The sequence below is a fragment of the Streptomyces sp. NPDC006314 genome, from assembly GCF_040613075.1.
Classification (GTDB): domain Bacteria; phylum Actinomycetota; class Actinomycetes; order Streptomycetales; family Streptomycetaceae; genus Streptomyces.
Window position 1 is genome coordinate 509,219 of the sequence record NZ_JBEXRL010000001.1, and the last position, 56,395, is coordinate 565,613.

The 56,395-nt window shown below is 71.7% G+C and carries 51 protein-coding genes, 1 tRNA gene, 2 pseudogenes and 1 riboswitch (2 of these 55 cut by a window edge); of the genes and pseudogenes, 15 read left to right on the plus strand and 39 right to left on the minus strand.

Annotated features, from left to right (window positions below; all coding sequences use genetic code 11):
* From guaB to ABZ079_RS02265, 3 genes are all read right to left on the minus strand, one after another.
* A protein-coding gene (guaB, locus tag ABZ079_RS02255; protein ID WP_356937472.1) for an IMP dehydrogenase crosses the window boundary here: on the minus strand, positions 1–1,335 show its 5' portion. 174 nt of this gene lie to the left of the window's left edge; 1,335 of the gene's 1,509 nt are visible here — the first part of the coding sequence; its start codon is at positions 1,333–1,335; its stop codon lies beyond the left edge, outside the window.
* Between the two features lie 232 nt (positions 1,336–1,567).
* Positions 1,568–2,155, minus strand: coding sequence for a sigma-70 family RNA polymerase sigma factor (locus ABZ079_RS02260; protein WP_100827787.1), 588 nt, complete (start codon positions 2,153–2,155; stop codon positions 1,568–1,570).
* A 700-nt stretch (positions 2,156–2,855) separates the two neighbouring features.
* Positions 2,856–3,467 carry a response regulator transcription factor gene (locus tag ABZ079_RS02265; RefSeq protein WP_003948568.1) on the minus strand — a complete coding sequence of 204 codons (612 nt, stop codon included), beginning with the start codon at positions 3,465–3,467 and terminating at the stop codon, positions 2,856–2,858.
* A 380-nt stretch (positions 3,468–3,847) separates the two neighbouring features.
* On the opposite strand from ABZ079_RS02265, the gene ABZ079_RS02270 reads away from it, so the two are divergent.
* Positions 3,848–4,177 (plus strand): WhiB family transcriptional regulator, encoded by a 330-nt coding sequence (locus tag ABZ079_RS02270; RefSeq protein WP_356937473.1) that lies wholly within the window; start codon positions 3,848–3,850, stop codon positions 4,175–4,177.
* 89 nt (positions 4,178–4,266) lie between these two features.
* Here ABZ079_RS02270 and ABZ079_RS02275 read toward each other — a convergent pair whose 3' ends face one another.
* Positions 4,267–5,175: a LysR family transcriptional regulator gene (locus tag ABZ079_RS02275; protein ID WP_356937474.1), complete on the minus strand. Its 909-nt coding sequence runs from the start codon at positions 5,173–5,175 to the stop codon at positions 4,267–4,269.
* A 79-nt stretch (positions 5,176–5,254) separates the two neighbouring features.
* Here ABZ079_RS02275 and ABZ079_RS02280 point away from each other — a divergent pair, with 79 nt between their 5' ends.
* The 3 genes from ABZ079_RS02280 to ABZ079_RS02290 all read left to right on the plus strand — a co-directional run bounded on the left by ABZ079_RS02280 (position 5,255) and on the right by ABZ079_RS02290 (position 7,557).
* Positions 5,255–5,923 carry an MOSC domain-containing protein gene (locus tag ABZ079_RS02280; protein WP_356937475.1) on the plus strand — a complete coding sequence of 223 codons (669 nt, stop codon included), beginning with the start codon at positions 5,255–5,257 and terminating at the stop codon, positions 5,921–5,923.
* A 76-nt stretch (positions 5,924–5,999) separates the two neighbouring features.
* The gene (locus ABZ079_RS02285) at positions 6,000–6,773 is read left to right on the plus strand and encodes an SDR family oxidoreductase (RefSeq protein ID WP_356937476.1); all 774 of its coding nucleotides are present in this window, start codon (positions 6,000–6,002) and stop codon (positions 6,771–6,773) included.
* Between the two features lie 76 nt (positions 6,774–6,849).
* Positions 6,850–7,557 carry an ester cyclase gene (locus ABZ079_RS02290; RefSeq protein WP_356937477.1) on the plus strand — a complete coding sequence of 236 codons (708 nt, stop codon included), beginning with the start codon at positions 6,850–6,852 and terminating at the stop codon, positions 7,555–7,557.
* A gap of 310 nt (positions 7,558–7,867) precedes the next feature.
* Here ABZ079_RS02290 and groL read toward each other — a convergent pair whose 3' ends face one another.
* From groL to ABZ079_RS02310, 4 genes are all read right to left on the minus strand, one after another.
* Positions 7,868–9,490: a chaperonin GroEL gene (gene groL / locus ABZ079_RS02295; RefSeq protein ID WP_356937478.1), complete on the minus strand. Its 1,623-nt coding sequence runs from the start codon at positions 9,488–9,490 to the stop codon at positions 7,868–7,870.
* A gap of 120 nt (positions 9,491–9,610) precedes the next feature.
* Positions 9,611–9,919: a co-chaperone GroES gene (gene groES / locus ABZ079_RS02300; RefSeq protein ID WP_020132158.1), complete on the minus strand. Its 309-nt coding sequence runs from the start codon at positions 9,917–9,919 to the stop codon at positions 9,611–9,613.
* A 336-nt stretch (positions 9,920–10,255) separates the two neighbouring features.
* Positions 10,256–11,077, minus strand: coding sequence for a polysaccharide deacetylase family protein (locus ABZ079_RS02305; protein ID WP_356937479.1), 822 nt, complete (start codon positions 11,075–11,077; stop codon positions 10,256–10,258).
* Entirely contained in the window at positions 11,074–12,009 is a 936-nt protein-coding gene (locus ABZ079_RS02310; RefSeq protein WP_356937480.1) for a polysaccharide deacetylase family protein, read from the minus strand. Before ABZ079_RS02310 ends, ABZ079_RS02305 begins: the two co-directional genes overlap by 4 nt.
* A 90-nt stretch (positions 12,010–12,099) precedes the next feature.
* Between ABZ079_RS02310 and ABZ079_RS02315 the strand changes: the two genes are divergently transcribed.
* Positions 12,100–13,266 carry a class I SAM-dependent methyltransferase gene (locus ABZ079_RS02315; RefSeq protein ID WP_356937481.1) on the plus strand — a complete coding sequence of 389 codons (1,167 nt, stop codon included), beginning with the start codon at positions 12,100–12,102 and terminating at the stop codon, positions 13,264–13,266.
* A 510-nt stretch (positions 13,267–13,776) separates the two neighbouring features.
* Here ABZ079_RS02315 and ABZ079_RS02320 read toward each other — a convergent pair.
* From ABZ079_RS02320 to tsaB, 4 genes are read right to left on the minus strand one after another with little or no spacing between them, the layout of a single operon-like run.
* On the minus strand, positions 13,777–14,034 hold the full coding sequence (locus ABZ079_RS02320) for a hypothetical protein (protein ID WP_356937482.1): 258 nt from the start codon (positions 14,032–14,034) through the stop codon (positions 13,777–13,779).
* Positions 14,031–15,116 (minus strand): tRNA (adenosine(37)-N6)-threonylcarbamoyltransferase complex transferase subunit TsaD, encoded by a 1,086-nt coding sequence (gene tsaD / locus ABZ079_RS02325; RefSeq protein ID WP_356937483.1) that lies wholly within the window; start codon positions 15,114–15,116, stop codon positions 14,031–14,033. Before tsaD ends, ABZ079_RS02320 begins: the two co-directional genes overlap by 4 nt.
* The gene (gene rimI / locus ABZ079_RS02330) at positions 15,109–15,606 is read right to left on the minus strand and encodes a ribosomal protein S18-alanine N-acetyltransferase (RefSeq protein ID WP_356937653.1); all 498 of its coding nucleotides are present in this window, start codon (positions 15,604–15,606) and stop codon (positions 15,109–15,111) included. Before rimI ends, tsaD begins: the two co-directional genes overlap by 8 nt.
* Positions 15,607–15,635: 29 nt before the next feature.
* Positions 15,636–16,292: a tRNA (adenosine(37)-N6)-threonylcarbamoyltransferase complex dimerization subunit type 1 TsaB gene (gene tsaB, locus ABZ079_RS02335; protein ID WP_356937484.1), complete on the minus strand. Its 657-nt coding sequence runs from the start codon at positions 16,290–16,292 to the stop codon at positions 15,636–15,638.
* Between the two features lie 113 nt (positions 16,293–16,405).
* Between tsaB and ABZ079_RS02340 the strand changes: the two genes are divergently transcribed.
* Entirely contained in the window at positions 16,406–16,966 is a 561-nt protein-coding gene (locus ABZ079_RS02340) for a hypothetical protein (RefSeq protein WP_356937485.1), read from the plus strand.
* Here ABZ079_RS02340 and ABZ079_RS02345 read toward each other — a convergent pair.
* The 7 genes from ABZ079_RS02345 to ABZ079_RS02375 all read right to left on the minus strand — a co-directional run bounded on the left by ABZ079_RS02345 (position 16,963) and on the right by ABZ079_RS02375 (position 23,368).
* The gene (locus tag ABZ079_RS02345) at positions 16,963–17,136 is read right to left on the minus strand and encodes a hypothetical protein (protein ID WP_356937486.1); all 174 of its coding nucleotides are present in this window, start codon (positions 17,134–17,136) and stop codon (positions 16,963–16,965) included. The genes ABZ079_RS02340 and ABZ079_RS02345 overlap by 4 nt on opposite strands.
* Before the next feature lie 128 nt (positions 17,137–17,264).
* A complete protein-coding gene (gene tsaE / locus ABZ079_RS02350) occupies positions 17,265–17,777 on the minus strand; it encodes a tRNA (adenosine(37)-N6)-threonylcarbamoyltransferase complex ATPase subunit type 1 TsaE (RefSeq protein ID WP_356937487.1) in 513 nt (170 codons plus the stop codon).
* Positions 17,743–19,011 carry an alpha/beta hydrolase gene (locus ABZ079_RS02355; RefSeq protein ID WP_356937488.1) on the minus strand — a complete coding sequence of 423 codons (1,269 nt, stop codon included), beginning with the start codon at positions 19,009–19,011 and terminating at the stop codon, positions 17,743–17,745. The genes tsaE and ABZ079_RS02355 overlap by 35 nt, the downstream gene beginning before the upstream one ends.
* 109 nt (positions 19,012–19,120) lie before the next feature.
* Complete coding sequence (alr, locus tag ABZ079_RS02360; RefSeq protein ID WP_356937489.1) at positions 19,121–20,287, minus strand: alanine racemase; 1,167 nt, start codon at positions 20,285–20,287, stop codon at positions 19,121–19,123.
* A 48-nt stretch (positions 20,288–20,335) separates the two neighbouring features.
* Positions 20,336–21,289 (minus strand): L,D-transpeptidase, encoded by a 954-nt coding sequence (locus tag ABZ079_RS02365; RefSeq protein WP_356937490.1) that lies wholly within the window; start codon positions 21,287–21,289, stop codon positions 20,336–20,338.
* A gap of 231 nt (positions 21,290–21,520) precedes the next feature.
* Positions 21,521–22,951, minus strand: coding sequence for an NAD(P)H-hydrate dehydratase (locus ABZ079_RS02370; RefSeq protein ID WP_356937491.1), 1,431 nt, complete (start codon positions 22,949–22,951; stop codon positions 21,521–21,523).
* A gap of 45 nt (positions 22,952–22,996) precedes the next feature.
* The gene (locus ABZ079_RS02375; RefSeq protein WP_356937492.1) at positions 22,997–23,368 is read right to left on the minus strand and encodes a holo-ACP synthase; all 372 of its coding nucleotides are present in this window, start codon (positions 23,366–23,368) and stop codon (positions 22,997–22,999) included.
* Positions 23,369–23,436: 68 nt separating this feature from the next.
* On the opposite strand from ABZ079_RS02375, the gene ABZ079_RS02380 reads away from it, so the two are divergent.
* Entirely contained in the window at positions 23,437–24,216 is a 780-nt protein-coding gene (locus tag ABZ079_RS02380) for an SDR family oxidoreductase (protein ID WP_356937493.1), read from the plus strand.
* Between the two features lie 360 nt (positions 24,217–24,576).
* Here ABZ079_RS02380 and ABZ079_RS02385 read toward each other — a convergent pair whose 3' ends face one another.
* The gene (locus ABZ079_RS02385; RefSeq protein ID WP_356937494.1) at positions 24,577–25,968 is read right to left on the minus strand and encodes a cystathionine beta-synthase; all 1,392 of its coding nucleotides are present in this window, start codon (positions 25,966–25,968) and stop codon (positions 24,577–24,579) included.
* Positions 25,969–26,128: 160 nt separating this feature from the next.
* Between ABZ079_RS02385 and ABZ079_RS02390 the strand changes: the two genes are divergently transcribed.
* The 3 genes from ABZ079_RS02390 to ABZ079_RS02400 all read left to right on the plus strand — a co-directional run bounded on the left by ABZ079_RS02390 (position 26,129) and on the right by ABZ079_RS02400 (position 29,551).
* Positions 26,129–27,145, plus strand: coding sequence for an SGNH/GDSL hydrolase family protein (locus ABZ079_RS02390; protein ID WP_356937495.1), 1,017 nt, complete (start codon positions 26,129–26,131; stop codon positions 27,143–27,145).
* A gap of 131 nt (positions 27,146–27,276) precedes the next feature.
* Complete coding sequence (locus ABZ079_RS02395; protein WP_356937496.1) at positions 27,277–28,497, plus strand: acetyl-CoA C-acetyltransferase; 1,221 nt, start codon at positions 27,277–27,279, stop codon at positions 28,495–28,497.
* Positions 28,498–28,768: 271 nt separating this feature from the next.
* Entirely contained in the window at positions 28,769–29,551 is a 783-nt protein-coding gene (locus ABZ079_RS02400; RefSeq protein ID WP_356937497.1) for a hypothetical protein, read from the plus strand.
* A gap of 1 nt (position 29,552) precedes the next feature.
* Here the strand turns inward: ABZ079_RS02400 and ABZ079_RS02405 are convergent, their stop codons facing one another.
* The gene (locus ABZ079_RS02405) at positions 29,553–29,864 is read right to left on the minus strand and encodes a hypothetical protein (protein WP_356937498.1); all 312 of its coding nucleotides are present in this window, start codon (positions 29,862–29,864) and stop codon (positions 29,553–29,555) included.
* A 99-nt stretch (positions 29,865–29,963) separates the two neighbouring features.
* Between ABZ079_RS02405 and ABZ079_RS02410 the strand changes: the two genes are divergently transcribed.
* Together ABZ079_RS02410 and ABZ079_RS02415 are read left to right on the plus strand one after the other, a co-directional pair.
* On the plus strand, positions 29,964–30,194 hold the full coding sequence (locus ABZ079_RS02410) for a DUF4287 domain-containing protein (protein WP_356937499.1): 231 nt from the start codon (positions 29,964–29,966) through the stop codon (positions 30,192–30,194).
* Positions 30,195–30,354: 160 nt separating this feature from the next.
* Positions 30,355–31,498, plus strand: a pseudogene (locus tag ABZ079_RS02415) (IS30 family transposase).
* Between the two features lie 76 nt (positions 31,499–31,574).
* On the opposite strand, the gene ABZ079_RS02420 reads toward ABZ079_RS02415, so the two are convergent.
* The 3 genes and pseudogenes from ABZ079_RS02420 to ABZ079_RS02430 all read right to left on the minus strand — a co-directional run bounded on the left by ABZ079_RS02420 (position 31,575) and on the right by ABZ079_RS02430 (position 33,584).
* Complete coding sequence (locus ABZ079_RS02420; RefSeq protein ID WP_356937500.1) at positions 31,575–32,432, minus strand: Bax inhibitor-1/YccA family protein; 858 nt, start codon at positions 32,430–32,432, stop codon at positions 31,575–31,577.
* A gap of 175 nt (positions 32,433–32,607) precedes the next feature.
* A pseudogene (locus ABZ079_RS02425) lies at positions 32,608–32,830 on the minus strand (4-hydroxybenzoate 3-monooxygenase); the annotation flags it as partial.
* Between the two features lie 670 nt (positions 32,831–33,500).
* Positions 33,501–33,584 (minus strand) — tRNA-Leu (locus ABZ079_RS02430).
* A 392-nt stretch (positions 33,585–33,976) separates the two neighbouring features.
* Between ABZ079_RS02430 and ABZ079_RS02435 the strand changes: the two genes are divergently transcribed.
* On the plus strand, positions 33,977–34,747 hold the full coding sequence (locus ABZ079_RS02435) for an ABC transporter ATP-binding protein (protein WP_356937501.1): 771 nt from the start codon (positions 33,977–33,979) through the stop codon (positions 34,745–34,747).
* Positions 34,747–37,275, plus strand: a complete 2,529-nt coding sequence (locus ABZ079_RS02440) for an FtsX-like permease family protein (protein WP_356937502.1) — start codon at positions 34,747–34,749, stop codon at positions 37,273–37,275. The genes ABZ079_RS02435 and ABZ079_RS02440 overlap by 1 nt, the downstream gene beginning before the upstream one ends.
* 52 nt (positions 37,276–37,327) lie before the next feature.
* On the opposite strand, the gene ABZ079_RS02445 is transcribed toward ABZ079_RS02440, so the two are convergent.
* The 15 genes from ABZ079_RS02445 to ABZ079_RS02515 form a co-directional block, all read right to left on the minus strand.
* Positions 37,328–38,620: a cyclopropane-fatty-acyl-phospholipid synthase family protein gene (locus ABZ079_RS02445; protein ID WP_356937503.1), complete on the minus strand. Its 1,293-nt coding sequence runs from the start codon at positions 38,618–38,620 to the stop codon at positions 37,328–37,330.
* 221 nt (positions 38,621–38,841) lie between these two features.
* Positions 38,842–40,221, minus strand: a complete 1,380-nt coding sequence (locus ABZ079_RS02450; protein WP_356937504.1) for an NAD(P)/FAD-dependent oxidoreductase — start codon at positions 40,219–40,221, stop codon at positions 38,842–38,844.
* 469 nt (positions 40,222–40,690) lie between these two features.
* A complete protein-coding gene (locus ABZ079_RS02455) occupies positions 40,691–41,632 on the minus strand; it encodes a Ppx/GppA phosphatase family protein (RefSeq protein ID WP_356937505.1) in 942 nt (313 codons plus the stop codon).
* Positions 41,629–42,234 (minus strand): DUF501 domain-containing protein, encoded by a 606-nt coding sequence (locus tag ABZ079_RS02460; protein WP_356937506.1) that lies wholly within the window; start codon positions 42,232–42,234, stop codon positions 41,629–41,631. The genes ABZ079_RS02455 and ABZ079_RS02460 overlap by 4 nt, the downstream gene beginning before the upstream one ends.
* Before the next feature lie 48 nt (positions 42,235–42,282).
* The gene (locus ABZ079_RS02465) at positions 42,283–42,759 is read right to left on the minus strand and encodes a septum formation initiator family protein (RefSeq protein WP_356937507.1); all 477 of its coding nucleotides are present in this window, start codon (positions 42,757–42,759) and stop codon (positions 42,283–42,285) included.
* Between the two features lie 100 nt (positions 42,760–42,859).
* Complete coding sequence (eno, locus tag ABZ079_RS02470) at positions 42,860–44,146, minus strand: phosphopyruvate hydratase (protein ID WP_356937508.1); 1,287 nt, start codon at positions 44,144–44,146, stop codon at positions 42,860–42,862.
* Positions 44,147–44,450: 304 nt separating this feature from the next.
* A complete protein-coding gene (locus ABZ079_RS02475) occupies positions 44,451–45,155 on the minus strand; it encodes a transglycosylase family protein (protein ID WP_356937509.1) in 705 nt (234 codons plus the stop codon).
* A gap of 4 nt (positions 45,156–45,159) precedes the next feature.
* Positions 45,160–45,332, minus strand: a riboswitch (cyclic di-AMP (ydaO/yuaA leader).
* Between the two features lie 176 nt (positions 45,333–45,508).
* Positions 45,509–46,591 (minus strand): transglycosylase family protein, encoded by a 1,083-nt coding sequence (locus tag ABZ079_RS02480; protein ID WP_356937510.1) that lies wholly within the window; start codon positions 46,589–46,591, stop codon positions 45,509–45,511.
* A gap of 157 nt (positions 46,592–46,748) precedes the next feature.
* Entirely contained in the window at positions 46,749–48,038 is a 1,290-nt protein-coding gene (locus tag ABZ079_RS02485; RefSeq protein WP_356937511.1) for a cytochrome P450, read from the minus strand.
* Positions 48,039–48,128: 90 nt separating this feature from the next.
* The gene (locus ABZ079_RS02490; RefSeq protein WP_356937512.1) at positions 48,129–49,151 is read right to left on the minus strand and encodes a nucleoside triphosphate pyrophosphohydrolase; all 1,023 of its coding nucleotides are present in this window, start codon (positions 49,149–49,151) and stop codon (positions 48,129–48,131) included.
* Positions 49,152–49,408: 257 nt separating this feature from the next.
* Complete coding sequence (locus tag ABZ079_RS02495) at positions 49,409–50,059, minus strand: SurA N-terminal domain-containing protein (protein ID WP_356937513.1); 651 nt, start codon at positions 50,057–50,059, stop codon at positions 49,409–49,411.
* A 196-nt stretch (positions 50,060–50,255) separates the two neighbouring features.
* Positions 50,256–51,083, minus strand: a complete 828-nt coding sequence (locus ABZ079_RS02500; protein ID WP_356937514.1) for a glycoside hydrolase domain-containing protein — start codon at positions 51,081–51,083, stop codon at positions 50,256–50,258.
* A 73-nt stretch (positions 51,084–51,156) separates the two neighbouring features.
* Positions 51,157–52,650 carry a protein kinase gene (locus tag ABZ079_RS02505; protein WP_356937654.1) on the minus strand — a complete coding sequence of 498 codons (1,494 nt, stop codon included), beginning with the start codon at positions 52,648–52,650 and terminating at the stop codon, positions 51,157–51,159.
* Positions 52,651–52,688: 38 nt separating this feature from the next.
* Positions 52,689–53,393, minus strand: coding sequence for a hypothetical protein (locus tag ABZ079_RS02510; protein WP_356937515.1), 705 nt, complete (start codon positions 53,391–53,393; stop codon positions 52,689–52,691).
* A 170-nt stretch (positions 53,394–53,563) separates the two neighbouring features.
* A complete protein-coding gene (locus ABZ079_RS02515; RefSeq protein ID WP_356937516.1) occupies positions 53,564–55,837 on the minus strand; it encodes an N-6 DNA methylase in 2,274 nt (757 codons plus the stop codon).
* A 232-nt stretch (positions 55,838–56,069) separates the two neighbouring features.
* Between ABZ079_RS02515 and ABZ079_RS02520 the strand changes: the two genes are divergently transcribed.
* A protein-coding gene (locus tag ABZ079_RS02520; RefSeq protein ID WP_356937517.1) for a hypothetical protein crosses the window boundary here: on the plus strand, positions 56,070–56,395 show its 5' end (the start). The gene runs 391 nt beyond the window's last position; the window shows 326 of its 717 coding nt (coding positions 1–326); it begins with the start codon at positions 56,070–56,072; its stop codon lies off the right edge, out of view.

Here is a 56,395-nt window from a genome sequence, read left to right on the forward strand (position 1 = left end):
GACCACGGAGGACAGCGGGCCGCGGTAGGGCACCTGGCCCTCGATGCCCTCGGGGATCAGCTGCTCGTCGGAGGCGACGCCCTCCTGGAAGTAGCGGTCCTTGGAGAACGACCTGCGGTCGCCGCGGGTCTGCATGGCACCGAGCGAGCCCATGCCCCGGTAGGACTTGAACTGCTTTCCGTTGATGAAGAGCAGCTCGCCCGGGGACTCCTCGCAGCCGGCGAGCAGCGAGCCGAGCATCACCGTGTCGGCGCCCGCGACCAGGGCCTTGGCGATGTCGCCGGAGTACTGCAGACCGCCGTCGCCGATCACCGGGACACCGGCGTCCTTGGCGGCCAGCGCGGCCTCGTAGATCGCGGTGACCTGCGGGACACCGACACCGGCGACCACGCGGGTCGTACAGATGGAGCCCGGTCCGACACCGACCTTGATCCCGTCGGCGCCCGCGTCGACCAGGGCCTTCGCGCCGTCGCGCGTGGCGACGTTGCCGCCGATGACGTCGACGCCGGAGGAGTTCGACTTGATCTTGGCGATCATGTCGCCGACCAGACGGGAGTGGCCGTGCGCGGTGTCCACGACGATGAAGTCGACACCGGCCTCGATCAGTGCCTGGGCGCGCTCGAAGGCGTCACCGGCCACGCCGACCGCCGCGCCGACCAGGAGACGGCCCTCGGCGTCCTTGGCGGCGCTCGGGTACTTCTCCGCCTTGACGAAGTCCTTGACGGTGATCAGGCCCTTGAGGACGCCCTCGCCGTCGACCAGCGGAAGCTTCTCGATCTTGTGCTTGCGCAGCAGCTCCATGGCCTCGGGGCCCGAGATGCCGACCTTGCCGGTGACCAGCGGCATCGGGGTCATGACCTCGTGCACGCGGCGGCTGCGGTCGCTCTCGAAGGCCATGTCACGGTTGGTGACGATGCCGAGGAGCTTCTTGTCGCCGTCGGTCACCGGGACGCCGCTGATACGGAACTTGGCGCACAGCGCGTCGGCTTCGGCGAGCGTGGCGTCCGGGTGGATGGTGATCGGGTCGGTGACCATGCCGGACTCGGAGCGCTTCACCAGGTCGACCTGGTTCGCCTGGTCCTCGATGGAGAGGTTGCGGTGCAGGACGCCGACGCCGCCCTGGCGGGCCATCGCGATCGCCATGCGGGACTCGGTCACCTTGTCCATGGCGGCGGACAGCAGCGGGATGTTGACCCGCACGTTCTTGGAGACGTACGAGGCGGTGTCGATCTCGTCGGGTGCCATGTCCGACGGGCCCGGCAGCAGCAGCACGTCGTCGTAGGTCAGCCCGAGTGTCGCGAATTTACCGGGCACTCCGTCGACGTTGGCAGTCATGACACCTTCCCCAAATGGCCTTGATCGGTGCGGATGTCCATGCTAACGGGAAGCGTCGCTAGCAAATTCCACGGTAGGGGGCTCCTTCAGGCTTCATACATTCATACGAAACCGTCGGCGCGCATGTTCACGGAGACCGGCTCGGAAGGTGCCGTGGCGGGCTGACGCGGGCTCGGCACCGCCGAATTGCGCCATCGCGGCCGCTGACCGGTCGCGGTGACGACGTGCGGACTCACTGTTCGGCGAGCGCCCTCAGGCGGCTCAGCGCCCGGTGCTGGGCCACTCGGACCGCCCCGGGTGACATTCCCAACATCTGCCCGGTCTCCTCCGCGGTCAAGCCCACGGCGATGCGCAGCAGAAGCAGCTCGCGCTGGTTCTCGGGGAGGTTGGCCAGCAGCTTCTTGGCCCACTCGGCGTCGCTGCTGAGCAGGGCGCGCTCCTCCGGGCCGAGGGAGTCGTCGGGGCGCTCCGGCATCTCGTCCGAGGGGACGGCCGTGGAGCCCGGGTGGCGCATCGCGGCGCGCTGCAGATCGGCGACTTTGTGGGAGGCGATGGCGAAGACGAACGCCTCGAAGGGGCGGCCGGTGTCGCGATAGCGGGGCAGGGCGAGGAGGACCGCCACGCAGACCTCCTGGGCGAGATCCTCGACGAAGTGGCGCGCGTCGCCGGGAAGCCGGGACAGCCGGGTGCGGCAGTAGCGCAGCGCCAGGGGGTGGACATGGGCGAGCAGATCGTGCGTGGCCTGCTCGTCCCCGTCGACGGCGCGATGCACGAGCGCACCGAACGCCCCATGGGCCGTGCCCGCCTCGTCGTCGCGCATCGGTCCATGGTGCCCTGCGGCCGTCCGGTCCGTCGCATCGTGCTCATGGTTGTGCACCGAAGCGTTATGAGCAGGTGCGCCGGCACTCATCCCCTGCGCCCTCCCCTTCCGCTCGACCGACTCGTCCCCGAGAGACTCCACACCTCAAGGATGCGGCATCCGCGCCGAAACGAGCAGCGCGCGTCCGGCGGGCCGCCTTGCACACCGCCCGTCGGCAGGTCCGGCGCGGTGGTGACGGCCGAGGCGGGCACGGCACTTCCGCCGGTGCCGGACACAGGACTTGGCCGGCGTGGCTCCCACGAGGGCGACCGGCCTGGCGCAGCCGCCCGCAGCCCCGGAGCACCTGACGCGCACACGCCGGAGGTGACCCGAGCCTCACCGAGGGCCGCGGCGGGCACGGGCAGTACGCGATCCGCGAGATCGAGGATCGGCCCGGCGGAGCGGGCACGCACCACGCCTCCGTTCCCCCAAGTGATCGGGAGAGCGGCCGACGGCGTACCCCAAGTGTCCTCGTGGGCGACCCGCACGCACCGGTACGTCCCGACGCCGGGCGGCCCCGCAGCCGCGGGAGACGTACCGCAAGCCGCCCGGACGCGAATGCGCCGTCCGGCTGCCGCCGAGGGAGGCGGAGCCGTTCCCGGCCTCGGGAACGGTGCCCGGTGCGGTCCGGTCCCGCCTGCCCCGCAGGGCTGCGCACGTCCTACCGGACCAGTCCCCAGCGGAAGCCGAGCGCCACGGCGTGGGCCCGGTCCGAGGCGCCGAGCTTCTTGAACAGGCGCCGGGCGTGGGTCTTGACGGTGTCCTCGGAGAGGAACAGCTCGCGGCCGATCTCGGCGTTGGAGCGTCCGTGGCTCATGCCCTCAAGGACCTGGATCTCACGCGCGGTGAGCGTGGGCGCGGCGCCCATCTCGGCCGAGCGGAGCCGGCGCGGAGCCAGCCGCCAGGTCGGGTCGGCCAGCGCCTGCGTCACGGTGGCGCGCAGCTCCGCGCGCGAGGCGTCCTTGTGCAGGTAGCCCCGGGCGCCGGCGGCGACCGCGAGGGCCACGCCGTCGAGGTCCTCGGCGACGGTGAGCATGATGATGCGGGCCCCCGGGTCGGCGGACAGCAGCCGGCGGACGGTCTCGACGCCGCCCAGGCCGGGCATGCGCACGTCCATCAGGATGAGGTCGGAGCGGTCGGCGCCCCAGCGGCGGAGGACTTCCTCGCCGTTGGCCGCCGTCGTCACACGCTCGACACCGGGCACGGTCGCGACCGCGCGGCGGAGCGCTTCTCGGGCAAGCGGGGAGTCGTCGCAGACGAGGACGGATGTCATGACCGCCCTCCGCAGCTGATGCGCGTCACCTTGAGCCTCCAGGCTGGTACGGAATCGTCACCTGTGCGGTCGACCGTCTCGGACGCCTGCCCGAGCGCTTGTGTTCTCAACCGCCTCCGCACTCTCAACGACGGTCACTCGAAAGAGTTACGGGGCCGCGTGCCGTCTTCGGCACTCTATGTGAGGGCGTCGACACGGTGGAGACATGCCCGGCGGACTCCAACTTTTCACCACAACCCATGCCCCATTCAGCCGCTTTTCTTCCCGTTTTGCAGTGTCCGGAGCTAGATTCGCAATGAGTCATATTTTCATCTCCTTAGACCGGAGATGTACGGTCGATGGCACCGTATCCGCAGAGAACGGCTACAAGGGGTCACGTAATGGCAGATTTCTCCCGCCTTCCCGGACCGAACGCGGACCTATGGGACTGGCAGCTGCTGGCTGCCTGTCGCGGCGTGGACAGCTCGCTCTTCTTCCACCCCGAGGGCGAGCGCGGGGCGGCTCGGAGTGCTCGTGAGAACTCGGCCAAGGAGGTCTGCATGAGATGCCCGGTCCGTGCGGAGTGCGCGGCGCACGCACTGGCGGTGCGCGAGCCGTACGGAGTCTGGGGAGGCCTGACCGAGGATGAGCGCGAAGAGTTGATGGGGCGGGCACGCAACCGTCTGGTGTCGGCATCGACCACCAGCGGGGACACCGCCCCGAATCACTGAAGGAACGTTTCAGCACCCGCAGCCCGCCGGGTGCGCCCCTTCCCTCACCGGGCACGCGCGTGCGTGCCCGATGACTCTGCCGTGACCCCTTACGAACGCCCGGCCGCCCGAGCCGCCCGGGCGAGCTGTTCCAGCGTCGCCGCCACGGTCGGCACCCGTGCCAGGTCGGGCAGGGTGAGAGCGACGATCTCCCGCCGTACCGCCGGTTCCAGCCGGACCACCCGCACACCCCTCGGCCGTACCGACTCCACCGCCAGCTGGGGCAGGACGGCGACCCCGAGCCCCGCGCCGACCAGACCGACCACCGCCGGGTAGTCGTCGGTCGCGAAGTCGATGCGCGGGCTGAACCCGGCGCCCTCGCAGACCTGCACCAGCTGGCCGCGGCAGCGCGGGCAGCCCGCGATCCAGGGCTCCTGGGCCAGCTCGCCGATGGCGACGGTCTCCGCGCGCGCGATCCGGTGGCGCTCGGGCACGAGGGCCACCAGACGGTCCGTCAGCAGCGGCCGGACGACGAGGTCGTCCCAGTCCTCCGCGACCGCGGCGCCCTCGTAGCGGAAGGCGAGGGCGAGGTCGCAGTCTCCTTCGCGCAGCAGTTCGACGGACCTCGGGGGCTCGCCCTCCTCCAGGGAGACGCGGGTGCCGGGGTGGGCGGCGCGCAGGGCGGCCAGCGCGGTGGGGACCAGGGTGGAGCTGCCGCTGGGGAAGGAGACCAGCCGGACCCGGCCGGCCCGCAGGCCCGCGATGGCGGCGACCTCCTCCTCGGCCGCGGTGAGTCCGGCGAGGATCCCGGAGGCGTGCCGGACCAGGGCCTCTCCGGCCTGGGTGAGGCGCATCTCGCGGCCGCTGCGGACCAGCAGCGGGGTGCCGACGGAGGCTTCCAGGGCCTTCATCTGCTGACTGATGGCGGGCTGGGTGCAGCCCAGTTCACGCCCCGCCGCCGAGAAGGAACCGGTGGAGGCGACGGCGCGCAGGACACGGAGATGACGGGCCTCGATCACCCTTCGAGCATAAGGGCAGCTTGGGGACGGCGCCGCATATTCGCTCGACGCTTTGAGGGTGGTCCCGTACGGTGCGGGCATGCAGCTCCTCTCGGTCAACCTGGGCCGCCCGCAGCCGGTGTCGTACACGGACCAGCCGGACGGCGTGACGGGCATCGACAAGAAGCCGGCCGACGGCCCGGTGCGGGTCACGGCGCCGGGCCCCAAGGGGGTCGGCGCGAGCGGGCTCGCCGGGGACACGGTGTGCGACATGCGGCACCACGGCGGCTACGACCAGGCGGTGTACGCGTTCGCGCGCGAGGACCTCGACGACTGGGAGCGCGAACTCGGCCGGTCGCTGCCCAACGGTTGCTTCGGGGAGAACCTGACGACGGACGGCCTGGACGTCTCCGGCGCGCTGATCGGCGAGCGCTGGCGGATCGGTTCCGTGGTGGTGCTGGAGGTGACCTCGGGGCGGATTCCGTGCCGTACGTTCCAGGGCCATTTGGACGAGCGGGGATGGGTGAAGAGGTTCACCCGGAAGGGTGCGACCGGTGCCTACCTGCGGGTGATCGAACCGGGCGAGATACGGGCGGGTGATCCGGTCGAGATCGTGCACCGGCCGGAGCACGGGGTGACGGCGGCGATGCAGTTCCGCGCGGTCACCACCGAACGTGAACTGCTGCCTCGGCTGCTCGCCGCGGGCGAGGCACTGCACGCGGAGACACTGGCGGCGGCCCGCAAGTACGCGGCCCGGTACGGGGGCTGAAGGACAGTCGGCGCGGCTGGCGCGAAGGCCGCCGTGGGCAGCGGACGCCGCCGGTCCGGGTCACTACCCTTGGGCCATGACAACGGCTCTGATTACGGGATCGACCGCGGGGATCGGTGCCGCGTTCGCGCGGCGGCTCGCCGCTGACGGGCATGACCTGATCCTGGTGGCGCGGGACACCAGGCGGCTGCGCGAGCAGGCGACCGAACTGCACGACCGGCACGGCGTCGAGGTGGAGGTGCTGACCGCCGACCTGTCGGAGGACAAGGGCATCGAGGCGGTCGCCGACCGGCTCGGCGACCGGAAGAACCCGGTCGACCTGCTGATCAACAACGCCGGGTTCGGCAACAAGGGCCGCTACCTGGACGTGCCCATGGCGGACGAGCTGAAGATGCTCAAGGTGCACTGCGAGGCGGTGCTCCGGCTGACGTCGGCGGCGGCCGCGGCGATGCGCGAGCGTGGACGGGGCGGGGTCGTCAACGTAGCCTCGGTGGCCGCCTTCGTGCCGCGGGGCACCTACGGGGCGTCGAAGGCCTGGGTCGTGCAGTTCACGCAGGGCGCGGCGAAGGACCTGGCGGGCAGCGGGGTGCGGCTGATGGCCCTGTGCCCGGGCTTCGTGCGCACCGAGTTCCACGAGCGGGCCGGGATGGGCACGGACAACATCCCGGGGTGGATGTGGCTGGACGCCGACAAGTTGGTCGCGGCGGCGCTGGCGGACCTGGCGCGCGGCAGGTCACTGTCCATCCCGGACCCGAGGTACAAGGCGCTGATGGGTCTGGTGAAGGTGACGCCCCGAGGGCTGCTGGGCGGGATCTCCTCGAGGACCGGGCGCAGGTACGGCCCGCGGTAGCGGACGTGTGACGCTGCCGCCCCGGTGCGAAAATGAGGGTGATGGAACCGGGCCAGGGGGGCCGGGAGGCGGCGTCATGACCTTCGTACAGCTCATCGAGTGCAAGACGAGCCGGCTGGACGAGATGAACCGGCTCATGGACGACTGGGTCGCGCAGACCAAGGGAAGGCGGACGGCGACGCACGCGCTGGTCGGCAAGGACCGGTCGGACGCGTCGCACATCGTCGAAGTGGTGGAGTTCCCGTCGTACGAGGACGCGATGCGGAACTCGAACCTCCCGGAGACCGACAGGATCTTCCAGGGGATGGTCGCCCTGTGCGACGAGATGCCGACGTTCACCGATCTGGACGTCGTACGGGACGAGCGGCTGGCCGAGGACACCGTCCGGCGGTTCTTCGAGGCGCTGGAGACGCCGGGCGAGCTGCCTCCGCTCAACGACCTGCTGGACGAGGACATCCACAGTCACGACCCGGTGAACCCGCAGGACACCATCGGGCTGGACAACGTCCGCGCCGAGTTCCGGATGTGGCGTGGGGGCTTCGACTTCTCGTTCACCGTCGAGGACGTGTTCGCCCAGGGTGAGAGGGCCTGCGCGCGCTGGACGTGGCGCGGCGTCCAGAAGGGCGAGTTCCTGGGCCTGCCCAACACCGGCCGGCAGGTGGCGATGACCGGGACGACCGTCTTCCGGTTCGGCGAGGACGGCAAGATCGCCGAGCTGTGGTGGCAGCACGACCAGCTGGGACTGATGCAGCAACTGGGAGCACTGGACGATCTGGAGAGCTAGCGGGGAGGGGCGATCGGCTGGTGGTCCGCCACTCCACCTGCGCCGGCCGACGACCGAGGAGCAGCGCCTCGTCCGGGTCGGCCGCGCCCCGAGGTGACAGGGCGTCATCAGCACCCTCGTCCCGCGCGGCGGAACGAGGGTCACGTAGGGAGAGCCCTGAACCCGGCCGTGGGCGCCCGGGTGACGCCCGAGCAGCGGTCAGGGGCGCGTCGCGCGCGAGCGGCCACCGCTGAAAAGCATGGTGCCCAGCGCCCCGTCGGGGGCACTGGGCACCGTGGCTCAGCTCAGCTCAGCTCAGCGCAGCGCAGGCTCAGTGGGCGTGGCCGTGGCTGTGGCCCGCCTCGGCCGGCTCCTCTTCCTTCTTCTCGACGACCAGGGTCTCGGTCGTGAGCAGCAGGGAGGCAATGGAGGCGGCGTTCTCCAGGGCGGAGCGGGTGACCTTGACCGGGTCGATGACGCCGGCCTTGACCAGGTCGCCGTACTCGCCGGTCGCGGCGTTGAAGCCCTGGCCCTTGTCGAGCTCGGCGACCTTGGAGGTGATGACGTAGCCCTCGAGGCCGGCGTTCTCGGCGATCCAGCGAAGCGGCTCGACGGCGGCGCGACGGACGACCGCGACACCCGTGGCCTCGTCGCCGGTCTTGCCGAGGTTGTCCTCGAGGACCTTCACGGCGTGGACGAGCGCGGAGCCACCACCGGAGACGATGCCCTCCTCGACCGCGGCGCGGGTCGCGGAGATGGCGTCCTCCAGACGGTGCTTCTTCTCCTTCAGCTCCACCTCGGTGGCGGCGCCGACCTTGATCACGCACACGCCGCCGGCCAGCTTCGCGAGGCGCTCCTGGAGCTTCTCGCGGTCCCAGTCGGAGTCGGTGTTCTCGATCTCGGCCTTGATCTGCGCGACGCGGCCCGTCAGGTCCTCGGCCTTGCCGGCACCCTCGACGATCGTGGTGTCGTCCTTGGTGACGGTGACGCGGCGGGCGGAGCCGAGCACCTCGAGGCCGACCTGGTCGAGCTTGAGGCCGACCTCCTCGGAGATGACGGTGGCGCCGGTGAGGACGGCCATGTCCTGCAGCATCGCCTTGCGGCGGTCACCGAAGCCGGGGGCCTTCACCGCCACGGCGTTGAAGGTGCCACGGATCTTGTTGACCACCAGGGTCGACAGGGCCTCGCCCTCGACGTCCTCGGCGATGATCAGCAGCGGCTTGGAGGAGTTGGACTGGATGACCTTCTCCAGCAGCGGCAGCATGTCCGCGATGGCGGAGATCTTGCCCTGCGTGATCAGGATGTACGGGTCGTCGAGGACGGCCTCCATGCGCTCCTGGTCCGTCACGAAGTACGGCGACAGGTAGCCCTTGTCGAAGGCCATGCCCTCGGTGAAGTCCAGCTCCAGACCGAAGGTGTTGGACTCCTCGACGGTGATGACACCGTCCTTGCCGACCTTGTCCATCGCCTCGGCGATCAGCTCGCCGACCTGCTGGTCCTGGGCGGACAGCGCGGCCACGGCGGCGATGTCGGACTTCTCGTCGATCGGGCGGGCCGTGGCGAGCAGCTCGTCGGAGACGGCCTTGACCGCGGCGTCGATGCCCTTCTTCAGGGCGGCCGGGGAGGCACCGGCGGCGACGTTCTTCAGTCCCTCGCGGACGAGCGCCTGGGCCAGCACGGTGGCGGTGGTGGTGCCGTCACCAGCGATGTCGTTGGTCTTGGTGGCCACCTCCTTCACCAGCTGGGCGCCGAGGTTCTCGTACGGGTCCTCGATCTCGACCTCGCGGGCGATCGTGACACCGTCGTTGGTGATGGTGGGGGCGCCGAACTTCTTGTCGATGACGACGTTGCGGCCCTTGGGGCCGATCGTCACCTTCACCGTGTCGGCCAGCTTGTTGACGCCGCGCTCGAGGGCGCGACGGGCGTCCTCGTCGAACTTCAGGATCTTCGCCATGACAGCGGGAGCCCTCTCGGAATCTGTGGGTGAAAAAAGAACTGCGCCCCGGGCGCCCGGCTTCTTGTGTGGTCGCGGGGGCCAGGGGCGCAGCAGGAAGCAACTGTGTGCTCGAGGTGACTACTTCTCGATGATCGCGAGGACGTCGCGAGCCGAGAGGACGAGGTACTCCTCGCCGTTGTACTTCACCTCGGTGCCGCCGTACTTGCTGTAGAGGACGACGTCTCCGACCTTGACGTCGAGCGGAAGACGCTCGCCGTTCTCGAAGCGGCCCGGACCCACGGCGAGGACGGCGCCCTCCTGGGGCTTCTCCTTCGCGGTGTCCGGGATGACCAGGCCAGAGGCGGTGGTCTGCTCGGCGTCGAGCGGCTGGACCACGATGCGGTCCTCGAGCGGCTTGATGGCAACCTTGGAGCTGGTGGTCGTCACGATCCGACCTCCCCCTTCGGAGATCTCACGGGGTTAACTGTCTGAGGTGGCGACCAGGTCGATCCGTCGTCGCGGGTGCCGGACCTGCCCGTCGCGTTGTTGGCACTCTCCAGGGGGGAGTGCCAGAGCCGAGACTATGACTGCGGTTAGCACTCGGTCAAGCGGAGTGCCAATGCCGGCGGCGCGTCGCCCGAGTTTTGAGCGGGTGGAGTGACGGCGGCGCTCGGTGCCGGCCTCCGCCGGGGGCCGCGCCCCCAGACCGCCGTCTCGGTCCTGCGGCCTCTCCCCGCCCATCGCCGGGCGCCGGGCGGGCCGAACCGTCCGCGGCCGGGCCGGTCAGTTCAGGTAGTCCTCGAGCCGCCCCACCGTCAGCCCCCGCTGCTGCGCCCGCCGCAGGACCCGCGTCGTGCGTTCCCGCAGGGGCGGGCCCGTGGACTCGTCGGGGCCGACCAGGACGATGTCGCCGGGGCGGAGGCGGTGGTCGCCCCGGGTGAAGACGAGGCCGGTCGGGGTCATCGCGGCCCGCCACAGGACGACCGTGGAGATGCCGCAGTCGGCCGCCGCGCGCAGGGTGGTGGTGTCGTACGTGCCGTAGGGCGGGCGGAAGAGGCGGGGGCGGACGCCGAGGCGGGCGTCCAGCCGCTGCTGCTGGCCGCAGATCTCGGCGCGCTGCCCTGCGTACGGCTGTCCGGCGAGCGCCCGGTGGTCGAGGGTGTGGTTCTGGATGCCGGCGCCGAGCCTGTGCAGGTGGGCGAAGTGACCGTAGCCGGGGCCGGCGACGCTGTCGGTGAGGAACAGGCTGACCGGCAGCCGGAGTTCGCGGACCATGTCGACGAAGCGGGGGTCCTTCTCGCCGCCGTCGTCGTAGGTGAGGAAGACGACCCGGTCGCGGGTGGCGACATGGTCCACGACGCGCGGCAGGGCGCGGCCCCCGGCGTGGGGACTGAGGGCGAGGGACCGGGTCGCGGGCCGGGGCGGGCGGGGCAGGGGCTCGGTCAGGCCCCAGTGGCGGTAGGCACGGTCGGGGGCGGGGCCGTTCGGGCGTACCCCTTCGGCCGCCTTCTTGCCGAGGCGTTCGATGGGGTCGACGGACTGCGCGCAGCCCGCGAGGAGGAGGGCCGAGGCGAGGACCGCGGCCAGGCCCCGCGCCCGCCTCACAGGTAGTCCTCCAGGCGGGCCACGGCGTAGCCCTCGCGCGTGACCTTGTTCAGGAAGCGGCGCATGTCGTCGACCATCGTGCCGTCCCAGTCGCCCCGGCCGCGGAAGTGGGTGAGGACGATGTCGCCGCGGCGCAGCCGCCGGTCGTCCTCGCGGTACTCCCAGTGGTCGACGAAGACCTCCTCGTTCCAGATCGGCGCGTACTTGATGCCGCAGGCCTTGGCGGCGACCAGGGTGTCCTGGTTGTAGTTGCCGTAGGGAGGGCGGAAGACCGTGGGCGCCTTGCCGAACTGGCTCTCCATGACGGCCTGCATGCCGCAGATCTCGTCCTTCTGCTCCTCGTAGGACAGGCCCGGCAGGTAGGGGTGGTGCAGCGTGTGGTTGTTGAGGGTGTTGCCGTAGGACCGCATCTTCCGGAAGTAGGCGTAGTCGTCCTTCACCAGGTAGTTGCTGAGGAAGGCGGTGTACGGGATCTTCAGTTCCCGCATCATGGCGAGGAACCTCGGGTCCTTCTCCGCGCCGTCGTCGATCGTCAGGAAGACGACCTTCTGCTTGGTGGGGATCGTGGTGAAGACCGGCGGCAGGTCCCAGTCGTCCTGGTGATCCACCTCGAACCCGGCGCGGGCGGTGATCTTCGGTTTCACCACGGGTGGCGGCGGTGGCGTCAGCGGGACCTGTTCCAGTCCCCAGCGCCGGGCGGCGGCGGCCAGGCGGGCGTGTTCGGCGGCCTGGCCTCCCTCGCGGCCCCCGGTCCGGCCGGGGCCGCCCTGGCCGGACGCGGTGCCGGGGGAGTCCGGGCCGGCGCAGCCGGAGAGGAGGGCGGCGGAGGCCAGCGCGGTGGCTCCACAGCCCAGGGCGAGGGACCGGATACGGGACTGCGACCGAGCCCGAGAGAGAGTCTGATTCTTGTCATTTTGTACTACTGCTCGCATGGTGCCGGATCCTCCCAGGGCCCGGCCCGCGACCGGGTCCGACACCGCCGTCGGAGGCGCACCATCCACCGACTGGCCCACAATGACCGGGTGAACGACCTCGCCCTCCTCCTCACCTCCGAAGGCCGCGCCCTCCTCGAGGAGGTGCGTGACACCGATCCCGCGCGGGAGCTGGCCGTGGCCACCCGGCTGCGCCGCGACCACCCGGCCGAGCTGGTGTCGGCCGCGCTCGGCCAGGCCCGGCTGCGGCAGCGGGCGGCGGCGAAGTTCGGGGCCGAGGACGCCGGGCGGATGTTCTTCACGCCGAACGGGGTCGAGCAGTCGACGCGGGCCAGTGTGGCCGGGTACCGGGCGCAGCGGCTGAAGCACCTGGGCGTGACCTCGGTCGCCGACCTGTGCTGCGGGATCGGTGGAGACGCGATCGCGCTGGCGCGGGCCGGGATCCGGGTGCTGGCCGTGGACCGGGACCCGCTGACGGCGGCGGTGGCGCGGGCGAACGCCGAGGCGCTGGGGCTGGCCGGCCTGATCGAGGTGCGCGAGGCCGATGTCACGGAGGTGGACACCGCCGGGTACGACGCGGTGTTCGTGGACCCGGCCCGGCGGGGCGGGCGCGGCCGGATCTTCGATCCCGAGGCCTACTCGCCGCCCCTGTCCTGGGCGGTCGGCGCGGCGCGTACGGCACCCCGCGCGGCCCTGAAGATCGCTCCGGGCATCCCGCACGAGGCGGTGCCCGTCGAGGCCGAGGCCGAGTGGATCTCCGACGGCGGGGATGTGAAGGAGGCGGTGCTGTGGTTCGGCACCGGGGCGCCGGGCGGCGTACGGGCCACGCTGCTGCCCGGCCCGCGCACGCTGCTCGGCCGGGGCCTGCCCGACCCCGAAGTGCGGCCGGTGGGACGGTACCTGTACGAACCCGACGGTGCCGTGATCCGCGCGCACCTGGTCGCGGAGGTGGCCGAGGAGGTCGGCGGCGGACTCGTCGACGCCACGATCGCGTACGTCACCGCCGACGAGCCGCGGCCCACCCCGTTCGCCACGGGCTACCGGATCACCGACCGACTGCCCTTCAACGTGAAGAAGCTGAAGGCCCTGCTGCGGGAGCGGGAGGTCGGCACGCTGACCGTGAAGAAGCGCGGCTCCGCGGTCGAACCGGAGGAGCTGCGCCGGAAGGTCAGGCCGCAGGGACCGAACGCGGCGACGGTGTTCCTCACACGCGTCGCGGGGGCGCCGACGATGCTGATCGGCCATCCGCTGGGGTGACGCCCGCGTTCCCGGGCGCCGACGGCTCGCCCGGTGCGGATCGTCGGGCCCGAGCGCCGGCTGCGGTGCGAGACGGAGGTCTCCGAGGCAGGGGCGGTCCGCCGGCAGGAGGCCGGACGCCCGTGACGCAAGAAAAACCCCGCCCCGGCGAACCGGGAGCGGGGTTTTCGTGGAGCGCCGGGCAGGCCTTGCACCTGCATTTCCCCGCAGGAAGCGGGGCGTCTTTCCTTGGACCACCAACGCACTGCGTCCGGACCGGGGTTCCGGCCGTTCGCGTGTGATGATCATAGCGCAGCCGGAGTGATTCTCCCAACCTCGGCCGTCCACCACCCGGCACGGGCGTTCCGCTCGGCAGGACGGCACGCCGGTGGACCGGAACCGCGTGCCGGACCGGCTGACGACGATCCTCGACGGCGCCACGGCGAGCACGGGGGTGCCGGCCCTCGCCGCATCCCTCAAACAGCTCCTGGGGCTGTGACGGCGTGCGCGCCGGGACACCCGGCCCGAACGCTAGCCGTCCGCCACCGACTCGAAGCGCCACCGGTGCACGGGACGCGTCACCAACGCCGGAGACGGCTCGGGCAGTTCGGGCAGCGACGCGTCGTACGGCGCGTCCCACCAGGTGATCACCAGCACCCGGTCCCGCGGAGCGCGGAAGATCTCCCGGCGCACCGGCTCCCGGGCGAGGCGCTGCCCCCGCGCCCAGCCCAGCAGCTCCTCGCCGCGGCCCTCGGCGGCCCTCGCCTCCCACATCAGGGCGACCGTCACGGGTACAGGTTCTCCTTGCTGATCTCGTGCACATGGTCGTGCCCGGGGACATGGGGGTCGGTGACCGGCAGGGAGGAGTCGGCCGACAGGTCCCAGCTGGAGGCGGTCCGGTTGCGGGCGACCATCTCGGCGCCGAGCGCGGCCACCATGGCGCCGTTGTCCGTGCACAGCTTGGGGCGCGGGACGCGCAGCCGGATGCCGGCCGCCTCGCAGCGTTCCTGGGCGAGGGCGCGCAGCCGGGAGTTGGCGGCCACACCGCCGCCGATCATCAGGTGGTCGACGCCCTGGTCCTGGCAGGCGCGGACGGCCTTGCGGGTCAGGACGTCGACGACGGCCTCCTGGAAGGAGGCGGCCACATCGCGGACCGGGACCTCCTCGCCGGCCGCGCGCCTGGCCTCGATCCAGCGGGCGACGGCCGTCTTGAGGCCGGAGAAGGAGAAGTCGTAGGCGGGGTCGCGCGGGCCGGTCAGGCCGCGCGGGAAGGCGATCGCCTCCGGGTCGCCCTCCTTGGCGTACCGGTCGATGACCGGGCCGCCGGGGAAGCCCAGGTTCAGCACGCGGGCGATCTTGTCGAAGGCCTCGCCGGCCGCGTCGTCGATGGTCGAGCCCATCGGGCGGACGTCGGAGGTGATGTCCGCCGACAGCAGCAGCGAGGAGTGGCCGCCGGACACCAGCAGGGCCATCGTCGGCTCGGGCAGCGGGCCGTGCTCCAGCTGGTCCACGCAGATGTGGGAGGCGAGGTGGTTGACGCCGTACAGCGGCTTGCCGAGCGCGTAGGCGTACGCCTTCGCCGCCGAGACGCCGACGAGGAGGGCACCCGCGAGGCCGGGCCCCGCGGTGACCGCGACGCCGTCGAGGTCCTTCGCGGAGACACCCGCCTCCTTCAGCGCGCGGTCGATGGCCGGGACCATCGCCTCCAGGTGCGCCCGGGACGCCACCTCCGGCACGACACCGCCGAAGCGGGCGTGTTCGTCGACGCTGGAGGCGATGGCGTCCGCCAGCAGGGTGGTGCCGCGGACGATGCCGACGCCGGTCTCGTCGCAGGAGGTCTCGATGCCGAGGACGAGAGGTTCGTCAGTCATTGATCTCGGTTCCTTGTACTGGTGAGGAGCCCGCGGCGGAGCCGCTGCCGGAGGCTGTGGTCAGGCGCATGACCAGGGCGTCCACGTTGCCCGGCTGGTAGTAGCCGCGGCGGAAGCCGATGGGCTCGAAGCCGAAGCGCTCGTAGAGCTTCTGCGCGCGGATGTTGTCGACCCGGCACTCGAGCAGCACCTCGTGGCACTCGAACGCGGTCGCCGCGCGCAGCAGTTCGGCCAGCAGGCGCCCGCCGAGGCCGGTGCCCTGCTGGTCACGGGCGACGGCGATGGTCTGGACGTCGGCCTGCTCGCCGGAGGCGACGAGGCCGGCGTAGCCGACGATGCGGCCGTCGGACTCGGCCACGACATAGCGCCGGGTGGCCTCGGGGCCCCGAGAGTGGGCCAGTTCGGACCAGAACATGCCCCGGGACCAGGCGTCCTCGGGGAAGAGGTCCTTCTCCAGCTCCAGGACCGGGTCGATGTCCCACCAGCGCATCTCGCGCAGTCGGGGGGGTGCCGGCTGAGTCACTTGGGGGTGACCACCTTGTAGTTCTTGGGGACCTGTGCGTCCGGGCGGCGCAGGTACAGCGGCCGGGGCGCCGGCAGCTCCTCACCCGCGGCCAGCTTCTCGGCGGCGAGCGAGGCGAGGGCGGCGGCGGACACGTGCTCGGGCTCGTGGGCGCTCGGGAACGTGTCCGGGTAGAGCAGCGCGCCCGCGCCGACCGCCGGGAGCCCCGCGACCTGCTCGGCGATGTCGGCCGGCCGGTCCACGGCCGGGCCGGTCAGCCGGGTGCGCGAGTCGGCGTATGTGGCCCAGTAGACCTCCTTGCGCCGGGCGTCGGTCGCCACGACGAAGGGGCCTCTTTCGATGTCGGCGGCGTAGGCGAGCCCGTCCAGCGTGCACACGCCGTGCACCGGGACGCCGAGCGCGAGGCCGAAGGTGTCGGCGGTCATCAGGCCGACCCGCAGTCCGGTGTAGGGGCCGGGGCCGACGCCGACGGCGATCGCGGTGACCGCCTCCAGCTTGAGCCCGGCTTCGGTGAGAAGCCGGTCGACGGCCGGCAGCAGCAGCTCCCCGTGCCGGCGTGCGTCCACCTGGCTCGACGAGGCGAGGACGTCCGTGCCGTCGTGCAGCGCGACGGTGACGGCGGGTGTTGCGGTATCCAGAGCGAGCAAGAGCACGCGAACAGCCTACGGCGCCCGCGCCGCTCGCATGGCCGTCCGGGTCGTTCGGTCACCGGCTGCTACGGTCTGTACGAAGTACGACATATCGCACTAGGCAGAGGTGGGTGCACGTGGCAGGGACCAGCTCGGTGATCGTTGCCGGCCTCACCGCGGCGGCCGTCGGAGCCATCGGCTTCCTCGCCTACCAGGCCCAGGCGACCACCCCGGCGAGCCTGGGCGGCAGGCCCGGGCCGAGCGCCTCCGCCGCGGCGGCCGCGAGCAAGGCACCCCGGGACCGGCGGAACCCGGCCGCCCTGCCGAGCGGGTCCGGTACGGGTGAACGGGTCGTGTACTCGGTGGACGACGACCGGGTCTGGCTGATCGACGAGCGCGACCGGGTGCGGCGCACCTTCCGGGTGAGGCCGGGCAACCTCGACCCGCTGCCGGGCACGTACTGGGTGTCGTCCCGCTCGAACGCGGTCACCGGCAGCGACGGTCTCCCCATCGAGCACGTCGTGCGGTTCACCAGCATCGACGGGGTGGCGATCGGCTTCAGCGCGGCGGTGGGCGGCGCCCCGCGGACGGCGGTCGATCCGAGCGTGAAGACGGGCGGTATCCGGGAGACACGGGCGGACGGGAACGCGATGTGGACGTTCGCGACGATCGGCGTACGGGTGATCGTGATCCGCTAGGCGGCCGCGCGCCGCTCCCCGGCGGGCTCGGGGGCCCGCTGCTGGGGTTCCGGGTCCCGCGGCGGCCGGGAGATCGCGTCCGCGGCCGCGCACGACGCCAGCAGATCGCGCATGGACGTCCCGGTGAGCACGGCCGGACGGGGCTGCTCCGCGGGGCGGGGAGCGGTCATGGACGCCTCCTGAGGTGCGGGGGCGGGCGTGGTTAGGTAGGCCTAACCACAAGCTGGACACCATGTCACCACGCTCGGGACGTCCTGCGCAATAGGATGCCGACGGCTTGTCGGAAAGCCGGGCCGGATCAGGCCGCGAGGGTCTCCAGGCCGGCGTCCGCCCAGCGCGTCCCCAGGCCGGTCAGCGTCACGTGGCGCACCTCGTCGGTGGTGTCTCCGACCGCGCGGTGGATGACCACCTGGAGCCGGTCCTCGGTCAGTTCCTCGACCTTGCCCTCGCCCCACTCCACGACGATCACGGAGTCGGGCAGCGAGACGTCGAGGTCCAGGTCCTCCATCTCGTCCAGGCCGCCGCCGAGCCGGTAGGCGTCCACGTGGACCAGGGGCGGGCCGTCGGCGAGGGAGGGGTGCACACGGGCGATCACGAAGGTCGGCGAGGTGACCGCGCCGCGCACGCCCAGCCCCTCGCCGAGGCCGCGGGTCAGCGTGGTCTTGCCCGCGCCGAGTTCCCCGGTGAGCATCACCAGGTCGCCCGCGCGCAGCAGCTTGGCCAGCCGGCGGCCCAGCTCCCGCATCTGCTCGGGCGAGGTGATCGTCAGCCGGGTCTCAGCGGGGTCGTGCGGTGCTGCTGGTCGTTCCATAGCCACTTACGGTAGCCCCTGCGGGCACGGCACCCGCGCGGGTGAGGAGGTCGGCGAGGCGGTCGGTGACCACTTCCGGGTGTTCCAGCATCACCAGGTGCCCGGCGTCGGGTACGAGGACCAGCTCGGCGTCCGGGAGCAGGTCGGCGATGGCCTCGCTGTGCTCGCTGGGTGTGACCAGGTCCCGCACGCCGGCCAGCACGAGCACGGGCATGTCCCGGAAGCAGGTCAGGGCCTCGGTCTTGTCGTGGTCGGTGAAGGCCGGGTAGAACTCGGCGACCACGTCGATCGGCGTGGACTCGATCATCCGTTCCGCGAACCGCTCGACCGCCGGGTCGATGTCCCGCCCCGCGAACGAGTACCGCTTGATGACCCCGGCGAACAGGTCGGCGGTGGCCCTGCGCCCCTTCTCCACCAGCTCCGCCTGCTGTCCGAGCGCCTTCAGCACACCGGGGAGGATGCGGCGCACCGCGTTGACGCCGGCCACCGGGAGGCCGAAGTTGACCTCGCCGAGCCGTCCGGACGACGTACCGACGAAGGCGGTGGCGACGACCCGGTCCCGGATCAGCTCCGGGAACCGGGCGGCGAGGGCCATGATGGTCATGCCGCCCATGGAGTGACCGACCAGCACCACCGGTCCGTCCGGTACGGCGGCGTCGAGGACGGCCTTCAGATCCTGGCCGAGCTGGTCGATGGTGACGGGCGCCCGGTCCCGGGTCTGGGCCGCGCCCCGCCCGGACCGCCCGTGGCTGCGCTGGTCCCAGTGCACGGTCCGGACGACCCCGCGCAGAGCGGCACGCTGGAAGTGCCAGGAGTCCTGGCTGAGGCAGTAACCGTGGCAGAAGACGACGGTGACCGGGGCGGGCGCCTTGCGTCCGAAGAGCCGGCGCCGGCGCGGGGAGACGTGCGGGCCCGGATCGGGCTCGGTCTCGTCGACCTCGTAGTACAGCTCGGTTCCGTCGTCGGCGTACGCCTTGCCCGGGGTGCCGCGCACGGCGCCGTAGGGGCCCGCCGAGTCCAGCGCCAGCCGGGCCTTGCGCCGTATCTCGCGCCCCACCGTCATCCGCTCTATGGCGACACCGGCCGCCGCGCCCGCGGCGAGCACGCCTATCGCGGCACCGGCGATGCCGGTCGCCCTGCGCCAGCCGGCCACCCCAGCGGCGGAGGCGACGGCCGCCCTGGCGACGACGTCCTGAACGACGTCCGCCACGGCCTCCGCGCTGCTCTCGCTCACGTACCGCTCCTCTTCGCCGTACTGCAGTTCGCCTGTGGGTGAAAACGGATGATGCCGCAGTGGTGTCTGAAGGCCGCCGTCAACGAGATGACACTGCCCCCCTGACGGGTTACCCGAGTTCTTCCCCGTTCACATAGACGCGGGGAACCCGGGTTCCGATGCGCGTGACGATCTCGTACGCGATCGTGCCGCAGGCCTGCGCCCAGTCCTCGGCGGTGGGCTCACCGCGGTCGCCGGGCCCGAACAGCACGGCCTCGCTGCCCACCGCGGGCTCGTCCCCGCCGAGGTCCACCACGAACTGGTCCATGGCGACCCGCCCGGCGACCGTCCGCCACTTGCCGTCGACCAGCACCGGACCGGTCCCGGAGGCGTGCCGCGGAATACCGTCCGCGTAGCCGACCGGCACCAGCCCGAGGGTGGTCTCGCCGGGGGTGACGTAGTGGTGGCCGTAGCTGATGCCGTGCCCGCCCGGGGCGCGCTTGACCAGGGCCAGCGAGGCGCTCAGCGTCATCACCGGGCGCAGATCGAAGTCGGCCGGGGTGCCCAGCTCCGGGCTCGGCGAGATGCCGTACAGCGCGATGCCCGTGCGGACGAGGTCGAAGTGGGCCTCGGGCAGGGTGAGGGCGGCCGGCGAGTTGGCGATGTGCCGCACCTCGGGGTGCACGCCCTGGCCCTCGGCGTGGGCGAGCATCTCCCGGAACCGGTCGAGCTGGGCGGCGATGGAGGGGTGGCCGGGCTCGTCGGCGCAGGCGAGGTGGGACCACAGTCCGGTGATCCGGACCAGCCCGGCGGCCTCGGCGCGCAGGGCCTCGGCGACCAGCTCGGGCCAGTCGGCGGGCTGGCAGCCGTTGCGCCCGAGCCCGGTGTCGGCCTTGAGCTGCACCCGCGCGGCGCGGCCGGCCCGCCGGGCGGCCTCGACGGCCTCGCGCAGGGCCCACAGCCCGCTCAGGGAGACGTCGATGTCGGCCTCGATCGCCTGCCGCCAGGGGCCGCCCGGTACCCACAGCCAGCACAGGATGCGCCCCGGCAGGCCGGCCGCGCGGAGCGCGAGGGCCTCCTCGGGCGTGGCCGTACCGAGCCAGGCCGCCCCCGCCGCGCGGGCCGCGCGGGCGCACGGCACCGCCCCGTGGCCGTATCCGTCGGACTTGACGACGGCCATCAGGGCCGCGCCCGGCGTCCGGGCACGCAGCGCCCGCACATTGGCGCGCAGGGCGCCCAGGTCGATCTCGGCGCGGGCGCGCAGGGGGGCGGTCGGCACAGCTGCAGTCTCACTCATGGCGCCCCCAGTCTCTCAGAGGGCCGTACAGGGGCCCCGGGCGCCGTGTCAGGTGCCCGGCCGCCGCCCCCACACGTAGACGTGGTCGCCCTTCTTGAGCACGCCCCACAGCTTGCGCGCGTCGGCGAGCTTCAGGTTGACGCAGCCGTAGGAGCCGACGGTGGTGAAGATGCTGCCGTAGACGGCGTGGAAGGCCTGGCCGCCGTCGAAGAACTGGGCGTACGGCATGGGCTGGCCGTACAGGGTGGACACGTGGTTCTTGTGCCGCCAGTAGACGGTGTGCCAGCCCTTGCGGGTGACCATTCCCTTGCGGCCGCTGCGCATCGGCACCGGCCCGAACAGCACCTTGGTGCCCTTCTGCACCCAGGTCAGCTGCCGGTCCAGGTCGACACAGGCGACCCGGTACGACTTGACCGGGCACTTCTTGGCCGCGTTGGGATTCTTCCCGGCCGAGATCAGCATCATCGTCGACCAGGTGACGGGCCCGGCGAACCCGATGGCGGGCTTGATCTTGTGCTTGAGCTGGAAGGCGCGGATGGCCTTGCAGTCCTTCGTGGACTGCTTCCCGTCCACCTTCAGCTTCAGCCACCGCTCCACCTGCCGCTGATACGGCCCGGCCTGCTTGCTGCACGACACCTTGGCGACGGCGTCGGCGAGCGGCACGTACTCGATGAGGTCGTACGTCCCCGGCGCCGCGTCCCTGGGCTCGACGGCGTCCTCCCGCGCGCTCGGGGTGTACACCTTCGGCGGCAGCATCTGGTCGGGCGTGTCGATCTGCCAGGGCTGCCCGGGCCCGGGCGGCACACCGGGCACGAGGTCGGACTCGGGGGTCGGCGGTACGGGGGTGGCCGAGGGGGCGGTTGCCGGGGGTGCGGCGGCTTCGGCGGTGCCGGTCACCGGTACGGCGGGCGCGGTGGCCGCGGCGGTCCCGGCGGCCGGAAGGGTCGTCGAGGCGACGAGCAGCACCGCCACGCCTCGGTACGCGATTCGTCTGGTGATCATGCGATCAGCCAAACGCGCGGACCCGCACGTTCGGTGATGCCGCGCGGGTGGGGTCACCCGAGGGGCCGACCCTCGACGGCACGCGGCCGGCCGCGGACGCGTGGGGGCCTGCCGCGCGGCAACCCGCGCCTGCGGGCAGTCGTACCGCTGGGGGGGGCGCCCGTCCCCGAGCAAGGCGCCACCCGGCCGGCACGGGCAAGCCACCGAACCCCGGCCGGCCGCGGCGCGCCCTCAGCCGCGTACGTCCCGCCACGCCTGCGGGATCCGTGCCGCGACGTCGTGCGCTCCCACCGGCGCCCCCTCCGCCGCGAACCGCCCGGCGAGACCGTGCAGATACGCCGCCACGCTCCCCGCGTCCAACGCCGACAGCCCCGCCGCCAGCAACGACCCGGCAAGGCCGGACAGCACGTCCCCGCTCCCCGCCGTGGCCAGCCACGACGTACCCGTGGCGTTCACCCGCACGGCCCCGCCCGCGGAGTCGGCCACCAAGGTCGTGGACCCCTTCAGCAGCACGGTCGCCCGGTACACCGCCGCCAGCTCCCGTGCCGCGGCCAGCCGTGCCCCCTCGACCTCCTCCCGCCGCAGCCCCAGCAGCGCGGCGGCCTCCCCCGCGTGCGGCGTCATCAGCGTCGGAGCCGTACGCCCACGCACCGCATCCCGCTCGGCCAGCCGCAGCCCGTCCGCGTCGACCAGCACGGGCACATCCGCCTCCAGCACCTCCGCCACGGTCACCGCGTCGTCCCCCGCCCCCGGCCCGACCACCCAGGCCTGCACCCGCCCGGCCTTGGCGGGCCCGGTATCGGACACAAGCGTCTCCGGGAAGCGGGCGAGGACCGCTTCCCCGGCGGGCCCCACGTACCGCACGGCTCCCGCCCCGCCCCGCAAGGCCCCGGAGACGGCGAGCACGGCGGCGCCCGGATACCGCGCCGACCCGGCGGCGATCCCGACGACCCCCCGCCGGTACTTGTCGCTCCCGGCGGCCGGCAGTGGCAGCAGCCGCGCCACATCCGCGTGCTGCAGGGCCACCAGCTCACCCTCGGCAGGCAGTTCCAGCCCGATGTCGACGAGCCGCACGACCCCGGCGTACCCCCGCGCGGGATCGACCAGCAACCCGGGCTTGTACGTACCGAAGGTGACGGTGAGGTCCGCCCGGACAGCGGCCCCGCGCACCTCCCCGGTACCGGCCTCGACCCCGCTGGGCAGATCCACCGCCACCACGGCGGCCCGAGACCGTTCCGCCGCCGCCGCGAGCCGCTCGGCACCCGGCCGTAGCCCGCCCCTGCCCCCGATCCCGACGATCCCGTCGACCACGAGATCGGCCCGCTGGATCAGCTCCTCGACGGCGTCATCCGCCGCGACGCGGCCTCCGGCCCGCCGCAGGGCACCGAGTCCCCCGGCATGGACCCGCTCCGGCGAGAGCAGCACGGCCGTGACCCCGGCTCCCCGCCGCGCCAGCCGCGCCCCCGCATACAGCGCGTCCCCGCCGTTGTCCCCGCTGCCGACGAGCAGCACCACCCGGCTGCCGTAGACCCGCCCGAGCAACTCCGCGCAGGCGGCGGCCAGCCCCGCGGCCGCCCGCTGCATCAGCGCGCCCTCCGGCAGCCGTGCCATCAGCGCCCGTTCGGCCGCCCTTACCGTCTCCACGCTGTACGCAGTACGCATGGCACCGAGTCTGCCCCGGAACCCCGGCCCCCCACACCCGGGCACTCACCCTTCGGCGACCACCACGGCCGAGGCCACCCCCGCGTCATGGCTCAGGGACAGATGCCAGGACCGCACTCCCAACTCCGCCGCCCGCGCGGCGACGGTGCCCTTCACCCGCAACCGGGGCTGCCCGCTGTCCTCGACGTACACCTCGGCGTCGGTCCAGTGCAGTCCCGGCGGCGCCCCCAGCGCCTTCGCCAGCGCCTCCTTGGCGGCGAACCGGGCCGCGAGCGAGGCGATCCCGCGCCGTTCGCCGCTGGGCAGCAGCAACTCCCGCTCCACGAACAACCGGTCCGCCAATCCCGGCGTCCGCTCCAACGACGCCCGGAACCGATCGATCTCGGCGACGTCGATCCCGACTCCGATGATGCTCATGGGCCGCAGCCTACGGTCGCGGCCCGGTGCCGGGCGCCGGGACGGCTCGTGCCGTCTACGCTCCGGACATGACATCACAGGCCTATCTCTCCGACCTGTTCTCGCTGGACGGCCGTGTCGCCCTCGTGACCGGCGGCAGTTCCGGCATCGGCCGGGCCATCGCCGGCGCGCTGGCGCGTGCCGGGGCGAGCGTGGTGGTCGTGGCCCGGGACAAGGGCCGACTGGAGAACGCCGTGGGCGAGTTGCTGGCCGACGGGTGCCGGGCGGCCTGGGTGAGCGGGGATCTGAGCACCCGTGAGGGGGTGCGCGTGGCGGCCGAGGAGGCGGCCGGCGCGTTCGGGGAGCCCGACATCCTCGTCAACTGCGCCGGGATCAACCTCAGGCCGCCGATGAGCGAGCTGGGCGAGGACGTGTGGGACGCCACCATGGCGGTGAACCTGGAGGCCCCGTTCCTGCTGGGGCAGCGGTTCGGACCGGGGATGGCCGAGCGCGGCTTCGGCCGGATCATCCACGTCACCTCTCAGCAGGCCCACCGGGCCTTCGTGCAGAGCGGCGCCTACGGCGTCTCGAAGGGGGCGTTGGAGTCGCTGGCCCGCTCCCAGGCCGAGGCGTGGTCGCGACACGGCGTCACCTGCAACACGCTCGTGCCGGGTTTCGTGATGACGCCTCTGAACGCACGCCTGTCGTCGGACCCCGAGCGGGTGGCGGCGCTGGCCGCGCGGACGATGGCCGGACGCAACGGGCTCGCCGAGGACTTCGAGGGGGCGGCGGTGTTCCTCGCCGGCCGGGCGTCCGCGTACATCACCGGTCAGTCGCTCTTCGTCGACGGCGGTTTCTCGGTCCACTGAGCCGGGTTCGTCACCGTACGGTGCCGCTCGGCCCTGGCGGGAAGAGGATGGCGCGGGGACCGCCGCACCCCCGTTTCCGGGGGGCGGGACGACGGCGGTCCCCGCGAGGGACGCGGGCCGGGTCAGGGCCGGGCTTGCGCGTCCGTGGCGTCCTTGGAGGTCCGGGAGCCGCTCCGGAGTTCCTCGGCGCCGTTCGGTGCCGGCCCGGGCGGGGAGTCGCTCCCACCCCTGCCGACACCCACTACTGTGCCGGACCCGTGTTAAGCGGGTGCTGCGCACACGTGACACCCTCGTGCCACTTCCGCGAACCCCGTCCCGTCACAAGTCCGGCGCGGGAAACCGCGGTTGCCGGTGGTTCGGCTACTTGTTGCCGCCCTTGGCCAGGAACGCCAGCAGGTCCTGCCGGCTGACCACACCGGTCGGCTTGCCCTCGACCAGGACGATCGCCGCGTCGGCCGAGCCCAGCACCGACATCAGGTCGCCGACCGGCTCGCCGGAGCCGACCTGGGGCAGCGGGGCGCACATGTGCTTCTCCAGCGGGTCGTCGAGGGACGCGCGCTTGTTGAACAGGGCGTCCAGCAGCTCCCGTTCCACCACCGAGCCGACGACCTCGGCGGCCATGACGTCCGGGTGACCGGCGCCCGGCTTGACGACGGGCATCTGCGAGACGCCGTACTCGCGCAGCACCTCGATGGCCTGGCCCACGGTCTCGTCCGGGTGCATGTGCACCAGGGACGGGATGGAGCCGCCCGCCTTGTCCTCGAGGACGTCGGCGACGCGGGCGCTGGGGCCCTCGTCCTCCAGGAAGCCGTAGTCGGCCATCCACTCGTCGTTGAAGATCTTGCTGAGGTAGCCGCGTCCGCTGTCCGGGAGCAGGACGACCACGACGTCGTCGGGACCGAGCCGCTCGGCGACCCGCAGCGCCGCCACGACGGCCATGCCGCACGAACCCCCCACCAGCAGGCCCTCCTCCTTGGCCAGGCGGCGGGTCATCTGGAAGGAGTCCTTGTCGGAGACCGGGACGATCTCGTCGGCGACGGTGCGGTCGTAGGCGGTCGGCCAGAAGTCCTCACCGACGCCCTCGACCAGGTACGGCCGGCCGGACCCGCCGGAGTACACCGACCCCTCGGGGTCGGCGCCGATGACCTTGACCCTGCCGTCGCTGGCGTCCTTCAGGTAGCGGCCGGTGCCGGAGATGGTCCCACCGGTGCCGACGCCCGTCACGAAGTGGGTGATCTTCCCCTCGGTCTGCTCCCACAGCTCGGGGCCGGTCGAGTGATAGTGCGAGAGCGGGTTGTTGGGGTTGGAGTACTGGTCGGGCTTCCAGGCGCCGGGGGTCTCACGCACGAGCCGGTCGGAGACGTTGTAGTACGAGTCCGGGTGCTCGGGGTCCACGGCGGTCGGGCAGACGACGACCTCGGCGCCGTACGCGCGCAGCACGTTGATCTTGTCGGTGCTCACCTTGTCGGGGCACACGAAGATGCACTTGTACCCCTTCTGCTGAGCGACGATGGCCAGTCCCACACCGGTGTTTCCACTGGTCGGCTCGACGATCGTGCCACCCGGCTTCAGCTCGCCGCTCTGCTCGGCGGCCTCGATCATGCGCAGGGCGATGCGGTCCTTCACGGAGCCGCCCGGGTTGAAGTACTCCACCTTGGCCAGGACGGTCGCCTGAATGCCCTTGGTCACGTTGTTGAGCCTCACCAGCGGGGTGTTGCCTACGAGGCTGATCATCGAGTCGTGGAAGTGCACCGTTGTCTCCGGTTGCTTTCAAAAAACAGTGGTCGTAGTGGTTCCGCCAGCCTAAGGCCCCCCGGTGACGGGTGGTGGTCGTTCACCCCCTCGTCGAGATTGGCGAACGGCCGGTACGGGGCAAGGAGTGGGTACGGCTACGAGGAGGTGGCGGCGACGCATGACGAGCATGTCGAGGGCGAGAGTGGCCCGGCGCATCGCGGCCGGAGCGGCGTACGGCGGTGGCGGGGCCGGGCTGGTCGGCGCGGCGGCCGTCGGTCTGCTGCTGGCGGAGATGCGGCTGGCCCGGCGTCATGTGGGCAACGGCAGCGGCGGCCGGGTGCCGGTGGCCGACGGCGTGTACGGCCATGCGTACGACATCCCCGGTGAGCCGCCCCTCCGGCTGACCATGCTCGGTGACTCCACGGCCGCGGGGCAGGGCGTGCACCGGGCGGGCCAGACCCCGGGGGCGCTGCTGGCGTCGGGGCTCGCGGCGGTGGCGGAACGGCCGGTGGAGCTGCGCAACGTCGCCCTGCCCGGCGCCCAGTCCGACGACCTGGACCGCCAGGTGGCGCTGGTGCTTTCGGCGTCTCCCGTCCCGGACGTCTGCGTGATCATGATCGGCGCGAACGACGTGACCGGCCGGATGCCGGCGACGCGCTCGGTGCGGCACCTGTCGGCGGCGGTACGGCGGCTGCGCACGGCCGGCGCGGAGGTGGTGGTCGGCACGTGTCCCGATCTCGGCACCATCGAGCCGGTGCAGCAGCCGCTGCGGTGGCTGGCGCGGCGGGCCTCGCGGCAGCTGGCTGCGGCCCAGACGATCGGCGTGGTCGAGCAGGGCGGGCGGACGGTGTCCCTGGGCGATCTGCTGGGCCCCGAGTTCGAGGCGAATCCGCGGGAGCTTTTCGGGCCGGACAACTACCACCCCTCGGCGGAGGGGTACGCGACGGCCGCCATGGCCGTGCTGCCGACGGTGTGCGCGGCGCTGGGGCTGTGGCCGGCGGAGGAGGAACGGCCGGATGTTTCGCGTCGCGAGGGTTTCCTGCCCGTTGCTCGCGCGGCGGCGGAAGCCGCTTCCGAGGCGGGCACGGAGGTCACGGCGGCGATGCCCACGGGGCCGCGCGGACCGTGGGCGCTGCTCAAGCGGAGGCGGCGGCGCCGGGTGCCGGAGGCCGAGCCCGCGACTCCGTCGGTGTGACCCACCCAACCAAAGCAAGCGCTTAGTAAATTGCGGTCAGTGTCACACCACCACACCCGTGACCTGGGCCATACGGACGGGTAACTTCCAACCGGCATGCCCTTACCCCTCGTACCGCCACTGGAGCCGTGATGCCCGAAGCCGTCATCGTCTCGACCGCCCGCTCCCCCATCGGCCGCGCCTTCAAGGGCTCCCTCAAGGACCTGCGCCCCGACGACCTGACCGCGACCATCATCCAGGCGGCCCTCGCCAAGGTCCCCGAGCTGGACCCGAAGGACATCGACGACCTGATGCTCGGCTGTGGTCTGCCGGGCGGCGAGCAGGGCAACAACCTCGGGCGGATCGTCGCCGTGCAGATGGGCATGGACCACCTGCCCGGCTGCACGATCACCCGCTACTGCTCCTCCTCGCTCCAGACCAGCCGCATGGCCCTGCACGCCATCAAGGCCGGCGAGGGCGACGTCTTCATCTCGGCCGGTGTCGAGATGGTCTCCCGGTTCGCCAAGGGCAACTCCGACAGCCTGCCGGACACGCACAACCCGTTCTTCGCCGAGGCCGAGGCCCGTACCGCCGCCGTCGCCGCCCAGGAGGGGACGACCTGGCACGACCCGCGTGAGGACGGGCTGGTCCCGGACGCGTACATCGCCATGGGGCAGACCGCGGAGAACCTCGCCCGCTGGAAGGGCGTCACGCGCCAGGACATGGACGAGTTCGGCGTCCGCTCGCAGAACCTCGCCGAGGAGTCCATCAAGAACGGCTTCTGGGAGCGCGAGATCACCCCGGTGACCCTCCCCGACGGCACGGTGGTCGGCAAGGACGACGGCCCGCGCGCCGGCGTCACCCTGGAGGGCGTCCAGGGCCTCAAGCCGGTCTTCCGCCCGGACGGCATGGTCACCGCCGGCAACTGCTGTCCGCTGAACGACGGCGCCGCCGCGGTCGTCATCATGTCCGACACCAAGGCCCGCGAGCTGGGCCTCACCCCGCTCGCCCGCATCGTGTCCACCGGTGTCTCCGGCCTGTCCCCCGAGATCATGGGCCTCGGCCCGGTCGAGGCCTCCCAGCAGGCGCTGCGCCGCGCCGGCCTGACCATCGACGACATCGACCTCGTCGAGATCAACGAGGCCTTCGCCGCCCAGGTGATCCCCTCCTACCGGGATCTCGGCATCGACCTCGACAAGCTGAACGTCAACGGCGGCGCCATCGCCGTCGGCCACCCCTTCGGCATGACGGGCGCCCGCATCACCGGCACGCTCATCAACTCCCTCCAGTTCCACGACAAGCAGTTCGGCCTGGAGACCATGTGCGTCGGCGGCGGCCAGGGCATGGCGATGGTCATCGAGCGCCTCAGCTGACCCACCGTCCGTAGCGAGCCAGGCACGTTACGTCAGTAAAAGGCCCGGTGCCCGGAAAACCCCCGGGGCCGGGTCTTTCTGTGATCCAATCTCCCCCAGGATGTGACCTATCTCCCCCGCCGGAGACTCTGCGCAGGTCAGCGCCGTTCCACCCGAAACCCCGCGACCCAAGTCCTGCCCGTTTCGTGACGTTACGCACTGACAGCTGCTTAGTCCGCCCTTCAAGCTGATGTAGGAAGTCGGGGGTCGACTTTGAACCGGGAGTACGTCAGTGAGCGCCATGCCGATCGCCCTGCTGCTCACCACGGCCGCCACCGGCGCCGTGGGCGTCGCCGTCCTGCGCACCGTGCTGAAGCTGCGCCGCCAGATCGCGGAGCTGCACACGCAGCTCGCCGAGAGTGATGCCGCCGCCGTGCGCGCGCTGCTGCCGAACGCCCGTGGCGACGCCGACGGGGACCGGATACGCGCGGCCGTGGCCGAGGCACTGGCGGAGGAGCGGGAGCGGGAGCTGGCCGAGGCGCGCGCCTTCTGGGCGGCGCAGGAGGCCCGTGACGCCTCCGACGCGCCCTCCCTGCTCGGGCTGCCGGACACCGACCTGTTCCTGCCCCGGCAGACCGACTTCGTGGGCCTGGAGCCGGTGTCCGAGCCGACCGCCGACGCCGACGAGTTCTCCGGGGAGTCCCCTGAGCTGGCCGCGGCCCGTCGCCGCCACCCCTCCCACCCGGACTTCGTCCCGGTGCAGTCGCCCGGCGTGCACGACCACGAGCGCATGGTGACCATGCTGGAACAGCTGGCCGCCGAACGCGTCGAACTCGCCGACGTCCGCCCGGGGCCGCTCGGCACCCTCGACGTGTACGTCTTCGCCGACGGCACCACCCTGTGCATGACGCCGGGGCACCGGGAGACGGCGGAACGCCTCGCAGCGGCCCTGAAGGCGGGTGAGCTGCCGTACCTGCTCGGCGGCTCGGGCATCTCCGGCGCCTACACCCTCACGTTCGCGTGCGGCGAGGACACGGTCTACGTCCTGGCCGACAGGGTCATCGCGTCTCTCTGATTCACACCCCCGCGCGCTGACGCGCCTCCTCCACGCGCCGCACCGCTTCGGCGACCTCGTCGTCGCTCTTCAGCACCAGCGCCAAGTCGTGCGCGGCCACGAGGATTTGGTCGGCCACCGCGAACATCCCCGCGTCCGGCATCTCCCGGGGCTCGGTCCCCGGCTCCTCCGCCCGCTGCGTCCACCGGGCGAACTCCCGGGCCAGCGCCAGCGCCTCGGCCGCCGCGCTTCGTTGCAGCCGGCTCTGCGGTGCCGCCCGCAACCGGTCGGCGAAGTGATCCACTGCTTGGGTCAAGGGCGTCGTATCAAGCACGCGCCGAGCGTAACGCGCCGCACTGTTGCCAATACGCGAACCCTCAGGCACGGTGACGTGAAGGACCGGCTTACATCCCCTTTGCGTTCGGAGGCGCCGATGTCCCAAGTCTTCTCCGAGGAGACCCACCGCAATCTGCTCGCCCGCATCCCCCACTGCACCGGTCGTGAGATCTCCGACTGGCTGCGCACCGTCGAAGAAGGCCCGGCTCTGTTCCGCTTCGAGGAGAAGGTCAGCTGGCTCCGGCACGAATACGACCTGGCGTACGGCCACGCGAAGGCGATCGTGCACGAGTACGACCTGAGGAGGGCAGCGCGCAAGCTGCTCTGAACGGCGAAGGCCCCGGGCGGATCTCAGGTTCTAGTGGTCGTTGCAACACCCCGGTTCAGGGGTGGCAATGGACTTCAGGATCCGGGAGGACCGGCCGCCGCAGGGACCCAGGAAGCTGGTTCAGGAGCGGGAGGCGTACTTCCGGTTCGTGGACCAGGGAATGGGCCACTCCGAGGCCGCCGCAGTTATCGGCATCAACGTCCGGACGGGCAAGCGATGGCGGAACGGACGCGGCGCCTCGGGCAGGAACAGGGCGGCACCACCGATCAACGCGGTGGTGCCGCCCCCTGTTGAGGCCGCACCGCCCGTGCCGTCGCGCCATCTCGGTGAAGCAGACCGCATCCACCTCGCCGACCGGCTGCGTGAGAGGGCCACCATCCGGGCCATCGCGGCCGAGCCGGGGCGCGGCCCGTCGACGATCAGCCGGGAGACACGCCGCAACCGGCACCCCACGAACGGCCAGTACAGGCCGCACGCAGCCCAGGCTCGCGCGATGGCCCGCCGGCCCCGCCCCAAGGCGGGGAAGATCGGCCAGAACCGGGAACTGCGGGACTTCGTCCAGGAGCATCTGACCCGGCGCTGCGAGCCCCGAGCAGATCCGCCACGCTCTGCGCAGACGCTTTGCCGACCGGCCGGAGATGCACATGACCCACGAGACCATCTACCAGGCCCTCTATGTCCAGGCCGCGGCGAACCGCGCCGCGAGCTGACCCGTGCCCTGCGCACGGGACGGGCCATGCGCCGCCCCCACCGCCATGCCGCCAAGCGGCAGCCGCGCTCCTCCCCTCCCATGGTGATGATCAGCGAGCGGCCCGCCGAAGTGGCCGGCCGTGCCGTCCCCGGCCACTGGGAAGGCGACCTCATGCCGCAGTTCCCGCTCCGCCATCGCCACCCTGGTCGAACGCAGCACCCGCTACCTGCTGCTCGTCCACCTGCCCACCGGCCACAGCGCCGCAGCCGTCCGCAACGCACTCGCCCAGACGGTCCAAACCCTTCCCCTGCACCTGAAACGGTCCCTGACCTGGGACCAGGGCGCCGAGATGGCCGCCCACCACGCCTTCAGCACCGCCACCGACATCCCGGTCTACTTCTGCGACCCCGGCAGTCCCTGGCAGCGCGGCTCGAACGAGAACACCAACGGCCTACCGCGGCAGTACTTCCCCAAGGGCACCGGCCTCTCGCTCCACACCCCCGAACACCTGGCCGCCGTGGCCGCCGTGGCCGCCGAGCTCAACAGCCGCCCACGCAAAACGCTCGGCTGGGAAATCCCAGCCGAGCGCCTGTCCAAACTGCTCGCGGCTTGATCAACTCACCGCGGTGTCGCTACGACCCCTGGAATGCGCCGATTGCCCGGGGCCCTGCCTGCGACCGGCGGATGCGCTAGTCGTTGCTGCTGAAGATCGCCACCAGCCGCAGCATCTCCACGTAGATCCACACCAGGGTCAGGGTGAGGCCGAACGCGGCGAGCCAGGACTCGTTGCGCGGGGCGCCGTAGGCGATGCCGTCCTCGATCTGCTTGAAGTCGAGGGTCAGGAAGAACGCGCCGAGCAGGATCGCGATGATGCCGACGAGCGCGCCGAGCGGGCCGAAGCTGCGCAGGCCGCCGTTGTCGGCGACGCCGAACACGACCAGCAGCAGGTTGACCGCCATGACCACCATGAAGGCGATCGCGATGGCCATGCCGATGCGGGCGTAGCGCGCGGTGACGCGGATCCAGCCGGCCTTGTAGATCAGCAGCGTCGCGCCCGACACCGCCATGGTGCCGAGCACCGCCTGGAACGGCGCGCCGCTCCACCGGCTGTTGAACATCTCGCTGATGACGCCGAGGAAGACACCCTCGAAGGCGGCGTATCCGAGGATCAGCGCGGGCGACGGGGTGCGCTTGAAGCTCTGGACCATGGCCAGGACGAACGCGATCAGCGCCGAGCCGATGGCCAGGCCGTAGCTGGTCGTCGAGACCGGCAGCAGCGCCCAGGCGAGGACGGCGCCGACGGCGACCGTGCCGAGCGTGAACGCCGAGCGGACGACGACGTCGTCCATGGTCATCCGGTCGGTGGTGACCGGGGCCTGCGGCGGGGCGCCGTACTGCGTGTCCTGCTGGGCGTACGGGTTCTGCGCATAGGGGTTCTGCGCGTAGGGGCCCTGTGCGTACCCGGCCTGCGGTGCGGTGTTGAAGCCGGCGTAGCCGTTGTCGCGGCTGAACCCCCGTCGCGAGAAGACCGGGTTACTGCTCCTCATTTCACTCCTCCATGGCCACCCTGCGTGGCCTTGGCTCAAGAGTAATGGATTGGCAAAGGATCGCACGTAATACCTGGGGAGGATCTTTCCCCCGTCGTGCTGCGCAACACGCTACGCGCAAGGGTGATTCCCGGCCATGGGTGATCTCGTTCCATGACGAACCCGCTACCCAGTCGAGAGGAAACCCGGTGCAGGCCTCGGCCAGGTCGGTCTCGGCCGCCCGGGAGGAGGCGATGCGCTTCAGGCGGGCGCCGGAGGCGGTGGCGTCCGGGGCGCGGTGCAGCAGGGCCGTCAGGGCCGCAGGGCCGTGGGCCGCAGGAGAGCCGGCCGGCCTGCCAGATCCGGCGCAGACAGGCCGCGGAGCAGCCGTCGAGCAGTTCCGGGGCACCGGTCTGCTTAGACCGGACGGCGCTCCCTCACCGCCCTCCCTGTCGCCCAGATGCCGGGCTTACGCCACCGTGCTCGACGAGGATTCGCCCGTGGAGGAATCTCCGCCGGCGCGATGGTGATGCGGCGGGAGCTCGCGGAAGTGCTGGTGTGGCCACTCAACGGGGTGGCGCCGGGTCCCGTGCGCGCCCTGCCCGCTCCACCCCGGCCGCGGCGGGGACCAGCTCCGGCCGGACCGGTCCGACAGCGAGCCGTGCAGGCTTTTGATCGTCTCGGGGGGACATGAGCTTGGTCTTCGGGCCGCGCCGCATACGGTCTTCCCCAGCTGGTGCACCCACGCCTGGATGGTCCGCTTCGAGAGGTGCTCCGATAACCCGATGTCGCAGTCGCCGGGCGCCGGGTAGATAGGGCGCTCCAGCTCGCCGTGGCACGCGTAGCGGTACCGGTTTCCACGCCGGTGCGGTGGTCGACTGCCTCCTTGCCCCTCGCCCACCGGGGGCACTGCTGGCCGCACGCGTTGACCGCTTGGCGGAACGCCTGCGCCGCTTCCGCGCCGCTCGTCGCCGTCGAACCGCTCGCGCTGCCCTTCGCCGTCTCTGGAGCCGCACGTGCGCCAGCGACACGGATGAGTGACCCCGAAATCCGCCCTTTTCGCCGGATCAGTGGCTATTTCCATATGAGTGCCCGGAGCCGGACTTGAACCGGCACGCCCGCGAAGGGGCAGCGAGGTTTAAGCTCGCCGTGTCTACATTCCACCATCCGGGCAGGCCATGGGCTCCGCAACTGAGGCTTGAGCCTATCGGGAGGCGTCCCCCGAACAGCGGGCGAGCGGACCGATGTTGTCTTATTTTATTGACGTCTGAGGGTGCATCAGCCCATGGAACGCGCCATCCGCACTTGCCAGACAGCGTGACGTGACCCGGGTGCGGTCGCACACGAAATGACGGAATTTCACCTACCGAACGAGGGCGCTCCCCCCGTTCTCGTCGCCGCGGGCGTCAGGGTCGTCCGTCCTCCCCAGGTATGACACGGGCCCGCTCCGTCCGACCGGAGTCGCCCCCGGAAACCGGAACAGCGACTGACTGCACGGACGCCCGCGGCCGGGACGATGGATCAGTCCCCACGAACAGACGTCGTCCCGACAGGAGCACTCCCCCGTGACCACCACACCCACCGCCGGCCGGGCCACCGCCGTGGCCGCACGCGCCACGGAGCTGTCGAAGATCTACGGGCAGGGTGAGACCCGGGTGGTCGCCCTGGACCGGGTCTCCGTCGACTTCCGGCGGGCCGAGTTCACCGCGATCATGGGTCCGTCCGGCTCCGGCAAGTCCACGCTGATGCACTGCGTGGCCGGCCTCGACACCTTCTCCTCCGGGTCCGTTCGCATCGGCGACACCGAGCTGGGGTCCCTGAAGGACAAGCAGCTCACCAAGTTGCGCCGGGACAAGATCGGCTTCATCTTCCAGGCCTTCAACCTGCTGCCGACGCTGACCGCGCTGGAGAACATCACCCTGCCCATGGACATCGCCGGGCGGAAGCCGGACAAGGTGTGGCTGGACCAGGTCATCCAGATGGTCGGGCTGTCCGGGCGGCTGAGCCACCGGCCCTCCCAGCTCTCCGGCGGACAGCAGCAGCGCGTGGCCGTCGCCCGTGCCCTCGCCTCCAAGCCCGAGATCATCTTCGGTGACGAGCCGACCGGCAACCTCGACTCGCGCTCCGGTGCCGAGGTGCTCGGCTTCCTGCGCAACTCCGTGCGCGAGCTGGGCCAGACGGTGGTCATGGTGACCCACGACCCGGTCGCCGCGGCCTACGCGGACCGCGTCGTCTTCCTCGCGGACGGACGGATCGTCGACGAGATCCACGGCCCCACCGCCGATTCCGTCCTCGACCTGATGAAGCAGTTCGACGCGAAGGGCCGTACCAGCTGATGTTCCGCACCGCCCTGCGCAACGTCTTCGCGCACAAGGCCCGGCTCCTGATGACCGTGCTCGCCGTCATGCTCGGCGTGGCCTTCGTCTCCGGGACGCTGGTCTTCACCAGCACCATCTCCGACGCCTACCAGAAGAGCTCCGCCAAGGGCTTCGACCGGGTCGACGTCGCCGTACGGCCCGAGTACCAGGACTCCACGGGCGACAAGGTCGGCAAGACTGCCGAGCTGACCCGGGCACTGCTCGACAAGGCGGCGAAGGTGCCGGGCGCCGCCTCCGCGACCGGCGTCGTCACCGGGTTCACCGCCGTCGCCGACAAGGACGGCAAACTGGTCGGCGGCGACTGGCAGTCCGCGGGCGGCAACTACTGGGGCACCAAGGACGCCCGGTACCCGCTGGTCAGCGGTCACGCCCCGCGCGGCAAGGACGAGGTGCTGCTCGACTCCAGGACCGCCGAGCGCGCCGGCTACAAGGTCGGCGACACCGTGCGCCTGTCCGTCGACGGCCTGGTCCTCACCCCGACCGTCGCCGGCATCTTCACCACCGACGACGGCAACGTGGCCGCGGGTGGCAGTCTCGCCCTGTTCGACACCCCGACCGCGCAGACGCTGTTCGGCAAGAAGGGCACGTACGACGAGATCGACGTGCAGGCCGCCGCCGGAACCAGCCAGCCGGCGCTCAAGGCCGAGCTGGACAAGGCCCTGCCGTCCCGCCTCGTGGAGACCACCACGGGCAAGCAGCTCGCCGACGACCAGGCGCAGATGATCTCCTCCTCGATGAGCGGGCTGCGACAGGGCCTGCTCGTGTTCGCCGGTATCGCCCTCTTCGTCGGCACGTTCATCATCGCCAACACCTTCACCATGCTGGTCGCCCAGCGCACCAGGGAACTGGCCCTGATGCGGGCGGTCGGCGCCTCCCGCCGCCAGGTCACCCGCTCGGTGCTCATCGAGGCGTTCGCGGTCGGCACGGTCGCCGGTGTGACCGGTCTGGCCGCCGGTATCGGCATCGGCGCGGGGCTGCGCTCCCTGCTGGGCTCGTTCGGCGCGAGCGTGCCCGACGGGCCGCTGGTGATCAGCCCGGGCACCGTGGTGACCGCCCTCGCGGTCGGCATCCTCATCACCATGCTGGCCGCCTGGCTGCCCGGCCGCCGGGCCGCGAAGATCCCACCGGTGGCGGCGATGAGCAGCGTGCACGCCAAGGCCACCGCCAAGTCGCTGGTGCTGCGCAACACGCTCGGCGGGCTGTTCTCGGCGGCCGGCGTCGCGGTGGTCCTGACGGCCACGACCATGGACGCCGATGCCGGCCAGGGAGCGATGGGTCTGGGTGCCGTCCTGCTGATCATCGGCGTGTTCATCCTGACCCCGCTGCTGTCCCGCCCGCTGATCGCGGCCGCCGCCCCGGTGCTGCGCGTGTTCGGTGTCTCGGGCAAACTGGCCCGGCAGAACTCGGTGCGCAACCCGCGCCGTACGGCGGCCACCGCCTCGGCGCTGATGATCGGCCTGACCCTGATCACCGGCATGACGGTGATGGCGGGCAGCCTGCAGACGTCCATCGACAAGATGGCCAGCTCGGCGGTCCGCGCGGACTACATCGTCTCGATGGCCAACCGCGGCCCGCTCTCCCCCGACGTGGCGGAGAAGCTCGCCGCCACCGACGGCGTCACCGCCAGCAGCCCGCTGCGCAACGGCCAGTCCCGTATCAACGGCGAGACCGAGTTCCTGACCGGCGTCAACGGCGCGGTGATCGGCAAGCTGACGGACCTCGAGGTGGACGACGGCTCCTTCACGGTGGGCGGCTCGCGGGTCGTCGTGGACAAGGACCGGGCCAAGTACTACGGCTGGAAGGCCGGTTCCGAGTTCACCGCGCACTTCGAGGACGGCACGGCGCGGAAGCTGACGGTCGCCGGGGTCTACGAGGGCAACGACCTGCTCAACGGGATTCTCCTCGACAACAAGGTCCTCACCCCCCACCTGAGCGACCCGGCTGACATGCAGGTCATGCTCAAGACGGCGGACGGCGCCTCCGGCGCGGCGAAGGACAAGCTGGAGAAGGCCCTCGGCAGTAACCCGGCCATCAAGGTCCAGGACAAGCAGGACATCTCCAACGAGATCGCCAAGATGTTCACGCTGATGCTGAACATGGTCTACGGCCTGCTCGGCATGGCGGTGATCGTCGCGGTGCTCGGTGTCATCAACACCCTGGCGATGTCGGTCTTCGAGCGCTCCCAGGAGATCGGCATGCTCCGCGCGATCGGCCTGGACCGCAAGGCGGTCAAGCGGATGGTGCGCCTGGAGTCCCTGGTGATCTCCCTGTTCGGCGGTGTGCTCGGCATCGGCCTCGGCGTGTTCTTCGGCTGGGCGGCCGGTGAGCTGCTGGGCACGAAGATGCCCACGTACGAACTGGTCCTGCCCTGGGGCCGGATGGCGGTGTTCCTGCTGCTGGCGGGCACGGTCGGCGTGCTGGCCGCCCTGTGGCCGGCCCGGCGCGCCGCCCGGCTGAACATGCTGGCGGCGATCAAGGCCGAGTAGCGGTACGACGACAGGGCCCCGCTCTGCTTGCGCAGGGCGGGGCCCTGTCGTGTCAGCCGTTCCAGACGCGGGTGCGCAGCGGCAGGCCGGACTTCCCGGACTCCGGGGTGCGGATCGCCAGGACCTGGTTGACACCGATGCGGCTGCGTTCGAAGGCGAGCGCGCAGGCGGCCATGTACAGGCGCCAGACGCGGGCGCGGCCGGGGCTGGTGAGCCGGACCGCGCGGTCCCAGTCGGCCTCCAGGTTGGCGACCCACTGGCGCAGGGTGCGGGCGTAGTGCTCGCGGATGGACTCCACGTCCCGCACCTCGAAGCCGGCGCGCTCCAGCTGGGTGACGGTGGAGCCGATCGGGGCGAGTTCGCCGTCGGGGAAGACGTAGGAGTCGATGAACCGATCCGCCTCGTACGCCGATTCGTCCCGCTCGGGGCGGCGGGCGATCTGGTGGTTGAGCAGCCGCCCGCCGGGCCTGAGCAGGGCGTACAGCTGGTGCGCGTACTCCAGATAGCGTTCGGCACCGACGTGTTCGGCCATGCCGATGGAGGAGATCGCGTCGAAGGGGCCGTCCATGACGTCCCGGTAGTCCTGGACGCGGATCTCGACCAGGTCGGTGAGGCCCTCGTCGGCGGCGCGCTTACGGGCGTAGGCGGCCTGTTCCCGGGAGAGGGTGATCCCGACGACGCTCACGCCGTGCTCGCGGGCCGCGTGGACGGCCATGGAGCCCCAGCCGCAGCCGACGTCCAGCAGCCGCTGACCGGCCGTCAGGCCGAGCTTGGCGCAGATGAGTCCGAGCTTGTCGCGCTGGGCGGTCTCCAGGGTGCCGCCGTCCTCCCAGTAGGCGCACGAGTAGACCATCGACGGCCCGAGGACGATCTCGTAGAAGTCGTTGCCGACGTCGTAGTGGTGGCTGATGGCCCGCTTGTCGGTGCGCTTGGTGTGCAGGCGACGCCGGGGTCTGCGCACCTCCTCGCGCGGCGGGGCGGGCGGGATCGGGAGACCGACGAGCATCAGCAGGTCACGAGCGGCGGCCCGTGCCTGCGGGTCGCGCAGCGCCTCGGCGAGGCCCCGGGCGTCCTCCCCACGTTCCCAGATCAGCCCGGACACCGCGGCGAGCGCGGTGTACAGATCACCCTCGATGTCCAGGTCCCCGGCGACCCAGGCGCGGGCCAGGCCCAACTTACCCGGTTTGAACAGTAGTCGGCGCAGTGCGCGGCGGTTGCGGACGACGAGGGTCGGGGCACCCGGCGGGCCCGACCGGGAGCCGTCCCAGGCGCGGATCCGCACCGGGAGCGGCTCTCCCAGCAACTGCTCGGCAACACTCGTCAGCCGCGACGCGGCGTCGGCCATGGCGCACACCTCCGTGACAACGGATCCCTGATGTCCGGTCACTACGTAAACACCGGCGACGGCCGAGCGCAGTCCCGCAAAGGAGTTACAGCGCGGCAGAACCAGATGCGGATACCACGGAAGTCGGGGTCCTGGAACGCCGAAGGACCTCCCGCACCACGGATGGCGGGAGGTCCTTCGGGTGGTTCACCGACCGCGGATCGGAGGCCGCTGTCGAGGCGTCAGGAGGCCTTGGCCTTCTCCTCGGTCTTCGCGGCGGCGACCGGGGCGGGCTTGGCGGCCTCGTAGAACTCCTCGCGGGGGTTCTCCATGGCGCCGAGGGAGACGACCTCGCGCTTGAGGAACATGGCGAGGGTCCAGTCGGCGAAGACGCGGATCTTGCGGTTCCAGGTCGGCATCGCCAGACCGTGGTAACCACGGTGCATGTACCAGGCGAGGCGGCCCTTGAGCTTGATCTTCATCTTGCCCATGACGATCATCGCCACGCCCTTGTGGAGGCCGAGACCGGCCACCGCACCCTTGTTGGCGTGCTCGTACTCCTTCTGCGGGAAGCCCCGCATACCGGAGATGACGTTGTCGCCGAGGGCGCGCGCCTGGCGCAGCGCGTGCTGGGCGTTCGGCGGGCACCAGGCGTTCTCGTTGCCCGCCTTGCGGCCGACGAGGTCCGGGACCTGCGCGTTGTCACCGGCGGCCCAGATGTAGTCCGTGCCCTTGACCTGGAGGGTGGGCTCGCAGTCGACGTGGCCGCGCGGGCCGAGGGGCAGTCCGAAGCGGGCCAGGGCCGGGTTCGGCTTGACGCCGGCGGTCCACACGATGGTGTTGGAGTCGACCTCGAGGCCGTTCTTCAGCACCACGTGGCCGTCGACGCAGGAGTCCATGGAGGTGGAGAGGTAGATCTCCACGCCCCGGCTCTCCAGGTGCTCCTTGCCGTACTGGCCGAGCTTGGGACCGACCTCGGGGAGGATCTTGTCGGCGGCGTCGACGAGGATGAAGCGCATGTCCTCACGGGACACGTTCTTGTAGTACCTGGCCGCGTCCCGGGCCATGTCCTCGACCTCGCCGATGGTCTCCGCACCCGCGAAGCCACCGCCGATGAAGACGAAGGTGAGCGCCTTGCGGCGGATCTCCTCGTCGGTCGTGGAGTCGGCCTTGTCCAGCTGCTCCAGGACGTGGTTGCGCAGGCCGATGGACTCCTCGATGCCCTTCATGCCGATGCCCTGCTCGGCGAGGCCGGGGATCGGGAAGGTGCGGGAGACCGCGCCCATCGCGATGACCAGGTAGTCGAAGGGCAGCTCGTACGCCTCGCCCACCAGCGGGGCGATCGTGGCGACCTTGCGGTCCTGGTCGATGGTGGTGACCCGACCGGTGAGGACCTCCGCCTTCGGCAGCACGCGTCGCAGCGGGACGACGACGTGGCGAGGGGAGATGCTGCCGGCGGCGGCTTCGGGGAGGAAGGGCTGGTAGGTCATGTACGACCGGGGGTCGACGACCGTGACGGTCGCCTCTCCGTAGCGCATCTTCTTGAGAATGCGCCGAGCTGCGTACAGGCCTACGTACCCACCGCCTACTACGAGGATCCTGGGACGCTCCGTGGTGCTCATGCCATCGAGTATCCACCCGCCTCGGGGGGGCTGCTCGTGCGCCCCTTCACAAGGTTCGGCAGGGCCTGTGCTAAACTCCGCGGCCCGCGTGACGCAGGTCATGCGAGCGGCAGGGAACCGGCGGCCGGTTCGCACCGTTGTCAATGCCGCGTGAGCTGCCTCTCCGTGCCGATCGGCCCCCCGTGAGGGGCCCCGGCCGGGGGCCCCGCGTCCCCCTCGGAAAGACCCGCGCGACACCCTCGCGAGCCCTCTCGGAGGGCCGTTCGGCGCCCTGACGGGCCTATGAGGGCCCTCGAATCCCCGGCCGCGGCCGAATTCCTTGTGAAGAACTTCACGAACTTTTCCGACGGCACGTCACCGGCGCTCCCGGATGGCCGCTCACACGTTATCCAACCTGCTCACCGGAGGCGACCGGCCAGTAGCAAACAGACCGGAAAGCGACCCCTGAGACGCCGGTGCCGAACGCGGTTCACGCCACCGACCACGCGATGCCGTCGAGGATGTCGTGCTCGCTCACCACGACCTCCTCGGCACCGATCCGCTCCATGATCGCAAGGAGGACGAGGGCGCCCGCGCCGATGACGTCGACCCGGCCCGGATGCATGGACGGCACCGCGGCGCGCTCGGCGTGCGTGGAACGCAGCAGCCACTCGGTGATCTCGCGGACCCGGTCGTGGGAGACGCGGGAGTGGTGGATGCGCGCGGAGTCGTACTCGGGGAGGTCCTGGGCGATCGCGGACACGGTGGTGACCGAGCCGGCGAGGCCGACCAGGGTGTGCGCCTCACGCAGCGGGACCGTCTGCTCGGCGAGGTCCAGAGCGGCCTCGATGTCGGCCCTCATGGCGGCGATCTGCTCCTCGGTGGGCGGGTCGCTCACCTTGCCGTCGTGCAGCAGGTGCCGTTCGGTCATCCGCACACAGCCGACGTCCACGGACCGCGCGGCCCGTACGTGGTCCTCACCGACGACGAACTCGGTGGAACCGCCGCCGATGTCCACCACCAGGTAGGGCTTGGTGAGGTCGTCGCGGCCCTTGAGTTCCTTGGTCGCTCCCGTGAAGGAGAACTCGGCCTCCCGGTCACCGCTGATGACCTCCGGCTCGACCCCGAGGATGTCGACGACCCCCCGCACGAAGTCGTCCCGGTTCTCTGCGTCCCGGGAGGCGGAGGTGGCGACGAAGCGGAGCCTCTCGGCGCCGTGCTCCTTGATGACCTCGGCGTACTCACGGCAGGCGGCGAAGGTCCGCTCCAGCGCCTCGGGCGCGAGCCGGCCGGTGCGGTCGACACCCTGGCCGAGCCGCACGATCGTCATCCGCCGGTCCAGGTCCACGAGTTCACCCGTCTCGGGGTTCGCGTCCGCGACCAGCAGGCGGATGGAGTTCGTACCGCAGTCGACGGCGGCGACGCGGGTCACTTCTCGTCCTCCTCGACCGGCCCGGCGGAGAAGTGGCCCGAGCCGTCGTCCGTCGTCTCCGTCCGCCGCCCCTCGCCCGACGGCGGCTCGGGCAGCGTCACGCAGGCGCCCTTGCGCCACCACTCCGGCAGCATCGCGAGGGCCTCGTCGCCGAGCGGATTCACGCCCGGCCCGGCGGCCAGCGAGTGGGCCACCAGCACGTGCAGGCACTTGACCCGGTCCGGCATGCCGCCCGCGCTCGGGAAGCCCTCCAGGACCTCGATCTCGTCCCGGCGCCGGATGTAGTCCTCGTGCGCGGCCCGGTAGGCGGCGGCCAGTTCCGGGTCGCTCTCCAGCCGTTCCGTCATCTCCTTCATGACGCCGTTCGCCTCCAGCGTGCCGATCGCCGAGGCGGCGCGCGGGCACGTCAGGTAGTACGTCGTCGGGAAGGGCGTGCCGTCGGGCAGCCGGGGTGCCGTCTCCACGACGTCCGGCTGACCGCACGGGCAGCGGTGCGCGATGGCCCTCAGGCCCCGCGGCGGGCGGCCGAGCTGCTGCTTGAAGGCCTCGACGTCCGCGTCGGTGGGCTCGGTGCGCGGAGTGGGCGGCGGAGGCGTTTCCATGACTGCTTTCAGAGTGGCTTTCTGTCGGTCACCGGCCGGGTGGCCGGCTTACTGGTCGGAGGCGTCGGACTTGTCGACCCCGTCCCAGACGTTCGCGTACCAGGGCCGGTGGGCGGCCCCGAGGTCGGCGCGGGACTGCTTGGCCGCGTCCGGGTCGATGACGACGTATCCGGTCTCCCCGGGCATCACATAGTGCAGCCGGTGCCGGATCTGCTGCTGGGCGTACGCGTCGTCCTGCCAGCGCGCCTTGAGGTCGCGCAGCTGTTCGACGCGTTGGCGGGCCTGCTCCTGCTGCCGCTGCAGATGGGCGATCTCGGCGCGCTGGGAGACGTACTGCCGCATGGGATAGGCGAGCGCGACGATCATCGTGCACAGCACCAGCGCGAGCAGCGCCGCGCGGCCGGTGAGCCGGGAGCGGCGGGCCTGCCGCTTGGTCTGGGAGCGGTAGACCCGGGCCGCCGTCTGCTCGCCGAGCAGCCGCAGCCTGGTCGCGGTGGAGAACCGGTCACGGTCCTTCACGGCCATCTTCCCGCCTCCCGTTCACACGCGCGTACGTCCCCGCACACGGTACGGGACCGGGTACGGGGACGTACGTACGACTGGCTAAGGCGTGACCCGGGATGGGTCAGCCCTTGAAGCGCGGGAACGCGCTGCGGCCGGCGTACACCGCGGCGTCGTCGAGGATCTCCTCGATGCGCAGCAGCTGGTTGTACTTGGCGACGCGCTCGGAGCGGGCCGGGGCGCCGGTCTTGATCTGGCCGCAGTTGGTGGCGACGGCCAGGTCGGCGATGGTGACGTCCTCGGTCTCGCCGGAGCGGTGGGACATCATGCACTTGAAGCCGTTGCGCTGGGCCAGCTCGACGGCGTCCAGGGTCTCGGTCAGCGAGCCGATCTGGTTGACCTTGACCAGCAGGGCGTTGGCCGCGCCCTCCTCGATGCCGCGGGCGAGACGCTCGGGGTTGGTGACGAACAGGTCGTCGCCGACCAGCTGGACCTTGTCGCCGAGCTTCTCGGTGATGATCTTCCAGCCGGCCCAGTCGTCCTCGAACAGCGGGTCCTCGATGGAGACGAGCGGGTAGGCCGCGACCAGCTCCTCGTAGTACTCCGTCATCTCGGCGGCGGAGCGCTCCTTGCCCTCGAAGAGGTACTTGCCGTCCTTGTAGAACTCGGAGGCGGCGACGTCGAGCGCGAGGGCGATCTGCTCGCCGGGGGCGTAACCGGCTTCCTTGACGGCCTCGAGGATGAGGTCGAGGGCCTCGCGGTTGGAGCCGAGGTTCGGGGCGAAGCCGCCCTCGTCGCCGAGGCCGGTGGACAGGCCCTTGCTCTTCAGGACCTTCTTGAGGGTGTGGTAGACCTCGGTGCCCCAGCGCAGGGCCTCGGAGAAGGACTCCGCGCCGATCGGGGCGATCATGAACTCCTGGATGTCCACGTTGGAGTCGGCGTGCGAGCCGCCGTTCAGGATGTTCATCATCGGCACCGGCAGCAGGTGCGCGTTCGGGCCGCCCAGGTAGCGGAAGAGCGGCAGGTCGCTGGCCTCGGAGGCGGCGTGGGCGACGGCGAGGGAGACGCCGAGGATGGCGTTGGCGCCGAGGGAGCCCTTGTTGTCGGTGGCGTCCAGGTCGAACATCGCCTGGTCGATCAGGCGCTGCTCGGTGGCGTCGTAGCCGACCAGCTCCGGGCCGATCTGCTCGATGACGGCGAGGACGGCCTTCTCGACGCCCTTGCCCTGGTAACGGTTGGGGTCACCGTCGCGCAGCTCGATGGCCTCGAAGGCGCCGGTGGAGGCGCCGGACGGGACGGCGGCACGACCCGTGCTGCCGTCGTCGAGGCCGACCTCGACCTCGACCGTGGGGTTGCCTCGGGAGTCCAGGATTTCCCGGGCTACGACGACGTCGATGGACGGCACGAGCATCTCCTTCTTGGATGTGACGCTGGAAGTGCGGGGCTGGCTGCCTTACGGCTGTGCCTTGCGACTAGAGCCTAACCGTCCCCGGGGCGTCGGCCACCGACCGACCGCCCCGTGGACAAGCCGACGGTACCTTTTGTTTCTACCTGAAACAAAGGGGGGTGGGGGGAAGGCAGCAAAAACCCCGCCCCGGTGCGTACGGGGGAACACGCACCGGGGCGGGGAGTCAGTGGGGACGGGGGACCCTCACGAGGCCTTCAGCGTGCCCGCGCCTGCGGTGAGGGTCGGCGCTCCCGGCCGGGACCAGCGGTCACTTCAGGTGCAGCTGCTGGCCCGGGTAGATCAGGTTGGCGTCCTCGACGATGCCCTTGTTCAGCTTGAACAGCTTGTCCCAGCCGCCCTGGACGTGGTGCGCGGCGGCGATGGAGCTGAGGGTGTCGCCCTTGACGACCTTGTACTCGCCGTCGCCCTTCTTGACCTTCTTGCCGGTCGGGGTGGTGACGGTCTTGCTCGCGGCCGGACGCTCGGCGGAGCGGGAGGCGGCCTGCTCGTCAGTGGAGCGGGTGCTGGTGCTGGTGCTGGCGCCCGAGGAGGAGCTGTTGGCGTTCGAGGAGCCGCTGCTCGGTGCGGAGCCGTTGTAGGCGGCGCTCGACAGGCCCGTGCCGCAGACCGGCCAGGCGCCCTTGCCCTGGGCGGCGAGGACCTTCTCGGCGACGGCGATCTGCTGCGCCTTGGTGGCCTGGTTGGCCTGCGCGGCGTACTGCGTGCCGCCGTAGGCGGCCCAGGTGGAGGCGGAGAACTGCAGACCGCCGTAGTAGCCGTTGCCGGTATTGATGGACCAGTTGCCGCCGGACTCGCACTGGGCGACGGCGTCCCACTCGGAGGCGGTGGCGGCGGAGGCGTTGCCGGCCGCCATCAGCGGGGCGGCGACGGCGGCGCCGGTGACACCGGCGAGCGCGACGGCTCGGACGGCCTTGGACGGACGACGGTGCTTGCCCTTGCCGGAAAACAGCATGGATCGATCCCCTCACCGACGCCTGCGAGGTGAGCTGTCGGGTTCGGGCCGGTTGAGTTGCCCGGCCGCACTCCCGCTTGCGCGAGGTGCGGCTTCACCCCTAGCCGGTGCCAGCTCAACTGCTGGTCCCGGCACTTACCTTGGGTCCCCCGCTCCTGCCTACGGCGCTTGACGCGACGACTGTTCCCGGGCAACCGCTGGCAGGATTCGGCGTTGCGAATGCCGGGGCTCGTGGTGACGAGCGATCCCGACCGTAGACACGTGATCGGCGGAATTTCAAAGACGATCAGGGCTTCTGAGACTCATCCCACACTTTCACCAAACCGGACATCAGCCGCGAATCAGGGCGTCAACTACCGCTGCTTATCGCCCGTTTCGGTACCGACTTGCAGGGTCTGACCGGCGGTGATGCGGTTCGGGTCGGCACCGATGGCCGCCTCGTTCTCGGCATAGAGCGCACGCCATCCGCCGTCGACCTCAAGGGAGTCGGCGATGGAGGCGAGTGAGTCACCCTCGCGGACGGTGTACGTGCCCGGTTCACGGGAGGCGTGACGGCCGGGAGAAGTGGCGTTCTGACCGTTTGTCACGGTTTCGTCCGCACTCTCACCACGGTGACGTCCGCCAGTGGCGAGGGCGCCGGTGTCGACCAGGCTCCAGGAACCGGCGTTCTGTTGGGAATTGTCCGAGTTGCCGACACTGGGGGTGGCCGTGGGCGCACCGTCACCCCCCTGCGGGTTTCCGGTGTCGGGCAGGGTGGACTTGTCGGACTTGCGAGTGTTGGTACCGGTGGAGCCGGTGTCCGTACCGGGGTCCGTGGCGGCGTCCTCGCCCGGGTCGGGGGTCGGCGTGGCGGCCGGACCGGTGGAGGGGTCCGAGCCGGATTCGGAGCCGGAGCGGGAGTCGGAGCCGGAAGGGGAGGGAGAGGGGGAGTCGCCACCGGAGGAGGGTGACGAATCCGGGAGACCGGACGAGTCGGAGTTGCCGGCCGATCCGGAGGAGTCGCTCGAACCGTCGGTGTCACCGGAGCCGCCGACCCCCGTGTCGACGTCCATGGAACCGGAGTTCGACGTCAGGCCGGACAGCAGGGCGCAGGTGGTCCAGGGGGTGGTGCCCCGGTCGGCGAGGATCTTCTCGGCGACGGCGATCTGCTGCGAACGGCTGGCCTGGTCGGCGCTGTCGGCGTACTGACTGCCGCCGTACTTGTCCCAGTCGTCCTGCGAGATCTGCAGGCCGCCGTAGTACCCGTTGCCGGTGTTCGCGCTCCAGGAACCGCCGCTCTCACACTCGGCCACCTTGTCCCACGTGGTGCCGTCGGCCGCGTGGGCGCTCGCGGCGCCGAGCAGCGGGATGGCGATGGCCGAGCCGGCCACTCCGGCCGCGACGAGGAGGGCCGGAGCCTGGCGGGGGCGACGGTGACGACCGTTCCCGGAGAGCATGCGGAAGCCTTTCGTGCGACAGCAGGACCGGCGCGGCGGATGGAGCCCGTCGCCGCGCTGATGGGTGAACGTATCGGCAGACGATCACTTGTCACAAGTTCATGCCGCGCAGATCACGTGAAGATCACAGAGTTGAACGCCTGTCATGTTTAGCGTTCTACGGCCTGTCGGGTACCGGGGCGAACTCCACGGGCAGGGTGCGCAGGCCGCGCATGATGAGTCCACCGCGCCAGCGCAGCTCGGCCGGGTCCGTGGCGAGCCGCAGGTCGGGCACGCGGGTGAGCAGGGTGGCGAGCGCTGTCTGGCCTTCCAGCCGGGCGAGCGGCGCGCCGAGGCAGTAGTGGATGCCGTGACCGTAGCCGAGGTGCTGGTTGTCGCGGCGGGCGAGGTCCAGCACGTCCGGGTCGGCGAACCGCTCCGGGTCGCGGTCGGCGGCGGCGAGCACGACCAGCACCGGGTCGCCCGGTGCGATGTCCCGCCCGCCGATGGTGAGCGGTTGGGTGGCGAACCGCCAGGTGGCCAGCTCCACCGGCCCGTCGAAACGGAGCAGTTCCTCCACGCCGGTCTCCAGCAGGCCTCTTTCCCCCATGGCCAGGGACTCCTGCAGCCGGTGGCGCTGCTCGGGGTGGGTGAGCAGGGCGTAGGTGCCGTTGCCGATGAGGTTGACGGTCGTCTCGAAGCCGGCGAACAGGAGGATGAAGGCCATGGCGGCCGCCTCGTTCTCGGTGAGGTGCTCACCGTGGTCGGAGGCGCGGATGAGGGCGGAGATGAGGTCCTCACCGGGCGCGGGCTCGGCGGGCAGCGCCTCGCGCTTCTTGTGGATCAGCTCGGCCAGATAGCCGCGCATCTTCTTCACCGACCGGGCGACCCCGCCCCGGGGCCCTCCGCCGTGCCGGATCATCATGCCCGCCCAGTCCCGGAAGTCGTCCTGGTCCTCCCGGGGGACGCCGAGCATCTCGCAGATCGCGTAGATGGGCAGCGGGAAGGCGAACTCGTGGATGAGGTCGGCGGAGCCCCGCTGCGCGAACTGGTCGATGAGGTGGTCGGTCAGCTCCTGAACGCGCGGCGCGAACTCGGCGACACGGCGGGGGGTGAACGCCTTGCTGACGAGCCTGCGCAGCCGGGTGTGGTCCGGCGGGTCGATGTTCAGCAGATGCGTCATCAGCTCGGCCTTGCGCTCGCCGGGGATGCCGGTCTTGCCCTTGGCGTGCGCGGGCTCGTCGTGATGCGCCGGGTTCTTGCTCAGCCGCTGGTCGGCCAGGGCCTGCTTGGCATCGGCGTACCGGGTGACCAGCCAGGCCTCCACTCCGCTGGGCAACCGTGTCCGGTGCACGGGCGCGTGCTCGCGCAGCCAGGCGTAGGCGGGGTAGGGATTGGCGGCGAACTCCCAGGTGAAGAGGTCGGGCGCGGCGTCCGGGGTGGTCGGGAGATGGGGCTGGTCGGTCACCCCCCGACGGTATCCGGCCGCCCCCCGCGGGGCGTTGGCGGGCGCGGCCGGAGGCCCGGGCTGCGTGGCGGACTCAGATGGCCGGCCCCGCTACCCCTGCCCCTTGTCCGGTGCCGTTCCCTCAGCCGCCCGTATCGCGTCCCGGTACACCCGTGCCGCCGCCCGCAGCGCCGCTTCCGGGTCGACGCCGGCCGCCTCGGCGCGGACCGCCAGCGCGAGCAGTTCATAGCCGACGCCCTCCCCCTGCGGGAGCGGCACGTCCAGGTCGGCCGTGCGGGCGCGGGACGCGAGCTTGGCGGCGAGGGCGAGCCCGGGCTGGCCGAGGGGAACGCCCTCCGTGACCGAGGTGCGCCGCTTCTCCTCGGCCTTGGTGCGCAGCCAGTGCTCCTTGACGTCCTCCGGCGTCTCGGCCGTCTCGTCGCCGAACACGTGCGGGTGGCGGTGGATGAGCTTGGCGACGATGCCGCCGGCCACGTCGTCGATGGAGAACGGCGTGTCCGGGTGCTCCTCGGCGATACGGGAGTGGAAGACGACCTGGAGGAGGACGTCGCCCAGTTCCTCGCGCAGTTCCTCGCGGTCGCCGGCCTCGATCGCCTCGACCAGTTCGTACGCCTCCTCGATGCCGTACCTGGCCAGGCCCTGATGGGTCTGCCCGGAGGACCACGGGCATTCGGCGCGGATGCGGTCCATGACCTGGACGAGGTCCAGGAGGCGGGCCCCGGGGAGGTCGTAGGAGGCGGGCAGCAGCTCCAGCTCCGGCATGGAGACCCGCCCGGAACCGGCCAGCCGGGCCAGGCCGTCGGTGAGCGCGGGCTCGCCCTCACCCGTCGCCACGACCACCACCGTCCGCCCGCCGGCACAGGCGTCGACCAGCTCCTGCGCGGTGGGGGACGTCTCCTCCACGGCTGTCCCGGCCTCCCGCAGATACGGCAGCTGCGGGTGCGCGCCGTCCGCGCACAGCACGGCGTCGGCTGCGCGCAGGGCCTGCCAGGCGGGCCAGGACAGCAGGCCCGGTGCGACGCGGTGGCTGGTGGTGAGCAGGATGATGCGGCCGGGAGCGGGTTCGTGGCCCGTGGGACCGGGGGCGGTGGCTTCGGGGCTGGATGCGTTCACGATCCGAACGTAACCCACGGCGGGAGGAAGCGGATTCCGTTGTCCACAGGGCCGAGGAGTTCAGGTGATCGTATGACCGCCGTACCTCCGTCGTACCGATCCCCGCCGCGGCCCCCGGCTGCGCCGTACCGTTCCCGTGGCCGTGGTGCCGGCTGCCTCCCGTGGCCGTGGTGCCGGCTGCCGTACGTACCGCTTCCGCGGCCGTACCGTGCCGGCTGCCGTGCCGTTCCGGCACCCGGCGGCCCCGAGGGCCGCGGCTACGCCGTCAGCGGCTGGTCGCCCGCCGTCGTGACCTCCCGCACCCACGGCGTCCCGGCGTCCACCCGGCTGCTCTTCCGCACGTCCCAGGAGCCGTAGCGCGGATTGAGGTCGACGTCGAGTTCCTCGGAGGCCTTGGACAGGGTCTTCCAGAAGGCGGGCTGGGTGGTGTCGGTGCCGAGCTTGGCCGCGAGCTTCTGCGCCTCCAGCTGGAGGCGGAGGTTGTCGTCGAGGCGTGCGGGGGCGATGCCGTACTTCTGCAGCCAGGCCGTCTCCAGCCCCTTGGCGCCGCCGGCCTGCCGCTCCAGGCCCGCGCGCATCTGCTGGATCTCCTTGCGGGTGACCGAGATGCCCTCGTCCCGCGCGGCGCGGTGCAGCACCCGGTCGAGGACCATGTTGTGCAGGGTGTCGCGGGTGAGGCCGCCGGTGGAGGCGACGACCTGCTGGTACTGGGCCTCGTCCGACACCGCGGCCCGCTGGGCCTTGCGGACCTCGTCGACCCGGCTCTCCAGCTGGGAGACGGTGATCCGCTGCCCTCCGACGACGGCCGCCGCGCCTGGATGCGCATCGCTTCCGCAGGCGGTGAGAACGGGTGCCGCGGCGGCGATCGCGGCGGTGAGGAGGAGCGCGGTGCGACGGCGGCGGTGCAAGGAAACCTCCCGAGGAGTGCAACGACAGGTGCGGCGCGCCAGCGCCTCCGCCAGGGGTGGTGGTCGGGCGACGGGCGGGCGCACCAAGTCTTGCGATGATCGATGGTAGGCAGTGGGCAGCCTGCGGCCAACCCATTCGACCAACGATTCGCGCGCGCTTCGGGCACCGCCGCGCCCGACCGGAAGGCGTTCCGGGTCAGCCGGTGATGGCCACCGGGGCGTCCCAGGCGTCACGGTCGACGGTGAGCGTGACGCCGCCGTGCGTCTCCTTGCTGTTGACCAGGTACTGGTGGCCGCGGCTGTGGCCGGTGAACTGGGTGGAGCCCCACGGCCAGTCCGCGGTGGTCGTGTTCTGCCTGTCCCACAGCGCGTACCAGAGGTTGCCCGGCAGGTCCGTCTTGTCCTCGGCGGTGGCGATGGCCTTGGCGCTGGAGCTGCTGAAGCCGTAGTAGCCGGCCCGGTACGTCTTGGCGCGCAGACCCTTGTCGAAGGCGCGTACGTACGTCAGCACGGCGTCGTTGCACGCCTTGTTCGTGATGTCGTACGCCTCCATGTCCAGGTAGATCGGGCTGCCCGCCTTCATCCCCAGCGCGGACGCCTTGGCCACGGCGTCGGCGGCGTCCTTCGCCCCCAGGGAGGCGGCGGTGGAGGCGGTCAGCTTCTCCGGGCTGGAACCGCTCTGGCAGGGCGGCTGGGCGCCGACGTAGATCGGGATGAGCTTCCAGCCGAGGGAGCTGACCGACTTCACCCAGGAGGCGGTGAGGTTGGGCTGGCCGCAGCCGCGGTTCTTGCCGCCCACGTAGACGGCGGCGGCGCCGTAGAAGCCGGTGTGCCAGGCCTTCATCGCCGACAGTGAGGGCGCGGTGCAGGTGTCGAACGCGCGGCCCGTGAAGGTCTTCTGCGCGGGCCACGTGGTGGCGGCCATGGACGTCTGCGCGGCGATGCCGCCGCCTGCGACGACGGCCGCGCCGGCCACCGCCCACGTGATGTATCTGCGCTTCTTCGACTGCCGATGGCCGGCCATGAATCCCACCCCTGACGTGTGTCCGATGTCGTGCGCCGGGAGTTCACGACGATCTCCCGGGCGACAGCACAATCTAGCCCCGCACCTGCCCCAGCCATTGCAGGGTCCGCCGGATCTCCACGGCCATCGGGTGGCCGGGACCGTGCACCCGCTCCACGTCCATCACCAGCCGGGCGAGCGTGTCGTGCGCGGCCGGCCGGTCGCCGAGGGCGAGCAGCAGGTGGCCGATGCGGCGGCGGACCTCGTGGGCGAGCCGCGGGTCGCCGGAGACGTACTGGTTCTCGTAGTACGGCAGCAGCGCGCGGTACTCGGCGAGCGCCGCCGCCGGTTCGCCGAGCTGTTCCAGGCACTGCGCGGCCTCGTAGCGGAAGCGCAGGGACTGCGGGTCGGCCTGGCCGGCCTCGGCGGCGCGTTCGTCGGCGAGACGGCGCAGTTCGGGCAGCGCGCGGCGGTACTGACCATCGTCCATGAGGGTGGCCGCGTACTGCTTGCGCAGGGTGCGCACCACCGGGGAGTGCTCGCCGTGCTGTTCGGCGGCGGCGGGCAGGATCGTGCCCAGGATGTCGACGGCCTGGGTGATGCGCCCCTCCCCCAGCAGGCGCTTGACCTCGTCCACGGCCGCGGCGACATCGGGCCTGTCCGCCACCGGCGGCGCGGGCACGACGGGGGCGGGCTGGGGCGCGGGGGTCCGCGCGCGGTCCGGCCAGGGGGCGTGCGGGCGCAGGAAAGGGCGCGTGGGGTCCAGAGGTGCCCCGCTGGGCGTCCCGCGCCCGGGCAGGAGCGGTGCCAGGTCCTCGTACACCTCCTGCGCCGACGCCGGCCGGTGCTGCGGATCCTTGGCGAGCAGCCGCAGGACGAGGGTCTCGAGCGCCTCGGGGACCTCGGGGCGGACACGGCGCACGGGCAGCGGAGGCTCGTACAGGTGCCGGTGCAGCACACCGAGCGCCGTGGAACCCGCGAACGGCACGTCCCCGCTGAGCAGCTCGTGCAATAGCACACCCAGCGCGTACAGGTCGGTGTACGGGCCGACCGCGCCGCCCATCGCCTGCTCGGGCGCCATGTAGGCGGGCGAGCCGATCGGTGAGCCGGTGTGGGTCAGGCGGGTGGTGTCGGTGTCCATGACCGAGGCCACGCCCAGGTCGAGGACGGTGACCGTGCCCTCCTGCTTCACCATCACGTTCCGCGGCTTGAGATCGCGGTGGACGATCGGCACGGCGTGCACGGCGCTCAGTACGGCGCACAGTTGCGCGGCCACCGCGACCGCCCACTGCCACGGGTACGGGGTGTGCTCGGCGAGGTGGTCGGAGAGGTCGGCGCCGTCCACGTACTGCATGACGAGGAACAGCTCCTCGCCCTCGCTGCCCGCGTCGTGCACCGTGACCAGGCCCGGGTGGTCCACCTGCGCGGTCACCCGGCACTCGCGCGCGAACCGGCGGCGCAGCTCGTCGGCCTCCTGGCCCGCCACCTTGTCGGGGCGCAGCAGTTTCACCGCCACGCGCCGGTCGAGCCGCTGGTCGTAGGCCGTCCAGACCTGGCCCATGCCGCCCTGTCCGATGAGCGTGGACAGTTCGTACCGGCCGGCGACGACACGTCCCGTCGCCACGCTCACCTGCCGCCCTCGTGGCCGGTGTCCTGCCTGCCGCCGTCATGGCCGTCACGCCGGCCACCCGGCCAGCTGTCGTGCTGGCTGTCGTGCTGGCGCAGGTAGTCGCTCAGCTCGTCCAGTTCGGCCCGCACCTGGTCGATCCGGGCGGGCGCCGGGCGCTGGGGCGGCGGGGCGGGCAGCGGGGGCTGCGGCACGGGCGTGTGCGGCATCGGCGGCGGGGTGTGCGTGACGGGCGGGGCCGTCGGGGCGGTGGGTGCTGCGGGCCGGAAGGGCATGCTCGGCGCGGTCGTCACGGGGTACGGGCTCGCGGGGCCGGGGTAGCCGTAGGCCGGGGCCGGCCGCCGGGCCGCGAACGCCTGCTGCCGCACCATGAAGTGACGGATGTCCGCGGCCAGGTAGTACGCCGTCGCGCACACGAGCGTGCCGAACAGCAGCAGGATGCCCACATAGCCGCCGGTGGTGTGGATCTCGTCGCCGGGTTCGTTCGCTATCAGCGCGGTGCTGAGGACGTCGGCCGCCAGCACCGCGACGAACAGCCCCCAGTCCAGTGACCGGCGCGTGACGACCGCCAGCCGCAGCAGCATCGCCCAGGCCAGGAAGCCGATGCTGAAGAACCCGAGCACCACGAACAGCACGCGCAGGAAGACCAGCCACCCGGTGTGCGGCGGCTGCTTCACCGGCTGTCCGTAGCCGTGGCCTTGCATGGCTGCTCCTGTTGCCTGAAATGGGCGTGCGTGTCCGCCCGACGTCTCGGCGGGGCGCCAACGCCGGTCGTGCGATTGTCGCTTCGAGCATATGGCCCGACACGGACAAGCGGCCCGGGCTGTACCGAACCGTTGCCCGGCGCCGCGGTCGCCCGGGGGGCGATCAGGGATCAGCCGGGTGCCACCGTGCCGTCGGTGAGCCCGTCGTACATCCCGCGCACGAGTTGCTCCCCGAGCCGCCTCGCGTGGCACAGCGCCCGCTCGAACTCGTCGAGTGCGCGGAAGCGCGCGCCGTAGCGCCGTTGGTCCTCCAGCGGGAGCCGGGGCAGCTGCAGACGGCGCACGTCCAGGCGGGTCGCGGTGGAGGCGTAGCTGCTGGCCTGCCGGTTGTTGGCGGTGCCGCGCAGGAAGCCGGCGAGGAACCAGGGGTCGAGCGCCGTGCGATCGGGGCGCAGCAGCACGAGGTTGCGCCCCAGGGCGGCGCCCCCGGTGGTGTCGTCGATCACCCGCGCCACCGAGCCACCGCCGAGCACCGGTACGACGACGTCGCCCGGCTCGGTCAGTACGGCCTCCCCCTCGCTCTCGGCCAGCGTGCCCGAGGGAGCCGTTCCGGCGAGGACGTCGTGGTCGGTGAGAACGGGCACGCGCGCGTGGCCGCCGTTTCCGCCGGTGCGCATCACCAGTGCGCCTCCGCGCGCGAGTTCGCCGATCGTGGTGAGCGGCCAGCGGGCGGGCGGCGCCGGGTCGGCGGGCGGTGGAGTGAGGTCGGCGGTCAGGCGCAGGGTCGCGCCGAGGCGCTCGCGCACCGCCGTGAGCTGCTCCGCGCCCTCGGCCGCCGGCGGCGGCAGATGGCGGGCCGGGGCCAGGTCCACGTCGTCGTCGAGGAGTTCGATGACCGGCACGGAACGGGCGAGCCCCGGCCGCTCGTCCAGCCTGCCCGCGCGCGCGAAGGGACGCCAGGCGTCCAGGACGGCGTCTCGTACCGCCTCCCAGTCCGGGCCGCCCCGCCCCTCCCCGGCGAACCTGCCGGTGTCCACGAGCAGCACCTCCGGCGACGCCGGCGTCCGGTCGGGCCTGCGCAGCACCCATACGTGCAACGGGATGTTGTACGGCGGTGCCGCCCCGACCGGCAGCGCGACCACGGCCCTGAGCGCGCCCCGGCGCAAGAGGTCGGCACGGATACGGCGCCCGGAGCGGCGGGACGCGGCGGCCGGGGGCATGAGCAGGACGGCGGTGCCGCCGTCGGTCAGCCGGGCCAGCGCGTGCTGCACCCAGGCCAGCTCGGACTCGGTGCGCGCCGGGAAGCCGTACTCCCAGCGGGGGTCGTAGGCCAGTTCGTCGTGGCCCCAGTTGCGCTCGTTGAACGGCGGGTGGCACAGGACCGCGTCCGCGCGCAGCTCCGGGTAGGCGTCGGCGCGCAGGGTGTCGCCGACGGCACCGCGCACGGTGGCCCGGGAGTGCAGCGCCAGCCGCAGTGCGGCGAGCGCGGCCAGGTCGGAGGCGCTGTCCTGGGCGTACAGCTCCTGGTCGGGCCGGGTGTCGACGGCGCGCAGCAGGGCGCCGGTGCCGCAGGCCGGGTCCAGGACGCTGCGGGCGGGGCCGGCGAGGTCGGCCATGAGACCGGCGAGTTCGGCCGGGGTGAGGGTGTACTGGCGGGGGTTGGCGTCCAGGTGCCGGCCCAGCAGGAACTCGAACGCCTGCCGCGCCCCCACCTCGGCGGCCAGCTCGGCGGCACCGCGCAGGAGGGGGGTCGAGGGGAGGAGTTGCGGGCCGGTGGGGGTACGGAGGGCGGAGGTGCCGGGGGTGCGGGGGGTGGGGCGGCTGCCGGGCCCGGCGGAATCGCTGTGGGCGACGGGCGGGCTGTGAACAAGTGGCGGGATGTTCACAGCGTCCGGTGCCGGTGAGGGTTTCACACCCGGGGCTGTGGGTGCCGCGTTCACAGCGGATGTCGTCGGTGCGGTGTTCACACCCCGCGCCTCCCGGGAGGCGTTCACAGGCGCCGCGGTGTCCCCGGCGGATCGGCCCCCGTGAACCGCGCGGCCCGGCGCGCCACCGAAGCGCGGGGTGAGCACCTGCTCCAGCGTGCCGGCGAGCATCGCGGCCAGCCGCGCGTCGGAGCCGGCGCTCACATCGAGCCAGAGGGTGGGGCGTTCATGGATCAGCAGCAGCACGCAGCCGGCGTGCACCAGGGCCGTCAGTGGGCCCGCGGGATGGCCGGCGAGCTGCTGCCAGACGCGTTCGCGCAGCGGGATCTCGGCAAGTTTGCCCTGCTTGCGCAGCCAGGCCTCGACCTCGGCGAGCGCGAACGACGGACTGGTCTCGGTGCCGCCGACCGGCTTGGGGAAGTCGGCGTGCCGGCGGCGCCAGTTGCTGACGGCGGCACGGCCCACTCCGGCGAGCCGCGCGATACCGGCCGCGGTCACCTCTGTCGCGTTGTCCTGCACGGCCCCGCTCCCCTCGTCCCGCCTGTGCATGGAGCATACCGGCGTACGCACGAGCCATGCATTCACGCCTGTGTACGCAAGCAACCTTGTGAATCGTGTTGACTCGGTTCACAAGCTCTGCTCTGATTGACCTCGCTCGTCCGGCCGTGCCTCACCGGCTCCCCGCACCCGGTCCCGGGCGCCGTACGGATGCCGCGCACTCCCCCGTTCACCATCGTTTTGAAGGACTGTCATGCGTCTCTCGTCCCGTGTCGTCACGCTGCTCGCCGTCGCGGCACTTCCTCTGGCCCTGTCCGCCTGTTCCTCCGGTTCCTCCTCCGGCACCGGCGCGAGCGCCGAGCCGGCCAAGGCGAAGAACCCCAACGCGGGCCTGCTCACCGGTACGCAGCTCAAGCAGGTACTGGCGCCCGCGTCGGCCTTCCCGTCCGGGTTCACCCGCGAGACCGACGGCGCCTCGGACAGCGGGGACCAGTTCCTCTCCCCGTCCGGCAAGAACACCGCGAAGCCGGACTGCACCAGGCTGGAGGGCACGGCCTGGATCCAGGTGACCGGTTTCGA

Bases quoted from the DNA above. Each gene is read 5' to 3' on its own strand.
- ABZ079_RS02260 (WP_100827787.1), bottom strand. From the start codon at position 2,155: ATGCGCGACGACGAGGCGGGCACGGCCCATGGGGCGTTCGGTGCGCTC.
- ABZ079_RS02265 (WP_003948568.1), bottom strand. From the start codon at position 3,467: ATGACATCCGTCCTCGTCTGCGACGACTCCCCGCTTGCCCGAGAAGCG.
- ABZ079_RS02270 (WP_356937473.1), top strand. From the start codon at position 3,848: ATGGCAGATTTCTCCCGCCTTCCCGGACCGAACGCGGACCTATGGGAC.
- ABZ079_RS02280 (WP_356937475.1), top strand. From the start codon at position 5,255: ATGCAGCTCCTCTCGGTCAACCTGGGCCGCCCGCAGCCGGTGTCGTAC.
- ABZ079_RS02285 (WP_356937476.1), top strand. From the start codon at position 6,000: ATGACAACGGCTCTGATTACGGGATCGACCGCGGGGATCGGTGCCGCG.
- ABZ079_RS02290 (WP_356937477.1), top strand. From the start codon at position 6,850: ATGACCTTCGTACAGCTCATCGAGTGCAAGACGAGCCGGCTGGACGAG.
- groL (WP_356937478.1), bottom strand. From the start codon at position 9,490: ATGGCGAAGATCCTGAAGTTCGACGAGGACGCCCGTCGCGCCCTCGAG.
- ABZ079_RS02310 (WP_356937480.1), bottom strand. From the start codon at position 12,009: ATGCGAGCAGTAGTACAAAATGACAAGAATCAGACTCTCTCTCGGGCT.
- tsaD (WP_356937483.1), bottom strand. From the start codon at position 15,116: ATGACTGACGAACCTCTCGTCCTCGGCATCGAGACCTCCTGCGACGAG.
- rimI (WP_356937653.1), bottom strand. From the start codon at position 15,606: ATGCGCTGGTGGGACATCGACCCGGTCCTGGAGCTGGAGAAGGACCTC.
- ABZ079_RS02345 (WP_356937486.1), bottom strand. From the start codon at position 17,136: ATGACCGCTCCCCGCCCCGCGGAGCAGCCCCGTCCGGCCGTGCTCACC.
- tsaE (WP_356937487.1), bottom strand. From the start codon at position 17,777: ATGGAACGACCAGCAGCACCGCACGACCCCGCTGAGACCCGGCTGACG.
- alr (WP_356937489.1), bottom strand. From the start codon at position 20,287: ATGAGTGAGACTGCAGCTGTGCCGACCGCCCCCCTGCGCGCCCGCGCC.
- ABZ079_RS02365 (WP_356937490.1), bottom strand. From the start codon at position 21,289: ATGATCACCAGACGAATCGCGTACCGAGGCGTGGCGGTGCTGCTCGTC.
- ABZ079_RS02370 (WP_356937491.1), bottom strand. From the start codon at position 22,951: ATGCGTACTGCGTACAGCGTGGAGACGGTAAGGGCGGCCGAACGGGCG.
- ABZ079_RS02375 (WP_356937492.1), bottom strand. From the start codon at position 23,368: ATGAGCATCATCGGAGTCGGGATCGACGTCGCCGAGATCGATCGGTTC.
- ABZ079_RS02380 (WP_356937493.1), top strand. From the start codon at position 23,437: ATGACATCACAGGCCTATCTCTCCGACCTGTTCTCGCTGGACGGCCGT.
- ABZ079_RS02390 (WP_356937495.1), top strand. From the start codon at position 26,129: ATGACGAGCATGTCGAGGGCGAGAGTGGCCCGGCGCATCGCGGCCGGA.
- ABZ079_RS02395 (WP_356937496.1), top strand. From the start codon at position 27,277: ATGCCCGAAGCCGTCATCGTCTCGACCGCCCGCTCCCCCATCGGCCGC.
- ABZ079_RS02410 (WP_356937499.1), top strand. From the start codon at position 29,964: ATGTCCCAAGTCTTCTCCGAGGAGACCCACCGCAATCTGCTCGCCCGC.
- ABZ079_RS02420 (WP_356937500.1), bottom strand. From the start codon at position 32,432: ATGAGGAGCAGTAACCCGGTCTTCTCGCGACGGGGGTTCAGCCGCGAC.
- ABZ079_RS02440 (WP_356937502.1), top strand. From the start codon at position 34,747: ATGTTCCGCACCGCCCTGCGCAACGTCTTCGCGCACAAGGCCCGGCTC.
- ABZ079_RS02445 (WP_356937503.1), bottom strand. From the start codon at position 38,620: ATGGCCGACGCCGCGTCGCGGCTGACGAGTGTTGCCGAGCAGTTGCTG.
- ABZ079_RS02450 (WP_356937504.1), bottom strand. From the start codon at position 40,221: ATGAGCACCACGGAGCGTCCCAGGATCCTCGTAGTAGGCGGTGGGTAC.
- ABZ079_RS02460 (WP_356937506.1), bottom strand. From the start codon at position 42,234: ATGGAAACGCCTCCGCCGCCCACTCCGCGCACCGAGCCCACCGACGCG.
- ABZ079_RS02465 (WP_356937507.1), bottom strand. From the start codon at position 42,759: ATGGCCGTGAAGGACCGTGACCGGTTCTCCACCGCGACCAGGCTGCGG.
- eno (WP_356937508.1), bottom strand. From the start codon at position 44,146: ATGCTCGTGCCGTCCATCGACGTCGTCGTAGCCCGGGAAATCCTGGAC.
- ABZ079_RS02475 (WP_356937509.1), bottom strand. From the start codon at position 45,155: ATGCTGTTTTCCGGCAAGGGCAAGCACCGTCGTCCGTCCAAGGCCGTC.
- ABZ079_RS02480 (WP_356937510.1), bottom strand. From the start codon at position 46,591: ATGCTCTCCGGGAACGGTCGTCACCGTCGCCCCCGCCAGGCTCCGGCC.
- ABZ079_RS02500 (WP_356937514.1), bottom strand. From the start codon at position 51,083: ATGGCCGGCCATCGGCAGTCGAAGAAGCGCAGATACATCACGTGGGCG.
- ABZ079_RS02510 (WP_356937515.1), bottom strand. From the start codon at position 53,393: ATGCAAGGCCACGGCTACGGACAGCCGGTGAAGCAGCCGCCGCACACC.